Origin of the sequence: Marinobacter lipolyticus SM19 (genome assembly GCF_000397065.2) — a bacterium.
GTDB lineage: Bacteria > Pseudomonadota > Gammaproteobacteria > Pseudomonadales > Oleiphilaceae > Marinobacter > Marinobacter lipolyticus.
In genome coordinates this window covers 1238687-1296357 of the sequence record NZ_KE007306.1, presented here as the reverse complement: position 1 = coordinate 1296357, position 57671 = coordinate 1238687, and the positions used below count along the sequence as shown (strand labels likewise).

Below are 57671 nucleotides of genomic sequence, written 5' to 3'. Positions count from 1 at the left end.
CAAATACGGGAATCTCGCGACGTTTTTTACTCATTGCCAGGTACTACACTCCATCGCATCCAGGAATTTGGCTGCTATTCTGAAAGTTTGATCAGGTCAGTTTACCAGCTTGTGCGATTGTTGACCTGTATAGCTTTGATAGGCTGTTACTCGGAGCATCTTGATGACACGATCGGCGTTTGCCCGCTCCTTCCTGTTTGACCCGGCGAAACCCCGGTTCCGGGATTATCCGACGTTACTGGAGGATGGCGCTTCACTGCCTGGGCTGGAAGCCAGTCTGGAAAAGATCGGCGAGTACCAGCGCCGGTTGTGGGCGAACCAGGCCAGAGCTGTATTGTTGGTTGTGCATGGGCCGGATACCAGTGGCAAAGATAGCTTGATCCGGACCCTGGCCACCTACGCGGACCCCGCCGGATTTCATGCCTGGTCGTTCAGTCGTCCCCGGGGCGCTGAAGCCCGTCACGATTTTCTCTGGCGGGTCACGCCCCTGCTGCCTGCGTTCGGTGAAATGGTGGCGTTTAATCGCAGTCACCACGAGGCGGTGATTGCCGAGCGGGTTTGGCCGGTTCGCCAGCCTGCAAGCTATAACTGGATGAATCGCTATCGTTCCATCCGCAATTTCGAGAGCCATCTGGTGGATGAAGGCACCACACTGATCAAGATCTGGCTGAACCTGTCTGAGGATGAACATCGTGAGCGCCTGCTCAAGCGTCTCGACAAGCCCCGCAAGCGTTGGAAATTTGATCGGTCCGATATTGAGGGTTGGGAGAAGCGTCACCAGTACGAGGCGTATGCTGAAGAGGCCCTGGCAGCCACCCACACAGAGGACGCACCCTGGTTTATCGTCCCCGGGGATCGAAAACCACAGGCCCGGGCAATAGTGGCGGCATTGCTGGCTGAGCTGTTACAGAAGCTGGCGCCGGAGTATCCGCAGGAAGACGAGGGCGTGCTTGCAGAGTACAGACGCCTGTTGGCCAGGAATGGCGTGAAATAAACAAAATGGAGAGGCGCATGCATATAGTTGTTGTTGGTGGCGGCGTAGTGGGTATGACCACAGCCCATGAACTGAATCGCAGGGGCCATCAGGTTACCGTGTTGGAGCGCCACGCAATTGCCGGAAACGAAACCAGTAAGGGCAACGCTGCCCAGCGTTCTTATGGTGTGGTCTATCCGTGGGCTGACCCAGCTATGGTGTTCAAGGCGCTGCCCTGGCTATTCAAACAGGACGGCCCCCTGAAATTGCGGGTGCCACCCTCTGTGGAAACTCTCAAGTTCATGTTCGCCACCCTGCGTTACGCCTGGTCCCCAGGCCTGTTTGGTTTGAACCGGCGTGCCATGTTGCGATTGGGCACCCTTAGCCGGGAGCGCTTCCTGGCACTGGAAAAGGAGCTAAACCTGGCTTTCGATGGCGCCCACCAGGGCTTACTCCATCTGGCCAGCACACCCGAAGCACTGGAAGGCTACCGGGCGACCCACGACCTGCTGACTGAGCTTGGAATACCTTCCCGCCTTCTGACCCCGGATCAGGTCCGGGAGACGGAGCCCGGTATGACAGGGGATGGTCCCCTGTATGGCGCTTTGAGCTACGAAACAGACGGCACCGGCGACTGCCATTTGTTTTCCCGGGAGCTGGCGAAAGCCTGCGAAGCAAACGGCGTGACGATCCGCTATAACGTGGAAGCGGAAGACCTGGTTGCCGGTGACCACAAGGTCAGCGCCATCACCCTGCGCAGAGAGGGCGGCTTACTGGAAACCCTAGAGGCTGACGCCTTCGTGATCTGTGCCGGCTGTTGGTCAAACCATCTGGTAAAGCCATTGGGACTCGATTTGCCGATATACCCGGTCAAGGGTTATAGCCTTACCGTACCACTGAAAGACCCTGACCACGCCCCGGCTTCCACCATCCACGATGACAACTTCAAAGTCGTCTCCACCCGCCTGGGCAACCGTCTGCGCGCTACCGGGTTCGTGGAGCTGACAGATTTCAATCGCGACATCCCCGAGGCCAGACTGGCGACAATCCGCAAATCCGTGGAATCCAGATTCCCGGGATGTGCCGACCTGAATGCCGCCGAGAGCTGGACCGGCTTCCGCCCCATGACACCGGACGGCCCTGCCATCATCGGACGGGGGCCGAGAGACAACCTGTACCTCAATACCGGCCACGGCACCTTCGGCTGGACCCTGTCGGCCGGCAGTGCGGCTGTAATCGCTCAGGTGATCGATGGAGAGGAACCCGCGGTTTGCCTGGATGCCTTCCGACCTGGACGATTTGCGGAGTGATCAGTCACTTCGGTCCTTCCTCGCGGTGATAGCGCGCTCTACGTTGCCGCACAAGGTATGTACAAACCCGATATCCCTCTCGGCAAGTAATGGCAACCGTTCGAAAACCCACTGGGACAACTTGCCATCCGCAGGTGTATCCAGCGTCGGCAATAAGCTCTCCAGCCGCTGCCGAAGGGCGCCAAGCCGGGCGTTGTTTTCCTCGGTCTCTTTCTCAGGTCGGATAGAGACGGCAAGCCCGGACATTTCCCAGGCGTACAGCATCACTGACTGGGCAAGATTCAGGGAGGGATAGGCCACCCTCATCGGAATGCCAGTGAGCAGATCACACAATGCCAGTTCCTCATTGGATAGACCCCGATCCTCCCGGCCGAACACCAGAGCGGCCGTGGCCACCGATGAGCCCTTGCTGGCCAGCACCGCCCGCAACCGCGAGGGCTCATGCCAGTCCTGTCGCTGGTGCCGTGGTTTGGCGGATGTGCCCATCAGCAGGTCTACGGTGTTTCTTACCGCCGCCAGATCGGGGAAAATGCGCGCATTATCCAGAATATGATCGCTGCCATGGGCCAGCCAGTGGGCTTCGGGGCGGGTGTGCAGGTCGGAGTTGACCAGCCAGAGCTCGCCAAAGCCCATGGTGCACAAGGCACGGGCAGCCGCTCCGACATTTTCGGGAACCTTGGGTTCAACAAGTACAAAGGCCAGTTGCATGACGTTACCTCCGGCGGCGAGTTTACACGACCCGGCAGAAAGTGTTTATAACCGCTGGCAGCAACTCAATCAGTGGCTGTCAGCGCATCAGGCACTGTGGCGGCCGGCGCCCTTTACCAATCCCCAGCCTGACTGGACAGTCCAGTATCGTGACCTTGCCGGTGATATCGAAGGGCTCAGTGACAGTGCCTGTGAATACTTCGACGACCACCCCGACCAGCTGGCGGAGCGCCTGAGCGGGTTTCTGCCATCCCTCGGCGAAAGACAATCGCTGGTGACACTGCCGGCAATGACGGATCAGCAGGAAACTGTCGCGGCGAGCACTCTGCCGGAAACCCGTGCCACCGATATGCCCGGGCGCAAACGCCTGCAGGCCGGCGCCTTCACCGCCGCAGTCCAGCCCCTGGCTCACCCGGTGCTCGACTGGTGCTGCGGCAAGGGGCATCTTGCCCGAACACTTGCGGCACAATGCCCTGCGCCGGTCACAGGGTTGGAGTGGGATGACGCCCTGGTGATGGATGGCAATCGCCTGGCTCGCCATTTCAATGACGATGTCACCCTGCGCCGTCAGGATGTGATGGCCCCGGACCTCACGGTGTCTGAGAGCATTCACGGTGTGGCGCTTCACGCCTGCGGGGATTTGCACCGACGGTTGATTCACAAGGCTTCCGAACACGGCGCAGCCCGGTTGAGTTTCTCTCCGTGCTGTTATCACCTGACGACCACGGCGGACTACCAACCCATGTCGGATCGCGTCAAGGAATGCAGCGATGTGCTGGCGCTGAATCGCAGTGAATTGCGGCTGGCGGTTCAGGAAACGGTGACAGCGCCGGCGCGGGTGAGGGCGGAAACCGTGCGCATCAGCGGTTGGCGTCTCGGATTTGATGGATTGCAGCGGGTTCTGCGCGGCGTGGATGACTACTTGCCCGTGCCCTCTCATCCGGCGCGACTGGCGGGTGAGGATTTCGAGGCCTTCTGTCGCTGGGCTGCGGAAAAGAGAGGGGTGGCATTGCCGGCAGGGATCGATTTTCACCATTGGCAGCGTTTTGGTGAGCGGCGATTATCGCAGGTGCGGCGCCATGACCTGGTACGCCACCTGTTTCGCCGGCCGCTGGAACTCTGGATGGTGCTGGATTATGTGCTGTACTTGGAGGAGCGTGGCTATGGGGTCAGGGTGGGGACCTTCTGTGACCGTCAGTTGACGCCTCGCAATATCCTGGTGGACGCGGTCAGGGCTTGCGGTAGTCCACCCGTTCGACGCAACCATCCTTGAAGTACACGTAGGTCAGCTCATACAACGCGCCATAGTATCGGGTGTGGTACACCCAGGTTTCCTGCGGCGTCGGATAGGTTTCGGGCGGGCGTCCAAAGGCCCTCAGGACATGATCTTTGGTCATGCCTTTCACCACCTGGTTGCGGGTCAGGTAAGTGCGCAGATCGGTTGAATTGATAAAACGGCAGGTGCTTTCATTCTGCTTACTGGAAGGCTGTTGCTTTTCCTCCGTTTCCTCTGCGGTGTTCGGTTCTGGGGGTAGGTTGTCGCCGAAGTTACCACCAATATGGTTGTCCCGGATGGTGATCGTTTCAGCATTGTCGCCGCAGGGCTGGTCGGAAAAGCTGGTGCCGGTTTCGGTATCACAGCGATAGACCTGGGCCTGAGTGGCGCTAGACAGCGCTATCGATGCTATTAGCAGAAACCGGGAAGGGGACATGAGACTTTCCTGAGTCAATAAAAAAGGCGCCCGAAGGCGCCTTTCAGAGGATAGCCGAGAATTCTATCAGCGGCTAACCTGGATGCGGGCCTCAACCCGACGGTTCTGGGCGCGGCCAGCCGGCGTATCGTTGCTGGCAACCGGCTCTGCTTCACCGTAACCCATGGCGCTTACGCGATCTGCATCAACACCGAGAGACTGTGTCAGACGGTTGGCAACAGCCTCTGCACGGCGCTGGGACAGGTCGCGGTTGTACGCCGCATCACCAGTGCTGTCGGAATGGCCGGCGATTTCCACGGTTGTTTCCGGGTATTCGGCCATGAAGTCGGCAACCTTCTGAATTTCCGCGTCGTAAGTATCATCAATCACGGAGCTGTTGTTGGGGAACTGAACACGCAGATCAATGGTTTCCACGGTTTCGGTCACGCCTTCACAACCAGTGGCATCAACCTCGGCGCCGGCGGTAGTGCCCGGGCACTGGTCTTTACTGTCGACCACGCCATCATTGTCGCCGTCCAGTTCACAACCCTTCATGTCGACGCTGGCGCCGGCCGGAGTGCTCGGACACTCGTCGCGGCTGTCCGCAACACCGTCGTTGTCACCGTCCAGTTCGCATCCGGCGCTGTCCACGGTGGCACCAGCAGGGGTGCCGGGGCACTGGTCACGATTATCCGCCACGCCATCGTTATCGGCATCAGCAGGCTTCGGATCCGACGTGGTGCGGTGGAAGGCCAGGCTCAGGCCGAGGGATACCTGGGTATCGAATGTGCTTTCATCGATGCCGTGGAATTCGCGAAGGTCACCGCGAATGGACACCAGATCACTAACGTTATAACGAACACCTGCGCCTACGTTGACCCGGGTTTCATCGTGGTCGGATCCTGCAGTCTGTACAGCCAGAACGTCATCACCAAAGTCCGCATGACCCGCGCCCAGTGAAACGTATGGGTTCCAGGCTTCTTCCTGGCCGGCAAAGTAATAAGTACCGTCAAGACGGATTTCGTCAAAGTCGGAAGAGCCGGATACGTACTTGCGATCAGCATCGGCACGGGAGTAAACCGCTTCAACCGCCCAGTTCGGAAGGAACCGGTACTCTAAACCCACACCAAAGGTGCCGGTCTCACTCAGGTCGCGCTTGTCATCAAACAGCTGGTAAGCGGCAAACGGGGTGAGATAGAGGGATTGCTGATCTTCGGCCAGAGCCGGAGTGGAAATGACTGCAGCCAGGGTGGCCACGGTAAGTGGGCGCATGATGTTCATGCAGAACCTCCTGTTCGGTTATCGTTAACAGCGACTTTCGAGAGTTGCTTCAAGTAGCCCTGACGCTAAAACTACGTGACAGGTTTCAAAAAAACAAAAAAAAATTACGCAGTTGGTATTGTACGCAAGGCTGGCGACTTTGGACTCTGGCTAATCAGGCCACGACGGTAAAGTACAGATGTGCGCTTTTCTTGCTGAAGTTAAGGGTTTCGCCCGAATCAAAGCGGACTTCAAACGCGCTGTCATCTTCTGCGATGACCACCCCCTCGCCGAATATCGCGTGACTCAATCGATCCCGGGCCCACAGCGGTGCGCCGTTGGCATTGATATCCTGCTGTGCACCTTCGAGTGTCACTGTTTCGCGGTCCGCATAACGATTGGCAACCGGCGTCAGCGGCGAGTTGGCGTGGAAAGCATCGGATTCTCCAGGAGTTCGCTGGTCAAGCCAGGTGCCAAACTCTGCGGATAACGGGAAACACAGTTCACTGACGAACCGGCTGGGACCCAGGTCACCATCCAGGTGGGGCTGGGTGCTGGCGGGGCGGGTGATCAGATGCAGTTGGTCCCGTGTCCGGGTCATGGCGACGTAGAGAAGCCGCCGTTCGCTCTCCATAATTGCACGGGGATCGTCTTCGGCCCGGGGGCTATAGGGCAGGTATTTTTCCTGCAGTCCGGGGAGGATAACGATCGGCCACTCCAGTCCCTTGGTGCGATGAATGGTAGAAAGCAGAACTCCGTGGCTGGCGGCCTCGCTGGCCTGTTTTTTAAGGGCTTTGAGGTGTTGCAGCGCACCGCTGGCATCCACATCCAGTCCTTTCAAGTAGTCGCGGAAACCGTGGATGGTATCGATTCGCTCATCCGCGGCTTCGTGGGTCAGTGCGAGACTGCGGATGCCCTCGTACAGATCGGTGTGCTCGGCGTAGACTGCAATCGCGTTGGACACTGGGCCCCGATAGTCCTGTAGACGGGCAAGAACCTCGCCCAGTTTGCGTAGTTTTCGCGCCGCCATAGGGGCCAGTGCGTCGAAATCCAGTGCCAGCAGTCGTTCATGCCAGCCGTTGCCGAAACCGGACAGGAAGCTGGCGAGTTGCTCCAGTTCCGGTTCCTTCAGGCCGATGTGGGGGAAGCGCAGGAGTTGTCGCGCAATGGTCAGGCGGTCTTCCGGTGGCAGGTTTTCCAGTTTTCCAGCAATGACCGACAGCAGCGCACCCACCGCCTGAATTTCACGGCTGAACAGGGCGCCCTTGCCGGCGTCAATACGGTAGGGGATTTGTCTGGCCAGCAGTTTCAGCTCAATAGGAACGCTCTGGCTCCAGACCCGGAACAGAATGGCCGTATCCACGCGCTGCTCAGAGGGCTGTTGCTGGAGGATGTCCAGCACGGTATCGCTGTCGCTGCCAGACTCGTGCAGGGTAATACCAGTATCCGGCGTGGAGGGATGAGAGTGGCAGAGCACGTCCTTGCGACCGGTGTTGCGGCAGATCAGGTGGTTGGCCAGCAGGGCGACCTGATGGCCGTAACGGAAACTGTAGCTCAAGGTCTGTTCAAGCGGGCTTTCGAATTCGTCACTGAAGCGTTTGAGAATGAACTCCGGCTTGGCACCGCGGAATTCATAGATGGTCTGATCCGGGTCCCCGACCACGGTCACACGGGCCCGTTCGCCGGCGACGTAACGCAGCAGCAGATGCTGGATTTCGTTGGTATCCTGATACTCGTCGACCAGGATCAGGTCCATCTTGTTGCCGACCAGGCGCTGCAAAGGCTGGTTCTGGTGAATCGCCATCACCGGCTCATACAGCATGTCGGCGTAACTGATCCGGCTCTGGGCCTTGCGCCACTGCTCAAAGCTGTGGAACAGGTCGATCAGGTAGCGATGCTTGTCGGAATACCCCAATTCCTCAAAGACCACGTCCACCGGTGAGAGGGTAGTTTTCACCAGATCAATGAAGCTGGTGGCGGTTTCCACAAAGTCTTTCTTGTTGCGGCGAATGTCATCGGCCAGGTCTTCCGGGGCCAGTCGACGGGTCAGTTGCCAGGCCTGATAACTGATTTCCTGCTCGCTCAGAATCTTGTCGGAAAATCCCGGCAGATAGCCTTCCCGCACAAACCGTTTGTACAGGCGCAGGCCCATGGCGTGATAAGTGCGGATTTCCGGGGTTGCCAGGCCCCGATTCTGGGTCACCTCTTGCAGTTTGCACTCGAAATCCGCCCGCGCACTGCGGTTGAACATCAGCACCAGCATGCGGTCGGGATCGTGGCCCTGTTCCAACAGGTAGCGAATGCGCCAGGCCAGGGTAGAGGTCTTGCCACTGCCGGCCACGGCGGTAATCACCGAATGCTCGTAGCCTGCGGTGATGATGGCGCGCTGCTCGTCGGTGAGAAATTCCGGCAGTTCCATGGCGTGGGGATTTTGGAGGTGGTTTGGCATAGGCGCTATTGTAGCGGGCGGCTAGTAGTACGGATACCAGTCCCGCATAATTGCAGGGTTCATAACAGAGCAGAGCGAATACAACGACTGCTAACTTCCACAGCAAAAGACAATTGTTATGCAGAACTCCGAATCAATAAACGTGTTGGGCGAGAAACTCGAAATCTGCGGTACCGATCCTGTGACCGGTTTTTACCGTGACGGGTGCTGCAACACCGGCCCGGATGATGTCGGATCCCACACGGTCTGTACCGTTGTTACCGAAGACTTTCTGGCATTCTCCAGATCTCGCGGCAACGATCTCAGTACGCCGGTACCTGCTTTCGGGTTTCCCGGTCTGAAACCTGGTGACAGCTGGTGCCTGTGTGCCGCCCGATGGCAAGAGGCATTCGCGGCCGGTTGTGCGCCCAGAGTCCGGCTGCGGGCAACTCATCAGGCTGCGCTGGAAAGCTGTAATCTGGCCGATCTCAAAGCCTACGGAATTGATCTCAGTTAATGGCACTCAGGCCAGACACCCTGAAACCCGATGTCGCCTGCTGGCAGGCATTTCAGTCACAGCTTGCGGCCAGGGGTGAACGTCGCCTTGTGCTGGTGGAAGGGGAACAGGCCAGCGCCATAAGCTGGCTGCAACAGTTGCTGCCCACGATGGCGATGCGATCGGGCGTCTGGACCGGTACGCCTGATGCCTCGCCGGATGAGCGACTGGTTCCCGTGCCGCCGCAGCAGGCCCGACAGTGGCTGGGGCGTGAGCTGGATGTGGTGGTCTGGGATGGCTGGCGCGGCAACCCTCCGGACTGTCTGGCCGCTCTGGCCGGCACACTGAAAGCGGGCGGGTTGATGTTCTGGCTGATGCCGTCACTGGAGCAATGGGCCGGCTATGACGATCCGGATTACCGGCGTACCGGCCTCGACGACGTCCAGCATCATCCGTTTGCCGAAAGAATGTCTGCGACCCTGGCGGCCTCGCCGGAAGTCATCCGCGTAAACCCTGAGCTGGGGCACGGACCCCTGTTACCCGGGCTTGGTGATCCGGTGACGCCTTTTGAGATTGCTCAGACCGCGGATCAGCAACAGACCGTCGATGCCATTGTTCGCACCGGTCAGGGCCATCGCCGGCGTCCGCTGGTGATAACGGCAGATCGTGGCCGGGGCAAGTCTGCAGCACTGGGGATTGCCGCCATCAGGCTGCTGAAAGAGGGGAGGAGGCATGTGGTGGTCACCGCTCCCAGTCCTGAAGCGGTGGATACTGTGTTCCGCCATGCTCGCCTGGCGGCTGGTGACAGTCTCAGTGCCGATAGCTCCGAAACGGTTCTGGTGCTGACGGATGGTCAACGTTTGAGCTTTCTGCCGCCTGATCAGTTGCTGGCTCAGGCGCCTGAGGCAGAACTGGTGATGGTGGATGAAGCCGCAGCCCTGCCGGCACATCGTCTGACACAGATCCTGACCGGTTGGCCCCGGGTGGTGTTCGCCTCTACGGTGCATGGCTATGAGGGATCGGGTCGCGGGTTCGCCATCCGTTTCCGGCAGGTGCTCAATGCCAGGACGCCGCAGTGGCGTGAGATAACCCTGAAAGCGCCCATTCGCTGGGCATCAACGGATCCTCTGGAGCCACTCATTGCCCGGCTGTTTCTGCTGAACGCGGATGTCCCTCAACAGGTGCCCACTGATGGAACGGTGGTTATCGAGCCCTGGACCCCGGCCCGGGCCAGTGAGCAGGAGCTGGCGCAGGCCTTTGGCCTGCTGGTGAATGCGCATTACCGGACGACACCTGCGGATCTCAGGCAGTGGCTGGATGATCCGAGTGTCATCAGTTGGCGGCTGACGATCAATGGCCAGCTGTGTGGCGTACTCTGGGCGGCCCGAGAGGGCAACCTGGCACCGGAATTGGCGGAGCAGGTGATGCGGGGTAAACGGCGAGTACGCGGGCATCTGTTGCCACAGTCCCTGGCCAATCACAGCGGGTTTGCCGAGGCGGCGTCCCGATCCTGGCTGCGAGTGGTGCGTATCGCCATCAGTGAGCAGTGCCGTCGCCAGGGGCTCGGCAAGCGCCTGGTAGACAGTGCCGTCGACTATGCCCGGGCAAACGGTTACGACGGTCTGGGCACCAGTTTCGGCGGTAGTGAGGATCTGCTGCGATTCTGGCAGCGAGCGGGGTTGGAGCTGGTCCGTGTCGGTATGAAACGGGAAGCTGGCACTGGGGAATACGCCGTTCAGATGCTGCTTGGCAGTTCACACGGCGCCCGGGAACTCATCGACAAGCTCAGACGTCGATTGCTGGAACACTGGCCGACCCTGGTCCCTCTGTACTGGCGCGACCTGGAACCGGAGGTGCTGAGGTTGATGACGGCCGATCTTGCAAGGGATCTGCCACTGACGGTGGATGACCGGCGGGATCTGAACAGCTTTGCCGCCGGGTACCGGGGGTATGACCTGATGGTGCCGGTAATGAGAAAAGTGAGCCTGGGGCAGAGCTTGTCCCGAATCCTGGCGGCCAGTGATGATTCAGATTTGTGGTGCCGTCGGGTGATTCAGGGGTGGTCCTGGCCCGAGCTCCAGCAGGCGGGTTTGTGTCGTGGACAGAAGGATGGTGAGGCCCGGTTACGGCAATTGACGGGCAAACTCCTGCAGCAGTCACGGAACTTGTGACCCGCTCGATTTAATTGCCCGCCAGAGCTGCCCAGAATACGGTCAATAATAACCAACAGAGACCTCATCATGGCCAAGGAAGCTGGCACCGTTCATCCCGTATTCGTTCTGTTTTTTGTTTTCAGTCTGTTTGTTGTCGGCTGTGCCTCCGATCCCGAGACGGGCATCAGTCCGGAATTGAGGGCGGCACTGGCGACAGATGACGGTGGTGAGACACCGTTGATGGTTGCCGCGGAGAACGGCAACCGTCGGCTGGTAGAGTTTTTCCTGTCCAACGGCGCACAAGTGAATGCCCGTGATGATGACGGCTCCACGGCTGTGATTCGGGCTGCCAGGAATGGCCACCTGTCGGTGGTGAGGGTGTTACTGGCGGCCGGCGCCAACGTCAACGTCAGCCAGGGCGGCCGCTCCCTGCTGATGCACGTTGTTGACAGTGGCGACATGCTCACGGCTGAGATGTTGCTCGCGGCGGGAGCTGACGTGAACTACCGGTCCGAGGATGGTATGACCGCCCTGGATGTAGCCCGGGAAAATCGCAACCGGGATCTGGAGATGCTGTTGATTCAGGCGGGGGCGAAGTTATAGATCCGCAATAATCTCCCACTTCGGACTCAGGTCAGGGAGTCGATGGCCTTCTCGTCAGTCGCATAGATGTGTTCTTCCCTGATCAGTTGCGAAAGCCCTGACCGTGACAGTGCTTCCCGGACGGCAAGCTTTGGTCCGGACAGGCAGAGCGTTATGCCTCTTGAATCAAGAAAGGACCAGATATCCCTCAGTGTGTCGAGACCCGTGGAATCCACCTGGTTCAGTGACGATGCCGAAATCAGCAGTACTCGAATTTCCGGATCGGCGTCTACTTTTTTGCGGATATAGCGCTCGAGCATGGGGGCAGTCAAATAGGTCAGCGATGCGTCCATGCGAACGCCCAGCACCCCTTCGGCAATCGGCGGAAGCTCGTAGAGTTTTCGGTCGCGAAATCCGCCGCTCTCATGGACACCCAATTCAATGATGCGGGGTATGGCGTGGTGGTGGAGGAACACCAGCAGGGAGGCGCCCATTCCCGCCAGGATGCCCCAATAAAGATTGGGGACCGTCGCCAGGGTCACGACCAGTGTGACCAGCGCAACAAAGCCGTCCTTGGGGTTTTCCCGGCAGAGTCGGGTCAGTGACCGAACATCGATCAGTTGAGTGACCGGCACGATAATGATGGCGGCCAGGACCGCCGTGGGCAGGTGATACAGCAGTGCCGTCAGTCCGAACAGGGAAATCAGCACGATCAGCGATGCCAGTAAAGTTGCCCTGGCGGTTTTAGCGCCGCTGTAGGCGTTCAATGCGGTGCGTGAAAAGGAACCGCTGACCGGGAAGGCACCGCTGAAACCGCTGGCTATTTTTGCCAGGCCCTGGCCGATCAGCTCCTGATTGCGGTTCCAGGATTCACCTGTTATCCGGGACATGGTACGGCAACTCGACATTGCCTCGGTAAAACTGATCAGGGCGATAATGGCAGCCGGCAGCAACAGAGCCAGATGCTGATCCAGTGAGAGGGTGAATGGCAGGGTCAGCGCTGGCAGGCCACTGTCAATAGAGCCGATAATGGCGCCGCCCAGTCGGTCAAACCCTGCCAGCAGGCTCACTGCGACTCCAATCAGGCATACAATCATCACACCGGGCAGCCGTGATGAGAATTTTTTGAAGGCAATCAGGCCAAGAGCAGCGCCCACTCCAAAACCGGTGGTAATTGCTAGTCGCAAGGGTTCTGTTCGCCATGCCTGAACCAGGTGTGAGAGCCAATTGCCATCGGCGCTCGTGGCAAAGCCCAATAACGACGGCAATTGGGAAATGATAATGATAACAGCGGCGGCATTGACGAAGCCCTGGACAACGGCATTCGACACCAGATTGGCCAGAATGCCCATCCGGAAGGCACCCATGAAAAACTGCATCAGACCGGAATAGACGGCGAGCCATATCGCCATGGCGATCCACTCTGGCGAGCCGGCGGCGGCCAAGGGTTGCAGGGCGGCGAAGGTCAGCAGGCTCGTCAGTGCAACAGGCCCTACGGCCAGTAGCGAGGACGATCCGAACAGCGCCCCGACAATGCCGGGCAGCAAGGCGGCGTAAAGGCCGGTGACTGGAGGCATGCCGGCTAGCTGGGCATAGGCCAGTGCCTGGGGGACCAGCACCAGACCAACGGTTATGCCCGCAATTGCGTCGGCCCTTAACTGGCCTTTCGTGGGCGCCGGCCATGTCAGAAACGGGAAAAGTCTGATCAACAGGCCGCCAAGAGGCGTCTTTGGATTCATTATGTCTCCATTCAGACGGGAAGCTAGTTGGCGGTTATTACAAATTCATCGGATCGGTCCCGTCATCCCACGCTGGATGGAAGTGGGCGTCAATAACGTCTTCCGGCACCTCCTGAAGGGTGCTGAATGACCACGTGGGCGAGTGGTCCTTATCGACCATCCGGGCGCGTATACCCTCCGGCAGGTCTGGACGGCGGGTGCACTCGGTTGCCATGGCCAGCTCCATCCGGAACACGTCCTTGAGCGACATCTGTTGCGCGCGTTTGAGCTGGTTCCATACCAGCCACATGGACACCGGGCACCCGGTTCTCAGGTTATGGACAGCACTTTCCCACCAGTCGCTGTTGATGTCCGCGGAAATCAGTCGATCGACAATGGCGGCGAGGTCATCGCCGGCACCCAGCCTGGCAATTGCCTGTTCGTGATTCGCCAGTTCGCTGGGCCCGAGGGTCCTGTAATCCACCGCATTCAGCTGGTTGAGCAACCGGAACAGCCGGTTGTCGTCAGCGGCGGCCTCACCGGTCCAGCGCTCCATTTGCAAACGCTCGGTCAGGGAGGTGCGTTCATCTGGCAGGATAGCCATGTCTGCCAACCCTACACGGATCACATCGGCGGCATTCAACCGGCATCCTGTCAGTCCCATGAACAAGCCCAGGCGTCCGGGGAGGCGGTTGAGGAACCAGCTGGCGCCCACATCGGGAAACAGGCCAATGGCCACTTCCGGCATGGCCATGCTGACGTCCGGGGTGATCAGGCGGTAACGGCAGGCGGCAAGCAATCCCAGGCCTCCGCCCATGACCACACCATGCCCGATACCAACCACGGGTTTCGGGAAACGATGAATGGTGTAGTCGAGGCGGTATTCGTGTTGGAAGAATTCCGTTGCAATGTCCGGGTCACCGCCTTCGGTGATGGCACTATGGAGACTGCGAATATTGCCACCGGCACAGAACGCCCGATCACCCGCGCCCTGGAGAATCACCAGGGCAATTCGATCGTCACTTGCCCAGCTATCAAGAGTCGCCTGCATGTCGTCGATCATCTCTCTGGATAGCGCATTCAGGGTAGCGGGGGAATCCAGGGTGATCTGGCCAATACGGCCTTCGAGGCATTCCAGTTCTTGCACCTGAATGGGCATGTTTGAGTCTCCGCCTGTAGGAACAGGTTGTTGCGTTGTTGACGTACTGTGTCGGTCCACCCCGCCTTGATATTGCACATTTGAGGATACCAGTTGCTGTGCTATAAGTTAGGGCGAGTTTATGTCCGGCGCGTGGTTGACGCCGGTTATTACAACGATGAGAGGGTAGAACCAATGCGTTTGAAACACTATACCATTGCCGGTCTGTTTGCACTCGGCACCATCATTCCCGTCGGGGCCATGGCTGCGGATGCCGAAGCCGGCAAAGCGAAGGCTGCGGTGTGTGCCGCCTGCCACGGCCAGAACGGCATGGCGACCATTCCCGGTTATCCGAATCTGGCGGGACAGAATGAGCAGTATCTGAAGAATGCCCTGACGGCCTACAAGAACAAACAGCGCGCCGGTGGGCAGGCCGTGGTCATGCAGGGGCAGGCCGCTGCCCTGAGCGACGAGGATATTGCCAACCTTGCCGCCTACTACGCTAGCCTGCCAGCGGGTGGCGGTCAGTAACTCCGGATCTGCTCGGGGTGTGATCGACGGGCGGCTCAGGCCGCCCGACTGACAATGCGGTAGCTGGGTTTGTAAGCAGTCGCGCCGGGCAGCTTCATCCGGTTCTGGGCGACAAACTGTTCAAGCATGGCCTCCAATGGCTGGATCAGGCTGGGGTCACCGGCAATTTCAAACGGTCCTTTCTCCTGTATCTGCCTGATTCCACTCTCTTTAACGTTTCCTGCAACAATACCGCTGAAAGCCTTGCGCAGGTTTGCGGCGATCATGTGAACCGGCTGATCCCGGTGGAGTTCCAGAGCCAGCATGTTGTCGTGATTGGGGGCGAACGGTAGCTGGAACACCGGGTCGATCTTCAGCATCCAGTTGAAGTAATAGGCATCCTGCATGGCTCGCCGGAAAGTTTCTACCTCCTTCATGCCTTTCTTCATGGTCTGCGCGACCCTGGCGGGGTCATCGATAATGATCTCGTACTTGCTGGCCGCCTCATCGCCGAGGGCATTGCGGATGAACTTGTCGATCATCTCGAAGTATTCGGCGTTTTCCTGCTGCCCGGTAAAAACAACGGGGAAGGGCAGGTCGGCGTTGTCCGGGTGCAACAGAATGCCCAGCAGGTAGAGAATTTCCTCGGCGGTACCCACGCCGCCAGGGAAGACAATGACGCCATGGCCGGTGCGGACAAAGGCCTCCAGGCGCTTTTCGATGTCCGGCATGATCACCAGTTCGTTGACGATCGGGTTGGGCGCTTCGGCGCCGATAATGCCTGGTTCGGTCAGGCCGATATAGCGACCGTTTTTCACCCGCTGCTTGGCGTGGCCGATGGTGGCTCCTTTCATTGGGCCTTTCATGGCGCCCGGGCCACACCCGGTGCAGATGCTCAGGGCCCGCAAACCCAGCTGATGTCCCACTTCCTTGCTGTACTGGTATTCCTGCTGGTTGATGGAGTGGCCACCCCAGCACACCACGAGGTCCGGTTGGCGACCGGCCTGCAGGACCCTGGCATTGCGCAGGATGTGGAAGATCAGATTGGTGATGTCTTGCGGGTCGTCCCTGCGAAAGCCCGAGGCCGACTCCGGAATCGAGTAGGAATAGATGATGTCCCGCAACACCGAGAACAGATGTTCGCGGATGGCGCGTAACATTGAGCCGTCGACAAAAGCGTGGGCCGGTGCATTCACCAGTTCCAGCTTGAGGCCCCGGGGCTGAGGAACCAAGCGGACGTCGAAATCGGCGTGTGCTTCCATCAGTGACTTGCAGTCGTCGGTTTCAACGCCGGTGTTGAGCACCGCCAGGGCACACTGGCGGAACAGTCGGTAGAGACCACCCTCACTCTTGTCTTTCAGTCGGTTGACTTCGTGGTTGGAAAGAATCTCAAGGCTGCCCTCGGGGGACACCAGGGCATTGATGGTCGTTTCTGTCATGAACAGTGTGGCTCCTGAACATTGTGCGGCGTGGGCGTTATGGTCGGCCCCGCAGGTCGCGGATTATGATGTTACGGCAATGCCTGATTTTGAGGCGTCCGTCAAAACCGTTAGACTAGGCCTATTCTTTCCAATACGCCACCCGACAAAATTCCGATTTATGAAACTCCTGATTCGTCCTGCGGCGGAAGTCGCCATTAAAAGCAAACCCGTACGCCGCCAGCAAATGCGGCACCTGCGCCAGAACATCCGCAAGGTGCTGTCGCGCCAGGACAGTGATATCCAGGTGGATGGCAGCTGGGACCGCGTGACTGTAGAGGTTCCTGATGGCCGGGGGCTGTCCAGCGTGGTGATTGACGAATTGATGCGCATTCCGGGTATCTCCACGATTCAGGAAATTGCCGTGTTCCCGTTTGTCAGTATGGACGATGTGGCGGAAAAAGCAGTAGAGGCGTTTGCCGATCGCATCAAAGGCCAGACGTTTGCGGTCCGCGTCCGGCGTCACGGGGAGCATGACTTCCGCTCCATCGACCTTGAGCGCCACGTGGGCGGTGCTCTGATGCAGGCTTCCAGCCCATTGGGGGTAAACCTGAAGGCTCCCCAGGTCGAGGTTCGCATCGAGATTCAGGACGACCACTACCACATTGCCCACCGCAAGCACCGGGGCCTGGGTGGCTATCCCCTTGGTAGTGTGGAAACTGTCATGACGCTGGTTTCGGGCGGGTTTGACTCGTCCGTAGCGGCTTACCTGATGATGCGCCGGGGACTTCGCAGCCACTTCCTGTTCTTTAACCTGGGCGGCACGGCCCACGAAGTGGGCGTTCGGCAGGTCACGCATTACATCTGGGAGCGGTACGGTTCGTCCCACGGCGCCAAGTTCATTTCCGTACCCTTCGATGGTGTGATCGGGGAAATCATGCGATCGGTCAACCACCGGCACTGGGGGGTGGTACTGAAGCGCCAGATGTTAAAAGCGGCGTCCATCATCGCCCGGGAGAGTAATGCGGTAGGTCTGGTGACTGGCGACGCGGTTGCCCAGGTCTCCAGCCAGACCCTGACCAACCTTAATGTGGTGGATCGCGCCAGTGATGAAGTGGTGTTGAGACCGCTGATCTCGATGGATAAGGAAACCATTATCCGGATCGCGAAGGAGATCGGCACTGAGCCCTACGCCCGGACCATGCCGGAATACTGTGGTGTGATTTCCCAGAAACCAGCCACCCGCGCCAAGCTGCATCGGGTGGAGGAAGACGAAGCTGAAATGGATGCGACGGTTCTGCAGCAGGCGATCGACAGCCGGGAGGAAACGCCAGTTGCCCGATTGCTGGAAACCACAACCACGCCGGAAGAAGTGGAACTGGTGCATACCCCGGACGTCAACGATGTCATCATCGATGTGCGCCATCCGTCCGAGGGGGAGCAGTCACCCCTGAAGATGACCAACAACGAAGTGCTGCAGATTCCTTTCTACGAGCTGAATCAGCGGATCGAATCGTTGCCTCAGGGGAAACAGTACCTGCTGTACTGTGACCGTGGCACCATGAGCCGCATGCACGCCGGCCACCTGAAGGCCGAGGGGCACACCAACATCAAGGTGTACGCTCCGGCGTCCTGATCGTTACCCTTCGAGACCCTTGAAAAACTGCTGGACGTTAGCGCTCAGGGTATCCAGGTCATAACCGCCTTCCTGCACCACCAGGGTGTGAAGGCCGGTCTGACGGATATGGTTGCCGAGGCGGGCAAAGCCCTCGGATGAAACCGACACCTTGGCCTGTGGGTCGTCCTTGTAGATATCAAAGCCGAGGGTCAGTACCAGCGCATCCGGCTGGAACAGGCGGATGGCGGCCAGCGCCTCGTCCAGTTTCTTGAAGAAATCCTCTTCCGAGGAACCATGGGGCATCGGCATATTGATGTTGTAGCCGTAACCTTCACCTTCCCCCCGCTCGTTCTCGAACCCACTGACCACCGGATAGAAATTGGTTGGATCACCGTGTATCGAGATATAAAGCACATCACTGCGATCGTAGAAGATTTCCTGAATACCCTGGCCATGGTGCATGTCGGTATCGAGTATCACCAGGCGTGGGAATCGTTTCTTCATATGTTCCGCGGCAATGGCGGCGTTGTTGAGGTAACAGAAACCGCCGGCGGCGTCCTTGCGGGCATGATGGCCCGGTGGGCGACATACCGCATAAGAGATCCGCTCTCCGGCAATCAGGGCATCGGCGGCGCCCAGCGCGGTTTGCGCTGACCAATAGGCGGCATCCCAGGTATTGGCGCCGATCGGACAGCTGCCATCCGCCAGATAACAGGCCGCCTCGGCAAGAATGCCCTTCATGGCGTTGGGTGAACGCACAAAGATATTGGACATCACCTCCTCGCCCCAGTCCTCGGGAATCTCCATCCAACGTCGGTGAGCGGACTCCAGGAACCTCAGGTAGCCGAGATCGTGAACCCGGGAAATCGGGCCTGCACCCTGATCCGCCGGCTGCAGAACCGGAACACCCATGGCCTTCAGGCCATCCAGCATCTGAGCGGTGCGGTCGGGTACTTCCTGGGGCTGGCGCATCTGACCACGGGTAAAGTAGGTCTTTGGAATGTGCTGGTCCTGAGCAGGGTGGAAAAACGCTTTCATTTGCCGGCCTCCTGAATGGGTCACTTTCCGAGTATAGGCGTAGAAACCGGGCGGTCAAAACACCTTCGTCTTACTTTACAGCCCGTGTTTCTGCATCCACTATGAGAGTCATACTGCCGTGATGCAAACACCAACGGAACCCTGCTTTCGACCGTTAATCATTGAATGAGAGGAGCCGAGATGATCGAGTCACCCCTGCTTGAAAAGTTGACTGGCTATATCGGCGGTCGCTGGTCTGATTCTGCCGAAGGTCACACGTTTGACGTCTACAATCCCGCGACGGGCAAAGTCATTGCCAGCCTTCCTTCCATGCCCGAGTCGGACGTGGTGGCGGCGGTGGAAGCGGGCAAGTCCGCGCTTCGGCTGACCAGCCCCTATACCCTGGAAACCCGCCGCAGGTGGCTGGAAGCCATCCGCGATGCGTTGAAGGAAAACAAGGAAGAAGTGGGCCGTATTCTGTGTATGGAACACGGCAAGCCACTGAAAGAAGCCCAAGGCGAAGTGGACTACGCCGCCGGCTTCTTCGATTACTGTTCCAAACACATCCAGGCACTGGATGCCCACACCCTGACCGAAAAGCCCAAGGACTGTACCTGGACCGTCCATTATCGCCCCATCGGCGTGGCCGGCCTGATCACACCGTGGAACTTCCCCATCGGCATGATCGCCAAGAAACTGTCTGCCGCCCTGGCCGCCGGCTGCCCGTCAGTCATCAAACCGGCCAGTGAAACCCCGCTGACGATGATCGCCCTGTTCAGCCTGATGGACAAACATGTGGACCTGCCCGATGGTATGGTCAACCTGGTGATGGGCAAGGCCAGCGTGATCGGCAAGGTGCTGTGCGAAAGCCCGGATGTGCCCATGCTCAGCTTCACCGGCTCCACCGAAGTGGGCCGCAAACTGGTGGTGGATACCTCTGAGCAGGTCAAGAAGCTGGCCCTGGAACTGGGCGGCAACGCACCGTTCATCGTATTTGATGACGCCGACCTGGATGCCGCCGCCGACAACCTGATCGCCAACAAGTTCCGCGGCGGCGGCCAGACCTGCGTCTGTGCCAACCGGATCTTCATCCACGAGAAAGTTGCCGATGCCTTCGGTGAAAAGCTGGCGGAGCGGGTCAACAAGATGACCGTGGGCGATGGCCTCACCGAAGACGTGGACCTCGGCCCGCTGATCAACAAGGCCGGCTTCGACAAGGTCAAACGCCACCTCGAGGACGCCCTCGAGAAAGGCGCCGGTCTCGTGGCCGGCAAGAAACCGGCGGACCTCGGCGAAGGCCACCTGTTCTTCCCGCCGACCGTGATAACCGACGTAAACCGGGACATGTGCTGCTACCGCGAGGAAACCTTCGGCCCACTGGTGCCCATGGCCCTGTTCCGCACTGAAGAGGAAGTCATCGAAGCGGGTAATGACACCGAGTTCGGTCTGGCTTCTTATGTATTCACCAACGACGCCGAACGCGCCCAGCGAGTAGCCGCCGGCCTGCGTTTCGGCCACGTCGGCTGGAACACAGGCACTGGCCCGACACCGGAAGCGCCGTTCGGCGGTATGAAAGCGTCCGGTATCGGTCGCGAAGGTGGTCTGGAAGGACTGTTTGAATTCGTCGAAGCCCAAACAGTACCAAGAGGGTTTTAAAAGAAAAGCCCTCTCCCAAGTTTGATAAGCGCGAGGGCGGGCCCCTGTCCGGGACTATGTGTGGCCAAGGATGGCCACACCTAAGCGCACATGGATGTGCTCGTAGCGTGTCCCGGACAGGGGCCCGCCCTCGTGCGACCCTCCGAAAGAAAGAGGGCTATCCAAGGCCCACCCGGCAAACCCCGTTTTCTCCTGTTATAATCCAATACCTGTTCATTTAACCAGTAGCGACCGAATCTCTATGGATGTCTCCCACATTATCGACGCCCTCAATGACGCCCAACGCGAGGCCGTGACCGCACAGAACGACCACTTGCTGGTGCTGGCCGGAGCCGGCAGTGGCAAGACCCGGGTGCTGGTACACAGGATTGCGTGGCTGATGCAGGTGGACCGGGTGCCGCCCACGGGGATTCTGGCGGTAACGTTCACCAACAAGGCCGCCAAAGAGATGCGCTACCGCATCGAACAGATGATGGACATCCCCGCCCGTGGCCTGTGGTTCGGTACCTTCCACGGTATTGCCCACCGACTGTTGCGTTCGCATTGGCAGGATGCCGGCCTGCCGGAGAATTTCCAGGTGCTGGACAGCGACGACCAGCTGCGGCTGGTCAAACGGGTAATGCGGGAGCTGCAGATTGATGAGAGCCGATGGCCACCGAAGCAGGCCCAGTGGTTTATCAACAGCCACAAGGATGAGGGCCTGCGGGCGGATCATATTCAGGAGAACCCGGGGGATCATTTCACCCCCCCCATGCTGACCGTGTACCGCCAGTACGAAAAACTGTGCCAGCAAAGCGGCCTGGTGGATTTCGGCGAACTGTTACTACGTTCCCACGAACTGTGGCTGCACAGGCCGGAGCTGCTGGCCCACTACCAGAACCGATTCCAGCACATCCTGGTGGACGAGTTCCAGGACACCAACACGATCCAGTACGCCTGGCTGCAGGTTCTGGCCAGTAACCGGGTGCCGTTGACCATCGTCGGGGACGACGATCAGTCCATCTATGGCTGGCGGGGTGCGAAAATCGAGAACATCCAGCAGTACCAGCGGGATTTCCCCAACGCCCGGCTGGTGCGGCTGGAACAGAATTACCGCTCCACGCAACTGATCCTCAAGGCGGCCAACGCAGTGATTGCCAACAACCAGGGGCGCCTGGGTAAAGAGTTGTGGACCGACGGGCCCGATGGTGAACCGATCAGCCTGTACGCGGCGTTCAACGAACAGGACGAAGCCAACTACATCGCCGACACCATTTCCGGCTGGGTGCAGGACGGCAACCTGCGCAGCGAATCGGCCATTCTCTATCGCTCCAACGCCCAGTCCCGGGTGCTGGAAGAAGCGCTGATGCGCCAGGGTATTCCCTACCGGGTCTACGGTGGTTTGCGCTTCTATGACCGCCAGGAAATTCGCAACGCCCTGGCGTACCTGCGCCTGGTTCATTATCGCCGTGACGATGCCGCCTTCGAGCGCGTAGTGAATGTGCCGGCACGGGGTATCGGCGCGAAAAGTCTGGCGGAGTTGCGGGAAGTGGCCACCGGTCAGAGCATTTCCCTGTGGGAGGCTGCTGAACGACTGTTGGAAGCGGGGTTGATGAAGGGACGGGCCAAAACCGGACTACAGTCGTTTATGACCATCATCAATGACCTGTCAGAGATGGTGGATGACGCCTCCCTGCATGGCCTGATGAAGCAGACCATCGAAGCCAGCGGACTGAAAGACTACCACGCCAGTGAAAAGGGCGAGAAAGGCCAGGCCCGGGTGGAAAACCTGGAAGAACTGGTGAATGCGTTGTCGGACTTTGAGGTAGAGGACGGCGTCGATCCGCTGGCGGAGTTCATCGCCCAGGCGGCGCTGGATGCCGGGGAATCCCAGGCCGATTCCCACGAGGACAGTGTCCAGCTGATGACGCTCCACTCCGCCAAGGGGCTGGAGTTCCCGCTGGTGTTTCTGGCGGGGGTGGAGGAAGGGTTGTTCCCCCACAGCATGTCGCTGGAGGAGCCGGGGCGGATGGAGGAAGAACGTCGGCTGGCGTATGTAGGCATCACCCGGGCCATGAAAAAGCTGGTGCTTACTTACGCCGAATCCCGCCGTTTGTACGGCCAGGAGAAGTTCCACGCGTTATCACGGTTTGTACGGGAGATTCCGGGGGATTGTATCCAGGAAGTGCGGCTGCGTAATACCGTAACCCGCCCGGCGATGCTGGCGCGGCCCAATGAGAGCATGTTCAGTCAGGACTCCGCAGCGCAATCCGGTTTCAGCCTGGGGCAGCGGGTGCGTCATCCGAAATTCGGTGAGGGGATCGTGATGAACAGTGAGGGCACCGGTCATCACACCCGGGTGCAGGTGAATTTTGACGAGGGCGCCAAGTGGCTGGTTCTGGCCTATGCGCCCCTGGAAGCCTGCTGATTGCTGGACACGGAACCTTACTGGGTGGCGTTAATGGTTGAGCCATCCGGCTTGCTGTCGGGAAGGTCAAAGCCATTGTCCCTCATGATCTGACGAACCCTGTCGCTACCCATAAAGGCGGAAAACCGCTGGGCCAGTTCGTTGTCTGCGGCGCGTTGGGTGATGATGTATCCCTGTTCCAGCGGTTTGTGCAAGGAGTCAGGGATCAGCCAGTAACTGCCAGAGGGCGCCAGCCTCGGGCTCAGGGCCAGGGAAAGCGCCAGAACGCCAACCTGGGCGTTACCTGTTTCTACAAACTGGGCTGCCTGGGAAATGTTGCTGCCAAAGATCAGCTTGTTCTGAATCTGTGGCCATACACCGGCGGCTTCCAGGGCTTCCCTGGCGCGCGCTCCGTAGGGAGCATGTCGCGGATTGGCAATGGCGATACGCTGAATGTCCTCAGGCACCAGATCCGCCAGGGTCATCCCGCTCGCGTCCCGGGTGGCGCTCCATAGTACGATCCGCCCAACACCATAAGGCAGAACCTCAGAAGCGGCCAGGCCCATGCTGGCGAGCTGGCGTGGATAGGTAATATCGGCGGAGAAATAGAGATCGTAGGGGGCGCCCTGGGCGATCTGAGTGCTCAGTTTCCCGGATGAGCCGTACACCACGTTGATGGTATCGTCGGGGTGCTGTTCCCTGAACTGCTTGAGAATATCCTCCATTGCGTACTGGAGATTCGATGCCGCCGCCACCATGAGCTTGTCTGCAAAGGCGTCGGACGCCCAGCACAGTGTGGCAATCAGCAAAGCAGTCAGGGATGCTTTCACGATCATCCCTTCCTTCAGGACTGTTCCGGCACTTCGCGAATACGGCCGTGCTCGTCAATGGCGACATAGACGAACCGACCCTCGGTCACCTTGCGAGGGTGCTTGGCCGTGCGGTCCAGTGTCCACACTTCCACTTCAATTTTCATGGAGCTGCGACCGATGTCCACCAGCTCGCAGTAGCAACCAACCTGGGAGCCCACTCTGAGTGGAGACAGGAATTCCATCCGATCCATCGCAACGGTGGCGTTGCGGCCCTGGGAGATTCGACCGGCGATGGTCGCGGCGGCAATGTCCATTTGCTTGACCAGCCAGCCGGCAAAGACGTCGCCATTGGCATTGGTGTCCGAGGGTAGTGGGACAATCTGGAGAATCAGCTCGCCTTTGGGCGTGGGTTTGTCATCGTCGAGTGTTGTCATGGAGCCTGCCTGTTTATATTGCTGAGTATTGTTTTACACGCATGTTAACGGCCTGTGGGCAGTCTGCAAGAGATTTCACGCCCCATGATCTATATTTCATACGCTGTAACAAAGCTGTCACAGTTGGTGATTAGTCTTCACTCATCGGTAAAGCAAATCCGACGATAACGTCCAAAAGATAATGGAGAATCAGCGTGATTAAACTGAAAACAGCTTTTGCATCCGTGGCCCTGGCGGGCAGCATTGCAGCCGTATCCGCCCCGGCTATGGCGCGTGACACTATTAACATCGTGGGCTCCTCCACTGTTTACCCGTTCGCCACCGTGGTTGCCGAGCGTTTCGGTCGTAACACGGACTTTCCGACTCCAAAACTGGAGTCTACCGGCTCCGGTGGCGGCCTGAAGTTGTTCTGTGAAGGTGTAGGCACTCAGCACCCGGACATCACCAATGCTTCACGTCGTATCAAGAAGAGCGAGTTTGAGCAGTGCCAGGCCAATGGCGTGGAAGGCATCACTGAAGTCAAAATCGGTGCTGACGGTATCGTGATCGCCAACTCCAAAGATGCAGAGCAGATGAACCTGACCCTGGAGCAGGTGTTCCTGGCCCTGGCCAAGGAAGTTCCGAACCCGGACGGCAGCGAAGAGCTGGTGGCCAACCCTTACCAGAAGTGGAGTGATATCGACTCCAGTCTGCCGAATAAGGAAATCAGTGTGATGGGCCCCCCGCCGACTTCCGGTACTCGCGACGCGTTCGTTGAGATCGCGATGGAAGGCGGTTGCAAACAGTACGACTGGATTGCCGCTATCAAGAAGCAGGACAAGTCTCAGTACAAGTCCATCTGTCACAGCATGCGTGAGGACGGTCCGTTCGTTGAAGCAGGTGAGAATGACAACCTGATTGTTCAGCGTCTGGCACAGGACAAGGACACTCTGGGGATCTTCGGCTACAGTTTCCTGATGGAGAATGCAGGCCAGATCCAGGCATCCATGATCAACGGTGTCGAGCCCACGCCTGACACGATCGCGGATGAAGAGTATCCGGTTGCCCGCTCATTGTTCTTCTACGTTAAAAATGCCCACGTGGGTGTGGTTCCGGGTATCCAGGAATACCTTGCTGAATTCACCAGCGAAGGCGCCTGGGGTGATAACGGTTACCTGGTCGATGTGGGCCTGATCCCGAACCCGCGTGGTGTGCGTATGAAGACTGCCAATGCAGCGAAGAACCTGAAGCCATTGACTGGCAGCGAGCTGTAAGGCTTAGTTGCAAGCAGTCAGGGATGACAAAAAGGAACGCGGGCTGGCTGGTCCGCGTTCCTTTATTACGTTCAGATGAATATTTTTGACCCGTACGCTGGCAAAATAAACGCCCTAGCTCACTAAATGCCATCAAAACAGAGACTGTTATGCAGACGGCCAATCTCTTGCCCCTGATTCTGGTACTCGCTGTGGCTGCCTACGGCCTCGCATTTATGCGATCCCGGGCAGTTGCAGCACCGCTTGGCGGTATCCGGAACCTCAAGGCGCTTCCGTTTTATTACGCTGCCCGTGCCGCCCTGTGGTGCGCGATCCCTGCCCTGATCGTATTGGCCGCCTGGGCCGGTTTTGAAGGCAAGGTCATTCAGGGCATGGTAATTTCGTCATTGCCCCAGAATGTGTGGCCCGAATCCCCCGGCCAAGCCAGCCTGGTGCTTTCACAGATCAGCAACGTCGCCGCTGGTAAGTTGAATCCGGAGTTCGTACCAGAGCACATTGCCGGAGCCGCTGGGCTCCTGGAAAACCTTCGGGCTCAGAGCGGAACGTTCAAGACCATTCTGGTGTTGCTGATTGCCGCACTGGGCGCGGCCTTCGCCTGGACTCGAGTGGCACCCCATATCAATGCCCGGGAAAGTGTCGAGCGCACACTGCGGCGCATTTTCTTCGTGTGTGCGGCGGTTGCAGTACTGACCACTGTAGGTATCGTTTTCTCGGTGATTTTTGAAACCGTCCGATTCTTCGGCAAAGTCCCCATTACCGAGTTTCTGTTTGGTACCTCGTGGAGTCCCCAGACGGCCTTGCGGGCGGATCAGGTTGGTGCTGAGGGTGCCTTTGGCATCATTCCATTATTTACCGGCACCTTGCTGATATCCGCGATTGCCCTGCTGGTTGCCGTCCCGATCGGATTGCTGTCGGCCATCTACCTGTCCGAGTATGCCAGCAAGCGGGTGCGTGCAACCGTCAAGCCGTTGCTGGAAATGCTGGCTGGCGTACCTACCGTGGTTTATGGCTTTTTCGCCGCTTTGACCGTGGCGCCCTTTATCCGCGACATGGCGGAGCTCGTCGGGCTGGAGGCGTCTTCCCAGAGTGCGCTTGCAGCGGGTCTGGTCATGGGCATCATGATCATCCCGTTTGTCTCTTCGCTGTCGGACGACGTGATCAACGCCGTTCCCCAAACGTTGCGGGATGGTTCCCTTGCCCTGGGAGCGACCCAGTCAGAGACCATGAAAAATGTGATTTTCCCAGCGGCATTGCCGGGCATCATCGGGGGCATCCTGCTGGCAGCTTCACGTGCCATCGGCGAGACCATGATCGTGGTGATGGCGGCCGGACTGGCGGCCAACCTGACTGCCAATCCTCTGGATTCGGTAACGACAGTGACGGTCCAGATCGCCACGCTGCTTGTGGGTGACCAGGAATTCGACAGTGCCAAGACGCTTTCGGCATTTGCGCTGGGCATGATGCTGTTCATCGTCACCCTGCTGCTGAATGTAGTCGCACTCAAGATCGTACGTAAATATAGGGAACAGTATGACTGATCAACGTTCTCAGGCGGAGCTTGTCCGCCAGTCCCTGAAGCGCCGGTACCGCAAGGAGCGTCGGTTCCGTTTGTATGGCATTGTGGCGATTTTCATCGCCCTGGCGTCACTGTTCATCCTGTTTGCCGACATTATTGGCAAGGGCCATACCGGGTTTGTCAAAACCACCATCACTCTGGATGTGACGTTGGATTCGGAAACCATGTATCTGGACGATCCCACGGATAAAGACCAGATCGCCATGGCCGACTTTGTGGCGCCAATTATCGCGGCCCTTCAGGATCATTTTCCGAACGCTGAGGGCAGGGCGGCCAAGCGTGAGCTGGGCCGGTTGGTGGGTAGCTATGCCGCCTCCGATATCCGTGATTTGCTCGAGGCGAATCCGGACCTGCTGAACACCACGCAGACTATGGAGTTCCTGGCCCACGATACCGTGTCGGTGTATGTGAAGCATGCCGATGATCCGAGCTACAGCATCCGTCTCTCGGAGCAACAGCAGGCCTGGGTGGATGAGTTGCTGGAAAAAGGCGTCGTCGATACCAGCTTCAATGACGTGCTGTTCAGCCGTGGCGACTCCAGGGAACCGGGTAACGCCGGCATTCTGGGGGCCATTGTCGGCTCCCTGTTCACCATGCTGGTCACCCTGGCCATTTCCTTTCCGGTGGGCATCGCGGCAGCGATTTACCTGGAGGAGTTTGCTCCGCAGAACAGGCTCACGGACTTTATCGAGGTCAACATCAACAACCTTGCAGCTGTCCCCTCGATCATCTTTGGTCTGTTGGGGCTGGCGGTGTTTATCGGGCTGTTTGGTATGCCACGCTCGGTTCCCGTCGTGGGCGGCCTGGTACTGGCATTGATGACGCTGCCAACCATCATTATTTCCAGCCGCGCCGCCATCAAGAGCGTACCGCCGTCAATCCGGGAAGCGGCCGAGGGCATCGGCGCGTCGAAGATGCAGGTGGTACTGCATCATGTGGTGCCGCTAGCCATGCCTGGCATGCTGACCGGCTCCATCATCGGTATGGCGCAGGCACTGGGTGAAACAGCCCCGCTGCTGCTGATTGGCATGGTGGCCTTCATTGTCGATGTACCGGACGGGTTTTTCAGTTCCGCTACGGTACTGCCGGTACAGATTTACCTTTGGGCAAGCAGTTCTGAACAAGGTTTCGTTGAGCTGGCATCCGCCGGCATCATGGTACTGCTCGCCTTCATGATCAGTATGAACGCATTGGCCATCTGGCTCCGTAAGCGTCTTGAGCGCCGGTGGTAAAGGAGAGAATTATGAGTGTAAATGAAACGATTTCCAGTGCAGCGGAGCAGCATGAGAACTCAGTGCCGGTTCAGGACGTGGTGACCGAGAAGAAACGGGAAGATATGCCCGTTCAGGAGGGTAAAACCGTAGGCCTCCCCTATGCCGACGACCCAAAGTTCAAGCTGCGCAACGTTGAGGTGTTCTATGGCGAGGACCGGGCCATTAAAGACATCAGCCTGGACATTGCCCGTAATGAAGTCATCTCCTTTATCGGGCCGTCGGGTTGTGGCAAATCCACGTTCCTGCGCTGCCTGAACCGGATGAACGACAGCATTGATATCTGTCGGGTCAAAGGCCAGCTGATGCTGGACGATGAGGACATCTACCACTCCAGGCGTGATGTGGTGGAGCTGCGTGCCCGGGTGGGTATGGTGTTCCAGAAGCCGAACCCGTTCCCCAAGTCCATCTACGACAATGTGGCCTATGGTCCTCGTATTCATGGCCTGGCCAATCGTAAGTCGGATCTGGATGACATAGTCGAAAACAGCTTGCGTAAGGCCGGACTCTGGGACGAGGTCAAGGATCGTCTGGATGCTACTGCCACCGGCATGTCCGGTGGTCAGCAACAACGACTGTGCATCGCCCGCGCAATTGCGGTGAGTCCGGAAGTCATCCTGATGGACGAGCCGTGTTCAGCCCTGGATCCGATTGCGACTGCCAAGGTGGAAGAGTTGATCTCCGAGATGTCGGAGAGCTATACCATCGTGATCGTGACCCACTCAATGCAACAGGCTGCCCGGGTGTCCCATCGCACTGCGTATTTCCACCTCGGACATCTGGTGGAGGTGAACGAGACAAGCAAAGTCTTCACCGCACCGCAGCATGAGCTGACAGAATCATATATCACCGGCCGTTTCGGTTAACCCGGCAATAGTTGAACACTGGAGAACAGAGTTATGCCAAACACAAAGGATGACGTATACGGCGATCACATTTCGCACAAGTTCAACGACGAACTGCTGGAGCTGAAAACCGAGTTCCTGACCATGGGCGGTATGGTGGAATCTCAGGTGGAGCGAGCGATTCAGGCCCTGGTGGATAACGACGGCCACCTGGCGGATGAAGTGCGCGCCGGCGACAAGAAAGTCGACCAGATGGAAATGGACATCGACGAGGAGGCAACCCTGATCATTGCCCGTCGTCAGCCGACGGCCCGGGATCTGCGGCTGGTCATTTCGGTGATCAAGATGGTGGCTGACCTGGAGCGGGTAGGTGATGAGGCAAAGAAAATCGCTAAATTTGCCATCAAGCTTAACGAAGAAGGTCAGGCCCCCCGCGGCTACGTGGAAGTTCGCCACATCGGCAACCACGTGCTGGCTATGCTGCACGATGCCCTGGACGCCTTTGCCCGTCTGGATTCCGAGCAGGCATTGCGGATCATGAAGGAAGACAAGCGGGTGGACGAGGAGTATCAGGCAGCAGCCCGGACCCTGCTGACCTTCATGATGGAAGATACCCGCAACATCTCACGCTGTATGTCGGTAATGTGGGTGCTGCGTGCCCTGGAGCGGGTGGGTGATCACGCCTGCAACATTGCCGAAAACGTGATTTTCATGGTCAAGGGCGAGGATGTTCGCCATACGCCGGTGGAAGAAGCTGAGAAAGTTGTCGGTCGCTGACTAATTTTCAGGCATGCCGGTTTGGGCGGGAGGGCCGCTGTGCGGTGTGGCTTTCCCGGACACGCTCAAGCCGTCCTGGGCGCTTAGCTTTGGCCATCCATGGCCAAAGTTAAGCGCCCAGGATGCCTTGAGCGTGTCCCGGACAGAAGGACCGGCCCGCTTGCCTCCCCCAAGTCAAAAAAGGTCGAGGCAAAAGAATCAGGCCTGCTTCATCTTGTCAGTGTACGGAGGCCAACCCAGAGGCTTGCCGGCCAGCACATGCAGGTGGATGTGGAACACCGTCTGCCCGGAGTTTTCGCCGCAGTTCATCACCACTCGATAGCCATCGTCTGCAACACCTTTCTCTCGGGCAATCTTCGCCGCCACCAGATACAGGTGCCCGACCAGTTCGCGGTCGGATTCGGTGAGGTCGTTGATTGTGGCGATAGGCTTCTTCGGTATCACCAGGAAGTGTACCGGCGCCTGGGGATTGATGTCACTGAACGCCAGGCTGATATCGTCCTCGTAAAGGATGTCCGCCGGAATTTCGCGGTTGATGATCTTGGTGAAAATCGTCTCTGACATGATGACTCCTTGGTTGTTATCGCTTACCGGTTTCAGGGCAGGTGCAGCCCTGGTAGTCGGGAAGTAATCTGTTTTACCACTGCGGGAAGTTCATCGTCGATCCCCATGGCGTAGCGGGCAACCTGATTGCGGGCAAAGGGCAGGGCGCGGGCGGCACTCAGGCCGAGGTTGCGCAACAGGTGCACCGGCGGGATGCGGTTGCTGAATAGATGGTAAAAAGCGTCCATCGCCAGCATCATCCTGCGGTTGGCGGGGCGCCGTTGCTGTTCATAGCGTGCGAGCCATTGTGAGTCTGCGAGATCGCAGCCGGAACGCCGCGCTTCACGAATGTGAGACTGCAGGCAGACGGCGTCCTGGAAACCGAGATTGACGCCCTGACCGGCCAATGGATTGATGGTGTGTGCAGCGTCGCCGACAAGGACCACCCGGCCGTTGCTGTAATGTTTGGCGTGCTGCCGGGCGATCGGGAAGCTGGCCCGGGCATCAATATGAGTCAGTGTTGGCAGGTCGCCGGGGAATGCCTTCTGGATCTCCAGTCTCAGTGATTCGGTATCCAGCGCTTTCAGGCGGGCCAGTTCCTCCGGGGCGTCATACCAGACCAGCGAGGCCCAGCTTTCTCCCTGGTGTTGATCGCCAGCACTGTGCAGGGGAAGGAACGCCCTTGGGCCCGAAGGGTGGAATGCCTGCCAGGTGATGTCTTCCACCGGCCCCAGATAACGTACCGAGATCACCATGGCCTGCTGGGCATACTGGTCTCTGGTAACGCCAATACCTGCCATATCCCGTATCCGTGACAGCGCACCATCGGCGCCAATCACCAGTTCACAGGTCAGTTCGCTACCGTCTTCAAGGGTGACGGTTGCCTGATCGTTGCCGCTATCCACGGCGGTCACGCCGTTGCCGGAAAGAACGGTCACGGACGGTTGCTCTTCCGCACACTGCCACAGCGCCTTTTGAGTGATCCGATTCTCAACAATGTGGCCCAGATGTGAGGCCGAGAGGCTGGCGGCGTCAAAGACGACCTCTCCCAGTTTGCGCGGGAGCAATTTGCTCAAGGGATGTTGTGTCTGGTCCCAGACAGCAAGACGGCGGTATGCCGTTGTGCGCATGGCCAATATCCGTGGCCAGGCTCCGAGTTGTTGCAGATAGCGCTCACTGCCAGCGCTGAGGGCCGAAACGCGAATGTCGGGCGGGGCGCCGGCATCAAAGCGCGGGGTCGCGGCCTTGTCGACCAGGGCCACACGAAAACCATTCTGGCCCAGGCCGGTGGCCAGGGCTGCACCCACCATGCCGGCACCGGCAACAACAATGTCAAAAGCTTGAGTCATAACGGGTTCCTGTCTGAGGCTTCCAGTTTACGCGATGGAAGATTTCAGACAAGCAACCCGGCATTATCCGGCGCTGTCGATCAGTAGCCGGCAGCCCTTGATACTCGCGTTTTGGGCAGGTGTTCCGGTCGACGACGGCCTTTGGCCAGCCAGGCCGGTTTCTGGGCTCCTGGCTTGACGAACCCCTGATTGAGCACCATGGGTTGAACCAGGTCCAGAAAATCGGTGGTTTTCATGTGCACGGATTCCGTATGACTGCCTGCGGCGAACGCCAGTTCCTGTTGTTCCGTCAAGGCCTCGGCGCAATAGACCGACATCTCGAACAGGTTACCAAAGGGGGGCATGGCACCGACTTCGCAATCGGGGAACCGGTCCATGAATTCCTGCTCATCCGCAAGGTCAACAAAGTCGGTATCCAGGATGCCCGAGAGGCGGTCCCAGCGTATGCGCCAGGTGGCAGGCATGACCAGCATGGCCATTTTGCCATCGAGTTCGATGATGACGGTTTTGACAACCCGGTCACCGGCAATTTTTACATGGTGGGCCAATTCCTGCGCGGTGAACGCGGGAGGGTGGGACAGGCACATGTATTCCACGTTTGCCTGATCAAGGAACTCTTTCAACTGCTGTACCGGCATAGTGACAACCTCCTACCAGCAATGACAGCGAACTGGGGCCGGTGATTGTTCTATGCCTGGCCCCGGTGGCCTGGTGCCGCTTCCCGTGGGAATTCGGCACCATTACCGTCAGCTTAGTTGAGGCTGAACAGAATGCGAGTAACCGGATGTATCCGTGGGACGCCTGTCCCGTTTTTAGTCGTGCTTGTAGACGTGCACATCGCGCTGGGGGAAGGGGATAGAAATGCCTTCTGCATCGAACGCTTTCTTCACCTTTTCCTGCATGTCCCAGTTGTAGGGCCAGAGGTTATCGGAGGCCACCCAGGCGCGAACCATGATGTTCACGGAGTTGTCACCCAGGCCGCTGACGGCGATGGTCGGTACCGGGTCCTTCAGCGTGCGTTCATCCTCTTCCAGTAGTCGGGTGCAGATCGCCTTGGCCTTGTCGATGTCATCGTTATAGCCAATGCCAAAGGTCATGTCGCAGCGGCGTGTGTCATAAGCACCGACATTAACCAGGCTGGCGTTGGACAGGCTGCCGTTGGGAATCACTACGCGGCGATTGTCAAAGGTATTCACAATGGTATACAGGATGTTGATCTCGACGACGGATCCCAGATACCCCTGGGCTTCAATAACGTCACCCACCTTGAACGGCTTGAAGATCAGGATCAGCACACCCCCGGCAAAGTTTGCCAGGCTGCCCTGCAAGGCCAGGCCAACGGCCAAGCCGGCGGCACCAATAATGGCGATGAAAGAGGTGGTGGCGATGCCGATCATGGAGGCAACAGAGATCAGCAGCAGGATTTTGAGGAGGATGCTGACCAGGCCGCAAAGGAATTGGTTCAGTGTCGGGTCTTTCTTGCCCAGTCTTGAATCAACGACTGCAACAAGACGTTTGATCAGCCAGAGGCCGACAATCAGGGTAACTATGGCGAGCACAAATTTTGGGGCATAGCTCATGATCAGGGTGATACCCTGATCGACAATCTCAGAGGCTTTTCCGTCTGCACCAAACAGGTCTTCCATCAGGCGACTCCTTGTTCTTGGTTAGTTTTTCAGGTGGTTATTCAGGTTTCCCTACGAAACCGATTAGCGATTGGCCCAGTCAACAATGGTAGCCGGACTGCCCTGGACCACCATCCGCCCCTTCTTCTGACTCAATTGATAGTCGTACATCGGGTCGTAATAGTCTTCCAGCAATGCCTGTATCCAGCGGTCGTGACCACCAAGGTCGCCGTTGTCCTGCTGTCGGTCCAGCGCATCCGTCATCAGCATTCGCAGATGTTGGTGGCGCTCCCCGCCCAGGCGTTTACGGATTCGATCCAGGGCACTCAGCAGGTAATCATGGAAGTTCAGCCAACCGGCTACCCCGCCATCCCGAGCAGTATAGTCGGCGAGCATGTTTTCCACATAGTCTTGCCTGATAATGGTTATCCGCTCGGACATTGGCTGTTCCAGTACCATCAGTGGCGCTTCCGACATCCGCTGCCGGAGGCTTTCCGGCAGGGCACAGCGTCCCACAAGCCGGCTTTCATCCTCCAGGTAAATCGGGCCACCAAGGTGGTGGGTGGCCTTGAGCATGGCAACCGCCAGACGGTTCTCGAAATCGATCTGGGAGGGTTGGGGCGTAACCTGGCGCCCGAAACTGGAACCGCGATGGTTGGCCAGACCTTCCAGATCCACGGGGTTGGGCAATTGCTGCAGCACCCGGGTCTTGCCGGTCCCGGTCCGGCCGCTGAGGATTCGAAACTCGGAGGAGGCGATCAGGGACTCCAGGCTGTCGATCAGGAAGCGGCGCAGTGCTTTATAGCCGCCTTTGACCAACGGGTAATTGATGCCTGCTTCCTTGATCCATTGCTGGGTCAGGCGTGATCGCAACCCGCCCCGGAAACAGAACAGGTAACCCTCGGGGTGGCTGGCAATGAAGCGCTTCCAGGCTTCAATGCGCTGGGCCTTGATGTCGCCGGACACCAGTTGATGGCCCAGTTCAATGGCCTTGTCCTGCCCCTTTTCCTTGTAGCAGATACCGACCCGGTGACGCTCCTCATCGTTCATCAGCGGGGCATTTTCCGCACTGGGGAAGCTGCCCTTGCTGAACTCCGTCGGGGCGCGGACGTCCATCATCGGGGTGTCGTTCAGGAACAGAGACAGGTAATCGTCGGTATCGGGTCTGGAGGCCATTTCAGCGTCTGGGTCATGGGAAAAGTGTCGCAGCAGTATAGCGAAGACCGTGTTTTTTTGCTCGCATATTGGTGTGGCTGTCGACTGACGCAGGCTACAATACCGCGCTTTCCTAACCAGTGACACCGGAGTAGTGATGAACGAGGATGTACTCAATCACCACCTTCAGAAGACCCTCAGTCGTGGACGAGTGGCGGTTACCCGACCGGCTGGGTGTCCGCAAATCGCCCTCTACCTGTTCGACCCCTCGGTGCTGGACGGGCCGCTGAGTCATGATGAGGCGCAGGCTGTGGTGGCGGAGCCCGCTTACTGGTCGTTTTGTTGGGCGAGTGGCCAGGTGTTGGCGGCCTGGATCCTGGCAAATCCACACCGGGTGGCTGGTAAACGGGTGCTGGATTTTGGTTCTGGCTCTGGTGTGGTGGCGATCGCCGCGGCCATGGCTGGCGCGGCTGAAGCCATTGCCTGCGACTTTGACCCGGCTGCACTGGATGCCGCTACTGCCAATGCGCGGCTGAACAACGTTGCAGTGACCCTGTGTGGAGACTGGCATGCAAAGCCGGAAGGCATCGACATGGTGACGGCGGCGGACGTGCTCTACGATCCGGAAAACAAGCCGTTGTTGCAGGCATTTCACGCCGCCGCCCCCCAGGTGCTGCTTGCGGATTCTCGGGTCAAGAACCTGGGGGACGAGCGGTACCAGCGTCAAACGGTGATTGAGGGTCGGACTTGGCCGGATCTCAACGAATTCGAGGAATTCAATCAGGTCCGGATTTATCTGGTGGACGGGTTGCCGGGAGCATAGAAAAAGAAAGGGCAACCCTCAGGCTGCCCTTTTTCGGAACAGGTCGTCGCGTCCTTGCGAAATTTGCAACTGCCGTGTTGCGTTATCCTTGATCCACTCCGTGGTGCCAGCATCCTAGCCAGCGTTCCAGATAATTATCCTTTAAGCGAGGCGTCCATGTATCCCTGCCTCTCCCTGCGTCCATTTGCCGGGGTGCGTCCTGTGCGTCTTCCATTTCCCTGTCATCCTTGACGAATTCACTATACCAAGCCTGGTCTGACAAACTTGTGACATATGCCTGTCCATTAGATGTCATATATTTAACGCTTTTGTTTAACCAAGTAAAAACAGCATGTTGGGTTTTGCCTTGGGTTTGCTTGTCGGAGCACTTACGCGATATTTCCGTAAGGGCTTACGCCTGCGTAGGAAATATCGCACATGATCCTGAGGGGAAATCTCACATCCATCTCCCTGGCCTACTCGGGAGTGCGGACTCCCCGTCTTAAACCCGGCCAGGGCAGCAGGCCAATCGCAATGCCTGCAGCGTCTGCGATCAGATCTGCCATGGAAAACTCGCGATAGGGCAGTTGGGATTGCACCAGTTCAATCGCCAGGCCGTACAGACACAGCCCAGCAACCAGCCATATACCCGGCATGCGGGGCCAGCCCAATCGAGCGAGAATGGTCAGCTCGGTAAAGGCAATCAGATGATTGATTTTGTCATTTGGGGACGACGGCAGCGGGTAAGGCTGACTGGTGGTGGCCAGGTAAAGGATGGCGATGACGGATATGAATAACGCCAGTTGCCACAGAGGGCGGCAATCGAGAATCTGTTCAAGGCGGCCTTTGTGTGTGTCCATCGGTGGAATTCGGGGCCTCATCGGGCTGTGGTAAGTGTGGCAACATGGTATGCTTTGCGCCCCGTCACTGTCATTAAAGCGGAGGTAATGCCACCTATGTTGAAGGGAAACTTTTTTCGTGGCCTGGGCTACCTCGGTGAAGGTTTCAGGTTGATCAGACAGCCTGGTCTGCGCTTGTTCGTCATTATTCCCTTGATTATCAATATCCTGCTGTTTGGTCTGCTGTTTTATTTTCTCGCTGAATTGTTTGCCGCCATGATCGCAGCCGCCATGGGCTGGTTGCCGGACTGGGCCTGGTTGCAGAGCCTGGATTGGCTGTTCTGGATCCTATACGGCGTGGTGATTCTGCTGATGTTGGCCTATGGGTTTGTCATTCTGGCAAACCTGATCGGGTCGCCCTTCTATGGTTATCTGGCGGAACTGACGGAGAAGCATCTCACTGGCCAGGAGGTCAGCACGGACGATGGCTGGGGCCAGATCATCCGTGATATCCCCCGTGCCCTGTGGCGGGAAGTGCAGAAGATTCTTTACTACCTGCCGCGGGCCATCGGCCTGTTGATCCTCGGGCTGATTCCGGTGGTGAATCTGGTGGCTGCGGTGCTGTGGTTCCTCTTTAACAGCTGGATGATGGCGCTGCAGTACGTGGATTACCCGGCGGACAATCACAAGGTCAGCTTTCCCGCGTTACGCAAGCTGTTGGGCGATACCCGGTTGTCTGCCTTCGGTTTCGGGTTGCCGGTGGCCCTGGCTGCCATGGTGCCGGTGCTGAACCTGGTAGTGGTGCCGGCGGCGGTGTGTGGCGCGGCAGCATACTGGGTGCGTGAGAGTGGTGCAGACTACAAGCAACTGAAGTAATGGCACTGACAGAAACAACGACTTTACAGACACCCTGAATTGAAACGCGACGGAGGTTTCTTGGACGCATCGGATTTTGTCATCGGCCAGCGCTGGGTCAGCCACAGCGATACCGGGCTCGGGCTTGGAATTGTCACCGATATCTCGGGACGTCGGGTCACCCTCGGGTTCCCGGCAGCCGACGAAGAGCGCACCTACGCCATTGATAATGCGCCCCTGTCCCGGATCATTTATCAGGTCGGTGAAGAGATCGAGACGTTCGATGGTGATCGCTTTACCGTACAGGAGGTGGAGGATCTGGGAGGCGTCCTGATGTACCACGCAGACGATGGTGAAAGCATCCAGCAGATCTCCGAGGTCAAGCTGAGCAGCTCGGTGAACTTCTCGGCACCGCACCAACGTCTTTTTGCCGGTCAGTTTGACCGCAACGGCGCCTTCCGGCTTCGCGTTGCAACACTGCAGCATCAGGAGCGTCTGCGGGCATCCGCCGCCCAGGGCCTGATCGGGGCGCGCACCCAGCATCTGCCTCACCAGATCTACATTGCCCATGAGGTTGCCAGTCGCCATGCCCCCAGGGTGTTGCTGGCCGATGAGGTAGGCCTTGGCAAAACCATTGAAGCGGGTCTGATCCTTCACTACCAGCTGCACACTGGTCGCGCAAAGCGGGCGTTGATCGTGGTGCCGGATTCACTGATTCACCAGTGGCTGGTGGAAATGTTGCGGCGTTTCAACCTGCGTTTCTCCATTATTGATCAGAGCCGGTACGACGCGCTGGCCGAAAGCGAAGACGACGTCGACGCGCTGGTAAACAAGGTGTTCGGAGATGCGTTTTCGGTCAATCCGTTTGAAAGCGATCAACTGGTGCTGTGCAGCCTCGATTTCCTGAAGTCCAGCCCGCAGGCCGAAAAGGACGCCGTAGCGGCCGGCTGGGACCTGATGGTGGTGGACGAGGCCCACCATCTGGCCTGGAGTCCCGACCAGGTGAGTCCGGAATACCGGTTGGTGGAAGATCTGTCGGCGGCCAGCCGGGGTCTGTTGCTTCTGACAGCAACACCGGAGCAGGTAGGTGTTGCCAGTCATTTTGCCCGCCTACGCCTGTTGGATCCCGCTCGTTTCCACGATCTGGACGTTTTCCGCGAGGAAGAGCAGCAATACGAAGCCATCAATGCTGTGGTGCGCCGCTTACAAGATCACGGTGACAGGCTGCCACCGGACGATCGGTCCGCCCTGGAGAACTGGTTGGGTGACGAGCTGACGGTTCTGGAAAAGGCGGCCGAACCACAACAGGCCATCATTGATGCCCTGCTGGATCGCCACGGTACCGGTCGCGTGCTGTTCCGCAACACCCGCGCCGCCATTCAGGGCTTTCCCGAGCGGCGCGCCCTGCCGGTCCCCATGCCCTGTCCCGACAGCTATCAGTCCCACCGGTTTGGGCTGGTCAACCTGACGCCTGAGCGTGCGCTTGACGAGGAACAGTGGCTGGCGGAAGACCCACGGGTTAATTGGCTGGAGAAAACCCTGGCCAGCCTGAAACCGGCCAAAGTGGTGGTAATCTGCGCTCACGCCAGTACTGCCATGGCGCTGGAGCGTTATCTGCAACTGCGGGCCGGTATCCGCAGTGCCGCGTTTCACGAACACCTGAGCCTGATCGAGCGGGACCGGGCGGCGGCTTATTTCTCGGACACCGAGCAGGGCGCACAGGCACTGATTTGCTCCGAGATCGGCAGTGAAGGGCGCAACTTCCAGTTTGCCCACCACCTGGTGCTGTTTGACCTGCCGGCGAACCCCGACCTGCTGGAACAGCGCATCGGGCGGCTCGATCGTATTGGTCAGTCCGACACCATCGATATTCATATTCCGTACCTGGAAGGCACGGTCCAGGAAGCCCAGTTCCGTTGGTTCCATGAGGGACTCAATGCCTTCAATGAAAGCTGTTCCGTTGGTGTGGCGGTCCAGGGTGATGTGCAGGAAGACTGGCAGCGTGTGGTGGATGGTGAATCTTCAGAGTTGGACACCGTGGTAACGGACTCCAGAACGGAAGCCGACCGTCTGCGCACGCTGTTGCAGAATGGCCGTGATGCATTGATTGAGATGAATTCCTGTCGCCGTGACGTGGCGACCGATCTGATCAAACAGATCGAAGAGGAAGAAGGCTCCGCCGAAGTGCGGGATTACATGGTGGAAGCGTTCGATATCCTCGGCGTGGATATGGAAGATCATTCCGAGCATGCGGATGTGCTCAAGCCCGGAGAACAATACCATGCCGGACATGTGTCCGAGTTGCCCGAAGACGGTCTGACGGTCACCTGGAGCCGCCAGCAGGCACTCGAGCGCGAAGACATGGCATTCATGAGCTGGGAGCACCCGCTGGTGACCGGCGTGATGGACTCGGTAACCAGCTCCGGCCTCGGTAAGGCCGCGCTCGCCAGTCTCTCGGTCAAGGCCCTGCCTGCAGGTACGTTGTTGCTGGAGGCCTTGTTCACGGTGCACTGTCCGGCGCCGGAGTCCCTGCAGTTGTCACGCTACCTGCCGGTGTCGCCGCTGCGGTTGCTGGTGGACGTCAATGGTCGCGATTTGTCTGCCGCGTTGCCCCATGATCGCCTGAACGATCTCTGCTCCAATATCCGCCGTCGCACTGCGCAGGCGATAGTGCCGCAAATCCGGCCGCAGGTGGAGACCCTGGTTGATCATGCCGAGAGGCTGGCAGATCCTCACCTGGAACCGATGCGTGAGAAAGCGCTTGAGCAGTTGAGTCGCGTGTTTGAGCCGGAAATCCGTCGCCTTGAGGCGCTGGGGAAAGTGAACCCGGCGATCCGGGACGAAGAAATCGGATTTTTCCGGGACCAGTTCGAGGCGGCGAAATCGGCACTCACGCAGGCCAGCCTGTCGTTGGAAGGTATTCGTGTGATTGTAACTGCCTGATCATGATGTGATTACTGGCGAGGAATCATCTGATCGGTTACCTTGAACGTAACGAAATGTAGTCTTCGATATTCAATCCATGAATGACAGAGAGACCCTATGATGACTTTCATTCTGTTCGTGATTGCGGTGGCCGGTCTGTTGACCGTGATGCGCCGGGAGTCCGGTGCCAAACCGGCCATTGGTGTGATGGTGGTGGTCGGGTTGATATCCCTGATTTTCGCCTCCGGAACCCTCGCGCTGATCCTGTTTATCGGTGCCGGCGTGACCGCCGCAGCCGGGCTGCCAGGGTTTCGCAAAAACTGGCTGACACCGCGCATATTCGCCATGTTCAAGAAAGTGGCACCGAAAGTCTCCGAGACTGAGAAGGTTGCTCTCGAAGCGGGCACCGTGGGCTGGGATGGTGAGCTGTTTACCGGTCAGCCCGATTGGCACAACCTGTTGATCAATCGCAACACTGGCCTGAGTGATGAAGAGCAGGCATTCGTGGATAACCAGTGTACCCAGGCCATCTCCATGTGTAATGCCTGGGACGTGGCGGTCGAGCGTGCTGACCTGCCGAAAGAATTGTGGGATTTTCTCAAGAAAGAGAAATTCTTCGGTATGATTATTCCGAAGGAGTATGGCGGACTGCACTTTTCTGCCAAGGCCCAGACTGCGGTACTGCAGAAGCTGGCGGCCAACGAAATGTTGATGGTGTCCGTCGGTGTGCCGAACTCCCTCGGCCCGGGTGAATTGCTGGTCAAGTACGGTACCGACGAGCAGAAAAACCATTATTTGCCGCGTCTGGCGGACGGCCGTGAGATTCCCTGCTTCGGTTTGACCGGTCCTCGGGCCGGTTCTGATGCCACGTCTCTGCCGGACACCGGTATTGTCTGCAAGCAGGAAGTAGACGGTAAGGAAGTGCTGGGCATCCGGCTCAACTTCGAGAAACGCTGGATTACCCTGGCGCCGATTGCCACCGTGGTAGGGTTGGCGTTCCGTATGTTCGACCCGGATGGATTGCTGGGTGATAAGGAAGACTACGGCATCACCTGTGCGTTGATTCCCCGTGACACCAAGGGTATGGAAATCGGTCGCCGGCATTGCCCCATTGGCCATCCGTTCCTGAATGGCCCGATCAAGGGCAAGGATGTCTTCATCCCGCTGGATTACATTATCGGTGGTCAGGAAATGGCCGGTCAGGGCTGGCGTATGCTGGTTGAATGCTTGTCCGTGGGGCGCTGTATCACCCTGCCGTCCGGTGCGGCCGGTGCTGCGGCCTACGCCGTAGGTACGGCGGGTGGCTTCACCCGGATTCGTCGTCAGTTCAATACCCCGGTAGCGGATATGGAAGGGGTGCAGGAACCACTGGCGCGGATTGCCGCCAAGACCTACATTGCCCAGGCGGCGGTAAACCACACCGCCAACATGATCGACAAGGGCGAGAAGCCTGCGGTGCCATCGGCGATCCTCAAGTACCACCTGACCGAATTCCAGCGCAGTGTGTTGACCGATGCCATGGATGTTCACGGCGGCAAGACGGTGACTCTTGGACCTCGTAACTATCTTGGTATCGGCTTCAGTGGTGCCGCGGTTTCCATCACCGTGGAAGGCGCCAACATCATGACCCGCAGCCTGATGATCTTCGGTCAGGGCGCGATCCGTTGTCATCCATACGTGCTCAAGGAGCTGGCTGCGAAGGACAATGATGACATCGAGGCGTTCGATGATGCCTTCTTCGGTCACGCCGGCCTGATCTTCGGTAATGCCGCCCGTGCCTTTACTCAGGCCCTCGGAATAGGGCGTGCGGATGTTCCGTTCGACAGCGCTAGCCGCAAGTACGCGCAGGCCGTTGCCCGCTTCAGCGCCGCCTTTGGTCTGTGTGGTGATGCGGCCATGACCACCCTCGGTAGCGAACTGAAAATGCGCGAGCTGATCTCCGCGCGACTCGGTGACATGCTTTCCAATCTGTATCTGGCGTCCATGGTGCTGAAAAACTGGCACGAAACCCAGCCGGTGGAAGGTGAGAGGGAAGTGATGGAATACAGTCTGGGACTACTGCTTCACCGCACCGAAAACGCGCTCGACGAATTCCTGCAGAACTTGCCGAATCGTCCGGTTGCAGCGGCTTTGCGTGCAGTGACCATGCCACTTGGTCGCCACTGGGACGCTCCCCATGATGACCTGTCGCGTAGTCTGGCTCGTGCGATGTCCACCGACACGCCAATCCGTGGCAAGTTGATCGCCAGCACCTGGACCACCGATGGTGAAGGCAAAGTGGAAAATCCGCTGGCTCGCTACAACGGTCTGCTGAAGGATTATGACAAGGCTGAACAGCTCTACCGCAAGGTCACCAAGGCCTATGCGAAGGGTGAGTTGCCAATGACCGCATTGCACCCGGAAGAGCGTTTCGAGGCGGCACTGGAGGCCGGTGTCTATACCAAGGAAGAAGCAGACTTCATGCGGCAGTACGAAGCGGTGGTGCTGGAAATGCTCACCGTGGATGATTTTGCGTTTGACGAGTTTGCCCGTAACAAGGAGACAGTGATTGATCACAACCCTGCGTAACCGGGTAGCCCGCTGATATGTGGCTGTCTTTTGTTGCTGTGAGTGTTGGCGCCGTGATCGGCGCCAACTTACGATGGGCCCTGAGTCTTTGGCTGAACGCCAGCTACCACGCAATTCCCATCGGTACCCTGGTTGCCAACCTGGTCGGGGGGTGGCTGATTGGTGTGTTAATCGGGTTCTTTATGCACGGCAGCTCACTGGCCCCGGAGTGGCGACTGTTCGCCATCACGGGCCTGTGCGGTGCTCTAACTACGTTCTCGACCTTCTCACTGGAAATGTTTGCCGCTATTCAGGAAGGCAAATGGGGTATGGCCATTGCTGGCGTATTGGCCCATGTAATTGGCTCCATCCTTATGACAGCGCTTGGAATTTATACGTTTGGCCTGCTGCGCAGCTGATGGGTACCTTTACCTACACAAATTGTTGAAAATACCCTTGGCAATCCGCTGATTCCGGAGTAGAGTGTTTCGCGTAGGAAAGATTCAGCAAAGCAGTTCATGAATAAGACGTACCTCCGCAGTTAGTAGTGACCGTCCTGTTTTTGATTCCGCGAGTTCTGTATTTCCGCAAAACGCTGACCCCGCACCACGAAGGTGTCTGGCAGCAGATAATATGATTGATTTCAGGAAGTTTAAGTATGTCTACTACTACCGGTACTGTTAAGTTCTTCAACGAAGCAAAAGGCTTTGGCTTTATCACTCGTGAAGGCGGCCCGGACGTTTTTGTTCACTACAGCGCTATTCAGGGCAGCGGTTTCAAAACCTTGGCAGAAGGCCAGCAGGTTGAGTTCACCGTTACCCAGGGCCAGAAAGGTCCTCAGGCGGAGAACGTTGTTGCTCTTTAATCCCTCACGGATTAAGCAATAACCGCCAAAAAAGGCAGCTTCGGCTGCCTTTTTTTATGTCTTTGGCCCCTCCTGATTTTTGCGATATCAGTCTTCCTGTGTAATCTTTACGCTCCTGTTGCCCATTAATGATTGGCATTGTCGAGATGTTCAGGAACCCCTTCTATGCTGCGATTCCTCAAAGCCACCTGGATTCTGTTCTGGGCTGCCCTGCTGACTCTGCTGTTGTTCTTCCCGATTGTCATTGCTGCCTTGCTGGGCAAGCGTGGTGATGCAGCCTTCCATGGCACTCAGGTCTTTGCCTGGATCATCCTCAAGGTAACTGGTATCCGCCTGGTGGTAACCGGGAAGGAGAACATTGTGCCGGGGCAGCGCTACGTCATTCTCAGTAACCATGCGTCCTACTATGATCCGCCGGCATTGGTATTGGCGTTGGGGCTGCAGTATCGCTGGGTCATCAAGAAAGAACTGAGAAAAGTGCCGTTGTTCGGGCTGGCGCTGGAAACCTCAAGAAACCTGTTTATTGACCGGTCAAAAGGCAGTGCTGCCCTGGAGAGTATCAAGCGTGGTGTTGCACAGCTGCCGGATGGCACCGGGATACTATTGTTTCCCGAGGGTACGCGTTCGTTGGATGGTCATTTGTTGCCGTTCAAGAAAGGTGGTTTTGTGATTGCCAGGGATGGGGATTTGCCGATACTTCCGGTGACCATACGGGGCTCTCACGATCGCCTGCCGAAGGGTTCTGCCGCTTTCAGTCCTGGTGTTATTGAAATCGTTATCCATCCGCCGGTCACTACCAGTGACAAGTCGATCGACGAGCTGATGGAGGAAGTGAGGGGCACCATTGCTGGTGCCCTGTAATGCGATTCTTCTCGTGTCTGCTTATTCCGCAAAAATCTCGTTGTAGAATCGCAGAGTGCCGTCCCAGGAACGCTTGGCGGCGGCATTATCGTAGCCGACAGGCATGCCGAATTCCTTGCCAATCCTGTCAGCTTCCGGGTTGGTGAAGGAATGCAGAACTCCGGGGAATGACACCAGTGTCAGATCCACTTCGGCATCCTGCATTTCCCTGACCAGATCTGCAACCTGGTCAGACGGCACCATCTGGTCGGCTCCACCGGTGTAGACCTGCACGCGGGCGTTGACCTTGCCGGCCTCGGCTTTGATAGAGCTGCCGAGAGCACCGTGGTAGCTCACCACGCCATCCAGATCGACACCCAGACGGGCCATATTCAGAACCACAGCACCACCGAAACAATACCCCTGGGCGGCAATGCGGTCGCCATCGACGCTGTCATGGTTCTGTAACAGCTCCATCGCCGCCATGAAGCGGGATTTGATGTTGTCGATATCGCTGGTGGCTTCCTGCATGAACTGCTTGGCGTCATCGGGATGGTCAGCGACTTTCCCTGAGCCATACATGTCCAGTGCAAAGGCGGTATAGCCGGCTTTAGCCAGCTTTTCAGCCTGGCCGCGGGCAAATTCATTATGGCCCCACCATTCATGGACGACGAGCACGCCGGGGCGTTTGGCTTCAACATCATCATCCCAGGCAATATAACCGGTGAACGTGTCCCCATTGACGGTGTATTCGACGGTTTCTGTCTGCATGTCGGCAATTACCTGTGTGCTGGTCAGTGACAATGCGAAAGTGGCGGCAGAAAGGGCGGTTGTGATCGTCTTCACGGGTGTTCATCCTCCTTGTTGGTTTGATTACGTCTTCCGATACCTGACCTTTTTACTACACTTTGCATCAGGAAACACTGTTCGCCGCTGGCCGTTGAGGTATGACTGATGAAGATAGGCGTCCCCAGGGAAGTAAAGAACCACGAATACCGTGTGGGTATGACCCCGGCGGCTGTGCGGGAGCTTACCTCCCATAACCATGAGGTATTGGTGGAAACCGGTGCGGGTGCCGCCATCGGATTTTCTGACGGGTTATATCGTGATGCCGGCGCACAGATTCTCGATGATGGGGCTGCGGTGTTTGCGGCCGCCAGGCTGATCGTCAAGGTCAAGGAACCACAGACCGGTGAACGGGCATTATTGACCGCAGACCATACCCTGTTTACCTATCTGCATCTGGCACCGGACAAGGCGCAGACGGATGATCTGGTGCGCTCCGGAGCAATCTGTATCGCCTATGAAACCGTTACTGACGGCCGCGGCCGGCTACCGCTGTTGGCCCCCATGTCGGAAGTAGCCGGCCGTATGTCGATCCAGGCTGGTGCTCATTGCCTGGAGAAAAACCTGGGTGGCCGAGGCGTACTGCTCGGTGGTGTACCCGGCGTGGCGCCGGCCCGGGTGACGGTAATTGGTGGTGGCACCGTGGGTCAGAATGCCGTGGCCATGGCGGTCGGACTGGGAGCCCAGGTGACCGTGCTGGACAGAAACATGGACACACTGCGGGAACTGGATCACCTGTATGGCAATCGGATCATTACCCTGTTTTCGAATGCCGAAACCCTGGAGCATTCGGTGATCGACTCAGATCTTGTCATCGGCGGGGTGCTGATTCCCGGTGCATCGGCGCCGAAGCTGGTGACCCGTGACATGGTCGCCCGCATGCTGGAGGGTAGTGTGATTGTAGATGTCGCCATTGACCAGGGTGGCTGCACTGAAACCTCCAGGCCGACCACCCATGATGCCCCCACCTATCTTGTCGATGGCGTTGTACATTATTGTGTGGCCAACATGCCCGGGGCGGTTGCCCGCACGTCAACGCTGGCGTTAAATAATGTCACTCTGCCTTTTATTGTGGCGTTGGCCAACAGGGGGCCGGAGCAGGCGTTGAGAGAGGACGTTCATCTGCTGCATGGCCTGAATGTATACCAGGGCAAGATAACCTACGGGGAGGTGGCACAGGCAACTGGGCATGCCTTTACCGATCCTGCGTCCCTGCTGGGAATTTAACCCGCCGAAGACTGGAGAACACATGAAACTGATTGGTTCGACGACATCCCCCTACGTTCGCCGTATTCGCATTTTACTGGATGAAGAACCCCATGATTTTGTCAATCTCAACATCTACGGTGAGGGACGTGACGAACTTCGTCGCAGCAATCCGGCCCTGAAGATTCCGATGCTGGTTGACGGTGACCAGGAAATTTACGACTCCCGCATTATTGCCCGTTACCTGAGTGCCAAACAGTGTCGGGACCCGCTGACCTGGAATCAGGAGAATCAGCTCACCCTGATTGACGCTGCCAACGATTCGGCGGTGACATTACTGCTGTCCGAGCGCTCGGGCCTTGATACCCATGCGGATGTCATGTTTTTCAACCTGCAGCGTGAGCGCATCATGACGACCCTGAGAACACTGGCGGCGATGGTCAAAGATGGTCAGTTCGAGCGGTGGAATTACCCGGCAATCTGTCTGTACTGCCTGGTGGACTGGCTGGATTTCCGGGATCTGGTGAGCTTCGACGATGTCGAAATCCTGCTGTCTTTCCGGGATCGCCATATGGATCAGCATTGGGTGGCGAAAACCGATCCTCGCAATAGTTGATTGTGACTGGAGCTTTTTGCCGTTCTGATCTAGCTTTTACAATGAAGCGTATTTCAAAGCAGTCAATAAAAAGAACCGGAGGACGGCAATGCTCCTGTCACACGCGTTTGGTCTTTTCACCCATCCCGATGACGAGTGGATTTCCATACGGAAAGAACACGCACCACCTCGCCGTCTCTATGTGGCCTATGTGCTGGTGCTGGCGGCGATTGCGCCAGTATGCGCTTACATTTCCACCGCCCACTTTGGCTGGACAGTGGGTAACGACCGCCTGATCAAGCTGACGGAAATCAGCGCCATGCAGCTCAGTGTCCTGACCTATCTGGCCATGCTGGTGGGTGTGTTTGCGCTGGGTTATGCCATCAACTGGATGGCCAAAACCTACGGGGCTGTGGAAGAACATGTCCCTTCCAATGGTATTGCCCTGGCGTCCTACTCCTGCACCCCGCTGTTCCTGGCGGGATTTGCCCTGCTGTACCCGGTGCCCTGGTTCAACGCCATCGTATTTCTCGTTGCTGCCTGTTACGGCGCCTGGCTGATGTATGACGGCCTGCCCATCGTGATGGGAATCGAGAAAGAGCGTGCGGTCATGTACGGTGGTGCTCTGCTGACAGTGGCACTGGTTATTCTGGTGTCTACCCGTGTGGGGTCGGTTCTGATCTGGAATATGGGGTTTGGCCCTGTTTTCACCAATTGAAAAATCGGTGAGCAACTGAAGGCTGGCGCCTAGGTCCAGCCACCCGTAATCACAGAGGGATCGCCCCGGCCTTCCACGGCGGCGAGTTCGGCACCGGAGAGCCACTCGCCGGGAGGGCGCTCCATGACACTGGCGCAAGCCGTCAGGGCATGGGCCCATGAGCAGCGGTTGGCAAACAGCATACCGGCTTCGTTCAGGGTGCCGCCATGGTTGATGTACCCCAGCACTCTGGATTGTCGTGGTTCGGGAAACAGCGGATGCATGTGGCCACGGAACACCTCTGGACGCATGTGGGTCAGTACCACCCGGCGGTGAAGCCGGAACGGAAACAGCCGCTCACGCTCAAACTCGGAAAGACATGCCGCCGCCTCGTGGACGTCACGTGGCTGACGGAAGCGGGCCGGCTCCTGCAGATAGACGAGCCGGAAGGGGGTAGCGGTATCCCGCAGCCTTTCGCAGGCATGGATCAGCTCCGAAAGTTGGTAGGCACCGTTGGCAATCAGTAGCACCGGTTCCCCGTCGGAGGTGTCCTCGTCCACCACCAGCGCGCCGTTGCGGGCCAAAGTCTGGGCCTCGGTTTCGTTGAACAGGCAGGGGCGCTCACGCTTTGGTACCACCATGCAGGTCAGGGTGCCCCGGCCCTGATAAATTCTGGGCAAAACTGCCAGCGTACTGTTGTAGTCGGCGGGAAACACCACCCGCGACACGTCGTTCATTTCCCCCAGCATCGCCTCACAGAAAGTGGTGTCCTGATGGGACTGCTCGTTCTTGCCGTTTTCCCAGGTGTGCGACGAGGCAATCACCGGAAAGCCCAGCCAACGGGCGGGCCGACCCACTTCGCTCTGGTTCCGGGAAAAGATCAGTTCCTGGCGGATGGCGCCCAGCATTTTTACACAGAACGCCTCATAACTGGCTACGAGGTTCAGCCCCGCTTTGTTACCCAGGCAAGAAGACACGACCGCCTCTTCGTTAAGCGCGGTAATTATCCTGCCCTGCACCGATTCCTGATCGTTCTCGGGATCGTTCACCCGATGTTTGAGTTGCGCCAGGACACCGTTGAGCCGATTGCTGGCGAGTTCATCGGGATTGCCAACCCTTGCCCGCATGTCGGGGTTGGCGGCCACCAGCGCGGTAAAAAAATCGTCGATGGCCTGCATGGGAGAGCATTGGCCACCGGCCTGGGGGATCTTGGGGATGACTGGTTCCGGAGGGTTTCGTACCGCCAGGGCATGATCTCTTTCCAGAGGGCGTTGCTGTCCTTCATGCTGATTAAGCTGTCGTATACACCCGGCCAGCTCATCCTGCGCCACCCACAACCGGTCAGCGTGGGTCTGGAAAAGTTCCCGGGCCCGCGTATCCACCCGTGGATTGCCGGGCAGGGGCAAGTTGTGAGCGGCGTTATTGCCGGCGCCGTAGAAGCCGTACCCCTTAATGGTCTCGGCAATGCCATAGGGAACCTGAACGGGGTAGGGTTGCTCACCCTTGGCCGCCCGCCGCCCGTTTTCGTTCAGGTTCTTTTCCATTTCATACAGCACGCAGACGAAGGCGGCGGGATCGCGGCCGTCAAAGCGCACCGGTGCAAAGCCCCGGTCAGCCAGATGTTCTTCAAATCTCTCCAGGCCAGCCTGTGTGCCCAGTTCGGTACGCTGTTCGATCCTGCGTCCGTTGGCGATCATGATGGGCATCACCGGACCGCAGTCTTCAGCCCGCCACCATCGGGGGACCCAGTCACTGCCCCTTTGTTCCTCCGCGGCGCCATCCGACAGGAACGCCACCAGGGACTCTCCGGGTAGCGGCATGTGCGCGTACTGAAGTTCAGCGAAGCCGAGGTATCCGCCTTCCATAATGCCGCCGGCGGTATGGGGGTTCACGTGGCTGCCCAGCGGCGCCGCCATACCGCCATCCGGTCGCTGGCGGTAACTGTAAAAATCCGTTGCCAGCACGGACAGCCCTTCAGGGCCCTGGTACCGGTCCAGTTGTTCCGGATGCAGGTTGCCTGTCAGCACGTTGAGGGCGTCAATGGCGGCAACGCAATGCCCCTGGCCCATGAGCCAGCTGCGGGTCTCCCCGGTCAGATTGTTCAGTGCCAGATAGGCGGCATAGGCCGGTACCATGTTCAGGGCGCCGCCGGTGTGGCCTTCCGGATGACTCTTGAAGTCTCGCGCTTTCAGTGGCTGACCGGTAATATCCACCCGATTCGCGTAGGTCATGTGGGCAACCAGCCATAACCCCACACTGGTCAGACGGTCCAGCGCGCACAGCTTGCGAAAAACGGTCGCAGTGTCGGGTTGTCGTCCCTCGGCGACCAGTCCGTCGGCCATCGCTTTGGCCCTGGCGCAGGTCGCCGGGGAATGCTTTATGACACCGTAACCGTGCCACCAGCGTTCAAAATCAGGGCATCCGTGTGATGGAGCAGCCGGTTCCGGGTGGCTGGGTGATGACATGACGGGCCTCCATGGCGCAAAGGTCTAGAGGGATTGTAGATGATGCCCTCCGAGCGGCCTTTGATGCAGGTCATCCGGAGGTCAATCCGGCTGGGGAACCTGATCGCTAGGGTGAGACCAGCGCCATCTCACGCTCGGTGTAATGGCTCACCATATCCGCCAGTCCCCCGGCCAGTTCATCAAAAGTGATGGGCGGCGCAGGATCACACAGGTGCCGCACCACCGAATAGATGCCGCCATTGATCATGATGTAGCTCATGGTCGGTATGTTGCGGATCTTCAGGGTCTCCGGATGGTGCATCAGGTACTGGGTGACCAGTTCCGACAGGGTCTTCTGCAGCGGTTCCACGTGTTGTTCGAAGTCCAGCGCCATGGCGTAGCGTGCGCACTTGAGATAGCGCTCGTTGTTGGCCTGGAGGAAATCCCGAAAATGTCCGAGTAAATCCAGCACCGCTTCCTTAATCGGTTTCCGAACAATGGTCGGGATCAGCGGCTGGATCATGGCAATGGTATCGGCGACGAACCGTTCGCTCATCACCCGGAAGATCTCTTCCTTGTTCTCGAAGTACTCATACAGAGAGCCCACGCCAACCCCAGCAATATCAGCAATTTGCCGGGTTGTTGTGGCGGCTGGCCCACGCTCCGCCATGGCAATAAAGCCCGCTTCGACAATGGCGTCCACGGTGGCTTTGGCGCGTTGCTGAACAGGTTTTCTGGCCATAAATTTTCCGAATTGAATCCGAACAAGCGTTCGCTTTATTGTAGGTAGATAATTCACTGACAGTCAAAGTGTAGGTATTCCATGTTTGGAAGTCGTTTGCCCAATAAACCCAGCCGTGGCGCCGCTGCGGTTGTAACCGGTGCCGGTAGTGGTATTGGCCGTGCGTTCGCGCTGGAAATTGCACGCCGGGGCGGTTCTGTCCTGTGCTCGGACATCAACCTGGCTACTGCCGAGGAAACGGTGGCACTGGTCAAAGAGCTGGGTGGTCAGGCCTGGGCGTTCAAATGCGACGTCAGCAAACTCAATCAGGTCGAAGCAATGGCCGAGGAGGCCGAGCGGGTGCTTCCCGGGCCGGTGAGCCTGGTGATCAATAACGCCGGTGTCGGTGTCGGTGGTAAACCCGTGGGCGAGGCACCCATCGCGGACTGGAAATGGACCCTGGGTATCAACCTGTGGGGCGTCATTCACGGCTGCCATGTCTTTACTCCGAAGCTGAAACAACTGGGGCGTGGTGGCATTATCAATGTGGCGTCCACTGCCAGCTTCTCCGCGGCTCCGCTGATGGGGGCCTACAACGTCACCAAGGCGGGCGCGCTGGCACTCACCGAAACCTTGGCGGTCGAACTGGCTGGCTCCGGTGTTTCGGTGACGGGACTATGTCCGACCCTGGTGAAAACCAATATCAAGGCCAACGGTCGTATTGTGGGAGAGTCATCAAAGCTGTTTGACCGTTTGATGGACCGTTTCGGTATGTCGCCGGAGCGCGTGGTGAACGATGCTCTGAATGCCCTGGATCGGGGCGATCTTTACGTGATGCCGCAGTTCGATGCTCGCATGATCTGGCGTGCCAAGCGTCTGGTCCCGCGCAGCTATGCACGGGGTATCGGGCTGATTAACCGGTTTGGTGTCAGCCGGCTGCACTGAACACACTGGCCGCAAGGAGTATGCATCATGGCGATGATTGACCTGGATAAAATGCTGGCGAAAGTGAAGAGCACCCAATGGTCCCTGTCGGATATCGACTGGGATGCACCGGGTGCCGATCTGATCACGGAAGAGCAGTGGCCAAAACTCAAGGACTTCATGACCGATCTGATGTGGATCGAGCATGTTGGTGCCCGGGCATTCGCGGCCATGGCCAAGAAAGCCCCGACAGATACCCTGCGTGAAATCTACACCTATTTTCACGCCGAAGAGCAGCGCCACGCCAACGTCGAAATGGCGCTGATGAAGCGTTGGGGCATGCTCGACGGTGACGAGTTGCCAGAGCCGAACATCAACCTGCGACTGATTATCGAGTGGCTGGATCGCCACAGCGATGAGGTGCCGGTATACGTGCTGGGTACTGTGGTGCCGATGCTGGAAATTGCCCTGGATGGCGCGCTCTGCAAGTTCCTGCTCGATACCGTGGACGATCCCGTCTGTCACCAGGCTTTTGAGAAGATCAACGATGATGAGTCCCGTCACCTCGGTGTTGGCTTTTCTGTGATGGAAATGCAGGGGCACGGTGCGACTTATATCAAAACGGTCGAAATGGCGGCGCAAATCGCGAACCCGCGGGTGATCCTGGGGATCGCATCCTACTTCCCGTTGCTCAACAAGATGCGTGACAACGTGGTGGCTATGGGCCTGTCGGAAGAAAAGCTGTACGCGTGCATGGAGAAATTCGAGAAAATCGGCGGTCGCACCAGGGAAGGTCGTAGCAACCCCTGGTTCCAGATCATCAAGTTCCACAGTCGTTGGATGGTGGATCGGAACAATAAGTTTTACCACGTGCCGGTTGATGCATTGGTAAAGGCCACCAGTTACATCCCCCGCAAGCTCTTGCCGGCGGTACCGTCCTGGGTCAAAGAGCTGACCTACGAACCGACTGCCTGATCCAGCCTGGATGAAGACGCGTGGTGCCTGCTTGATGAGGCACCGCGTGCCCTATTTGTTTGTGAGAACATGATATGACCAATGCGACCCCTTCCCGAAAGCCCAAGACCCCAGCAAAAAAGACGCCTGCAACAAGTGTGAAAAAGCATAAACCTGCGACCGTGCTTATTGTGGGCGCCGGATTTGCCGGTCTGGGTACCGCCATCCGATTACAGCAGGCCGGAATCAAGGACATCGTGATTCTGGAGCGGGCCGGGGAAGTCGGCGGGACCTGGCGCGATAATAACTATCCGGGTGCAGCCTGTGATATCCCGTCCAATCTTTACTCCTATTCCTTCGATCAGAACCCGGACTGGTCCCGCAGCTTCTCGGGCAGTGAGGAAATTCTGGGCTACATCAAGGCCATGGTGAAACGTTTCGATCTGGAGAAGTACATTCGCTTCAACCAGAATGTGAGTGATCTGGCCTTTGATGAGGATCAGGGGATTTGGAACGCGACGACCGACCAGGGCGATGTATTCAGCGGGCGAGCAGCCGTTATGGCACAGGGGCCACTGTCCAACGCCAGCTTCCCGGATATTTCGGGCATCGAAAAGTATCAGGGCCACAAGGTGCACAGTGCCGCCTGGGATCATGACTACGACTTTCGCGGAAAGAAGGTCGGGGTGATTGGTACCGGTGCCAGCGCCATTCAGATCATCCCGGAACTGGTCAAAGACGCCAGCAAGCTGACCGTCTTCCAGCGTACGCCGGCATGGGTGGTGCCGCGTCCGGATTTCGACACACCGGACTGGCAAAAGGCCCTGTTCCGCAAGGTGCCGGCGAGTCAGTCCGCTTTGCGCAAAGGGCTGTACCTGGCGCACGAATCCATGGCCCTGGCAGTGATCTGGAATTCGCCGATGACCCGATTGGCGGAGCGGCTGGGTCGCTGGCACCTGAAGCGCCAGGTCAAGGATCGCTGGCTACGTCGTCAGCTGACGCCGGATTATCGCATTGGCTGCAAGCGCATCCTGGTGTCGAACGACTATTACCCGGCTCTGCAGCAGCCAAACTGCAAACTGATTACCTGGCCGATCACGCGGATGTCCGAGAACGGCATCTTGACGGCCGAAGGTATTGAGCACCAGTTTGACTGTATCGTCTTTGCCACCGGCTTTGACGTTGGCCACTCCGGTACGCCGTTCCCGGTCCGTGGCGCGGGTGGCCGTAAACTGGACGAGGAGTGGAAACGTGGTGCCCAGGCTTATAAGAGCATTAACGTGGCGGGCTACCCGAACCTGTTCCTCACCTTTGGCCCCAACTCGGGTCCGGGCCACAACTCGGCGCTGGTGTATATGGAGTCCCAGATTGACTACATCGTCAAAGGCGTGAAGACGATTCTGGACAAGAATCTGAAGACGTTGTCCGTGCGCGGCGAGGCTCAGGACGAATACAACTCGAAGATTCAGAAACGGCTGGCAAAGACCAACTGGAACTCCGGTTGCAAGAGCTGGTATCTCACTGAAGATGGCGTGAATGCGACCATGTACCCGGGTTTTGCCACCCAGTATGCACGGCAGATGGCGTCGCTTGAGCTGAAAGATTATGAGCTGATCCCGGCCTGATAGCGTTGTTGTGAGCCGGTTTTTCTGACAATCTGAATGAATTGAGCCCTGTCGGCGGACCTCGTGGTCGGACAGGGCGTTTTCGTTTGTTTGGATACCAGCAAGGAGACGTCGATGACCGAGGACAAGCGCCGTCGTTACTCAGCCCCGGTGGTGGATGGGCTCGGCAAGTCTGCCAGCCGTGCCATGTTGCGGGCCGTGGGCTTTACCGATGAAGACTTTCGCAAACCCCAGGTGGGTATTGCGTCTACCTGGAGCAATCTGACTCCGTGCAATATGCACATCAACCGCCTGGCGGAAGAGTCGGCGGCCGGTGCTGACGATGCCGGTGGCAAGGCTCTGATCTTCAACACCATCACCGTGTCCGACGGCATCGCCAATGGCACCGAGGGCATGAAGTACTCTCTGGTATCCCGGGAAGTTATCGCCGATTCCATTGAAACCGCCGCCGGTTGTGAGGGCTTCGACGGTCTGGTGGCCATCGGTGGCTGTGACAAGAACATGCCGGGCTGCATCATGGGCCTGGCGCGGCTGAACCGCCCGTCGGTCTTTGTCTATGGAGGCACCATCATGCCCGGGGAAAACCACACCGACATTATCTCGGTGTTCGAGGCGGTGGGGGCCCATGCCCGCGGCGATCTGGATCTGATCGAGGTGAAGCAGATCGAGGAAACCGCGATTCCCGGCCCAGGCTCCTGCGGTGGCATGTACACCGCCAACACCATGGCATCGGCCATTGAAGCCATGGGCATGAGCCTGCCGGGCAGTTCGGCGCAGAACGCGGTGTCCGATTCCAAGGCGGAGGACTGTCGTGCCGCTGGGGCAGCGGTGCTGAATCTGCTGGAGAAGGACATCAAGCCCTCGGATGTGATGACCCGGGAGGCATTCGAGAACGCCATTACCGTGGTGATCGCCCTGGGCGGCTCCACCAACGCGGTTCTGCATTTGCTGGCCATGGCCAGTACCGTGGGGGTCGAGCTGTCACTGGACGATTTCGTGGAGATCGGTAAGCGGGTGCCGGTGCTGGCGGATCTGCGCCCCAGCGGTCATTACATGATGTCCGAACTGGTCGCTATCGGCGGTATTCAGCCGCTGATGAAGATGCTGCTGGAGCGCGGGCTGCTGCACGGTGACTGTCTGACGGTGACCGGCCAGACCCTGGCGGAAAACCTGGCGGACGTGGCGCCGTACCCGGAAGGCCAGGACATCATTCATGCATTCGACAATCCCATCAAGGCCGACAGCCACCTGCGGATTCTGTTCGGCAATCTGGCACCGACCGGTTCCGTAGCCAAGATTACCGGCAAGGAAGGCACCCACTTTACTGGTCGCGCGCGGGTGTTCCATTCCGAGGAAGAGGCCCAGGAGCGGATTCTCGATGGTACGGTGGTGGCCGGTGATGTGCTGGTGATCCGTTACGAGGGGCCCAAAGGTGGCCCTGGTATGCGAGAGATGCTCAGCCCCACATCGGCGATCATGGGCAAGGGCCTTGGCAGTGATGTGGCACTGATTACCGATGGCCGTTTCTCAGGTGGCAGTCACGGCTTTGTGGTCGGTCATATCACCCCGGAAGCGGCAGAGGGTGGTCCGATTGCCCTGGTGGAAGATGGTGACACCATCACCATTGATGCAGTGACCAACCGCATTGAGCTGGATGTGTCGGAGGCGGAGCTGGAGAAACGGCGCAAGGCCTGGAAGGCACCGGCACCCCGCTTTACCCGCGGTGTGCTGGCGAAGTATGCCCGCACCGTCAGTTCCGCATCCCTTGGAGCTGTTACCGATCTGCCCTGATCCGTTCCGGACGCCCCCAGTAGTATCCCTGGCCATGGAGGCCGGGGAACTGCTGAAGCCACAATGCGATGGCTTCATCTTCCACGCCTTCCACCACCACGTCCAGATCCAGGGCTTCGCCCAGTTCCAGGGCAGCGCGAAAGATACGCTGTCGGGGTGGATGATCGAGAATATCTTCCAGAAAACTGCGATCGATCTTGAGTTCGTCCAGGTCGAAACTGGCCAACGTACCCAGGGATGAGTGACCGGTGCCAAAGTCATCCAGGGCGATGCGAAAGCCCTGTTGGCTGAGAGTGTGGATCATTACCCGTGCGGCTTCGGGATCCGCCATCATGGCGGTTTCGGTAATTTCCAGGATCAGCTCCCCGGGCTTCATCTCATGACGTGCGAGGATCTCCATTGCCTCCTGGTCAAACCGAGGGTGAGCCAGGTCTTTGGCCGAGATATTCACGGCGACCGCTATGTTGCTGCCGTATTTCAGCATCAAGCGTTTGTAGTCACTGCAAGCCTGGTTGATTACCCACAGTGTCACCGGGTGGATCATGCCCACCTGTTCGGCCAACGGAACCCAGTGGTCCGGCGGAACCTTGCCAAACTCCGGATGATGCCACCGGATCAGCGCCTCCACGGAACTGGTTCGCGCATCACGAACACCCACCTTGGGCTGATACTCCAGCCACATGCTGCCATTGGTCAAGGCATCCTCAACATCCAGCATCAGCATTTGTTGACGGTACTGCCATTCAGCGACCGAGGGATCATATTCGCACAGGGGCTGATCACCACTGAGTGAGGCAAAACCTGCTGAAGACAGCACACCCACCGCATCGGGGCCGTGCTCCGGGGCATGGGCAATGCCCACCGACGGGCTCCACGAGAAGGCAAAGCGCCCTTCGCGGAAATGCGTCCCAAGCCATGCTGTCAGTTCGTTCATGATGTGCTTATCGGAATTAGTCTCATCACCGCGGTAGAAGGCGAACGCATGGTTGATGGTGTCAATGCTGGCCAGGGCGTGCCCATTGATTCTGATCAACCGGGCCTCGAAGGTACGTTCGAGGAAGCGGCTCATGCGCCGCAGGTAGGTTTTCAGCAGTTCCTCGGCCGTGCGGTAGCCCAGTGTCTGTTCTATCTCGTTGAACCGTTGCAGGCGTATCAGGCACAGGGTGTAGGGGACTTTTTTGCTGTTGAGTGTCTCAAGGGACTCTTCCAGTATTGCGCGGTTGGGTTTGCCGGTCACCCGGTGGGTCTTCATCAGGTGGTCGTAATCCTTCTCGATTTTGGCCCTGAGCTGCCCCTCCTGGCGAGCGCGTACGTCGGCACTGAGCCGCTTTTTTCGCTCCTCGAGTAATAATCGTCCTACGCCGCTGGTCAGTATGAGGGAGGCGATGGCGGCACCAAGAAAAAAGGCGGAATCGGAAAGGCTGGTGACGGGTAGCCACCCGATGGTGCGCATTGACGACACGAAAGCGCCACTAAGAATTGCCAGAATGGAC

At 58.2% G+C, this 57671-nt stretch carries 50 protein-coding genes (1 of these 50 cut by a window edge); 29 read left to right on the top strand and 21 right to left on the bottom strand.

What is annotated here, in order from left to right; all coding sequences use genetic code 11:
• Positions 1-34 carry the beginning of a TatD family hydrolase gene (locus MARLIPOL_RS05935; RefSeq protein WP_012137195.1) on the bottom strand. 788 nt of this gene lie to the left of the window's left edge, so only the first 34 of its 822 coding nucleotides appear in the window; it begins with the start codon at positions 32-34; the stop codon falls past the left edge of the window.
• A gap of 129 nt (positions 35-163) precedes the next feature.
• Here MARLIPOL_RS05935 and MARLIPOL_RS05930 point away from each other — a divergent pair, with 129 nt between their 5' ends.
• Entirely contained in the window at positions 164-994 is an 831-nt protein-coding gene (locus tag MARLIPOL_RS05930; protein ID WP_012137194.1) for a polyphosphate kinase 2 family protein, read from the top strand.
• A gap of 17 nt (positions 995-1011) precedes the next feature.
• On the top strand, positions 1012-2283 hold the full coding sequence (locus MARLIPOL_RS05925; protein ID WP_012137192.1) for a D-amino acid dehydrogenase: 1272 nt from the start codon (positions 1012-1014) through the stop codon (positions 2281-2283).
• Here the strand turns inward: MARLIPOL_RS05925 and MARLIPOL_RS05920 are convergent, their stop codons facing one another.
• Positions 2284-2991: a tRNA/rRNA methyltransferase gene (locus MARLIPOL_RS05920; RefSeq protein ID WP_012137190.1), complete on the bottom strand. Its 708-nt coding sequence runs from the start codon at positions 2989-2991 to the stop codon at positions 2284-2286.
• Between MARLIPOL_RS05920 and MARLIPOL_RS05915 the strand changes: the two genes are divergently transcribed.
• The gene (locus MARLIPOL_RS05915; RefSeq protein ID WP_012137189.1) at positions 2990-4264 is read left to right on the top strand and encodes a methyltransferase; all 1275 of its coding nucleotides are present in this window, start codon (positions 2990-2992) and stop codon (positions 4262-4264) included. The two genes, MARLIPOL_RS05920 and MARLIPOL_RS05915, sit on opposite strands and share 2 nt — an antisense overlap.
• Here MARLIPOL_RS05915 and MARLIPOL_RS05910 read toward each other — a convergent pair.
• The 3 genes from MARLIPOL_RS05910 to MARLIPOL_RS05900 all read right to left on the bottom strand — a co-directional run bounded on the left by MARLIPOL_RS05910 (position 4221) and on the right by MARLIPOL_RS05900 (position 8391).
• Positions 4221-4703 carry a DUF4124 domain-containing protein gene (locus MARLIPOL_RS05910; RefSeq protein ID WP_012137188.1) on the bottom strand — a complete coding sequence of 161 codons (483 nt, stop codon included), beginning with the start codon at positions 4701-4703 and terminating at the stop codon, positions 4221-4223. The two genes, MARLIPOL_RS05915 and MARLIPOL_RS05910, sit on opposite strands and share 44 nt — an antisense overlap.
• 66 nt (positions 4704-4769) lie before the next feature.
• Positions 4770-5963: an OmpA family protein gene (locus MARLIPOL_RS05905; RefSeq protein WP_012137187.1), complete on the bottom strand. Its 1194-nt coding sequence runs from the start codon at positions 5961-5963 to the stop codon at positions 4770-4772.
• 154 nt (positions 5964-6117) lie between these two features.
• Entirely contained in the window at positions 6118-8391 is a 2274-nt protein-coding gene (locus MARLIPOL_RS05900; RefSeq protein WP_036190409.1) for an ATP-dependent helicase, read from the bottom strand.
• A gap of 118 nt (positions 8392-8509) precedes the next feature.
• On the opposite strand from MARLIPOL_RS05900, the gene MARLIPOL_RS05895 reads away from it, so the two are divergent.
• From MARLIPOL_RS05895 to MARLIPOL_RS05885, 3 genes are all read left to right on the top strand, one after another.
• Positions 8510-8887 carry a DUF2237 family protein gene (locus tag MARLIPOL_RS05895; protein WP_012137185.1) on the top strand — a complete coding sequence of 126 codons (378 nt, stop codon included), beginning with the start codon at positions 8510-8512 and terminating at the stop codon, positions 8885-8887.
• Positions 8887-11037 (top strand): tRNA(Met) cytidine acetyltransferase TmcA, encoded by a 2151-nt coding sequence (locus tag MARLIPOL_RS05890; protein WP_012137184.1) that lies wholly within the window; start codon positions 8887-8889, stop codon positions 11035-11037. The genes MARLIPOL_RS05895 and MARLIPOL_RS05890 overlap by 1 nt, the downstream gene beginning before the upstream one ends.
• Positions 11038-11106: 69 nt before the next feature.
• A complete protein-coding gene (locus MARLIPOL_RS05885) occupies positions 11107-11622 on the top strand; it encodes an ankyrin repeat domain-containing protein (protein ID WP_012137183.1) in 516 nt (171 codons plus the stop codon).
• A 26-nt stretch (positions 11623-11648) separates the two neighbouring features.
• Here the strand turns inward: MARLIPOL_RS05885 and MARLIPOL_RS05880 are convergent, their stop codons facing one another.
• Together MARLIPOL_RS05880 and MARLIPOL_RS05875 are read right to left on the bottom strand one after the other, a co-directional pair.
• On the bottom strand, positions 11649-13340 hold the full coding sequence (locus MARLIPOL_RS05880) for a SulP family inorganic anion transporter (protein WP_012137182.1): 1692 nt from the start codon (positions 13338-13340) through the stop codon (positions 11649-11651).
• Between the two features lie 37 nt (positions 13341-13377).
• Positions 13378-14478, bottom strand: a complete 1101-nt coding sequence (locus MARLIPOL_RS05875; RefSeq protein ID WP_012137181.1) for an enoyl-CoA hydratase/isomerase family protein — start codon at positions 14476-14478, stop codon at positions 13378-13380.
• A gap of 174 nt (positions 14479-14652) precedes the next feature.
• On the opposite strand from MARLIPOL_RS05875, the gene MARLIPOL_RS05870 reads away from it, so the two are divergent.
• Positions 14653-14988, top strand: a complete 336-nt coding sequence (locus MARLIPOL_RS05870; protein ID WP_012137180.1) for a c-type cytochrome — start codon at positions 14653-14655, stop codon at positions 14986-14988.
• A gap of 35 nt (positions 14989-15023) precedes the next feature.
• Here the strand turns inward: MARLIPOL_RS05870 and ppnN are convergent, their stop codons facing one another.
• On the bottom strand, positions 15024-16406 hold the full coding sequence (gene ppnN, locus MARLIPOL_RS05865) for a nucleotide 5'-monophosphate nucleosidase PpnN (protein WP_012137179.1): 1383 nt from the start codon (positions 16404-16406) through the stop codon (positions 15024-15026).
• A 160-nt stretch (positions 16407-16566) separates the two neighbouring features.
• On the opposite strand from ppnN, the gene thiI reads away from it, so the two are divergent.
• The gene (gene thiI / locus MARLIPOL_RS05860) at positions 16567-18021 is read left to right on the top strand and encodes a tRNA uracil 4-sulfurtransferase ThiI (RefSeq protein WP_012137178.1); all 1455 of its coding nucleotides are present in this window, start codon (positions 16567-16569) and stop codon (positions 18019-18021) included.
• Positions 18022-18024: 3 nt separating this feature from the next.
• Here thiI and MARLIPOL_RS05855 read toward each other — a convergent pair whose 3' ends face one another.
• Entirely contained in the window at positions 18025-19041 is a 1017-nt protein-coding gene (locus tag MARLIPOL_RS05855) for a histone deacetylase family protein (protein ID WP_012137177.1), read from the bottom strand.
• Between the two features lie 180 nt (positions 19042-19221).
• Between MARLIPOL_RS05855 and MARLIPOL_RS05850 the strand changes: the two genes are divergently transcribed.
• Together MARLIPOL_RS05850 and uvrD are read left to right on the top strand one after the other, a co-directional pair.
• Positions 19222-20676 carry an NAD-dependent succinate-semialdehyde dehydrogenase gene (locus MARLIPOL_RS05850; RefSeq protein WP_012137176.1) on the top strand — a complete coding sequence of 485 codons (1455 nt, stop codon included), beginning with the start codon at positions 19222-19224 and terminating at the stop codon, positions 20674-20676.
• Positions 20677-20917: 241 nt separating this feature from the next.
• Positions 20918-23083 carry a DNA helicase II gene (gene uvrD / locus MARLIPOL_RS05845; RefSeq protein ID WP_012137175.1) on the top strand — a complete coding sequence of 722 codons (2166 nt, stop codon included), beginning with the start codon at positions 20918-20920 and terminating at the stop codon, positions 23081-23083.
• 17 nt (positions 23084-23100) lie between these two features.
• Here uvrD and modA read toward each other — a convergent pair whose 3' ends face one another.
• Both modA and MARLIPOL_RS05835 read right to left on the bottom strand, forming a co-directional pair.
• Positions 23101-23892: a molybdate ABC transporter substrate-binding protein gene (gene modA, locus MARLIPOL_RS05840; RefSeq protein ID WP_228677575.1), complete on the bottom strand. Its 792-nt coding sequence runs from the start codon at positions 23890-23892 to the stop codon at positions 23101-23103.
• Positions 23893-23906: 14 nt separating this feature from the next.
• Positions 23907-24308, bottom strand: coding sequence for an acyl-CoA thioesterase (locus MARLIPOL_RS05835; protein ID WP_012137173.1), 402 nt, complete (start codon positions 24306-24308; stop codon positions 23907-23909).
• 194 nt (positions 24309-24502) lie between these two features.
• On the opposite strand from MARLIPOL_RS05835, the gene MARLIPOL_RS05830 reads away from it, so the two are divergent.
• The 5 genes from MARLIPOL_RS05830 to phoU all read left to right on the top strand — a co-directional run bounded on the left by MARLIPOL_RS05830 (position 24503) and on the right by phoU (position 30030).
• Entirely contained in the window at positions 24503-25561 is a 1059-nt protein-coding gene (locus MARLIPOL_RS05830; RefSeq protein ID WP_012137172.1) for a substrate-binding domain-containing protein, read from the top strand.
• A gap of 149 nt (positions 25562-25710) precedes the next feature.
• Positions 25711-27099, top strand: a complete 1389-nt coding sequence (gene pstC / locus MARLIPOL_RS05825; RefSeq protein WP_012137171.1) for a phosphate ABC transporter permease subunit PstC — start codon at positions 25711-25713, stop codon at positions 27097-27099.
• Positions 27092-28369 (top strand): phosphate ABC transporter permease PstA, encoded by a 1278-nt coding sequence (gene pstA / locus MARLIPOL_RS05820; RefSeq protein ID WP_012137170.1) that lies wholly within the window; start codon positions 27092-27094, stop codon positions 28367-28369. Before pstC ends, pstA begins: the two co-directional genes overlap by 8 nt.
• 8 nt (positions 28370-28377) lie before the next feature.
• Entirely contained in the window at positions 28378-29274 is an 897-nt protein-coding gene (gene pstB / locus MARLIPOL_RS05815) for a phosphate ABC transporter ATP-binding protein PstB (protein WP_036190783.1), read from the top strand.
• Positions 29275-29307: 33 nt separating this feature from the next.
• Positions 29308-30030 (top strand): phosphate signaling complex protein PhoU, encoded by a 723-nt coding sequence (gene phoU / locus MARLIPOL_RS05810; protein WP_012137168.1) that lies wholly within the window; start codon positions 29308-29310, stop codon positions 30028-30030.
• Positions 30031-30228: 198 nt separating this feature from the next.
• Here phoU and MARLIPOL_RS05805 read toward each other — a convergent pair whose 3' ends face one another.
• From MARLIPOL_RS05805 to mnmH, 5 genes are all read right to left on the bottom strand, one after another.
• Positions 30229-30594: a histidine triad nucleotide-binding protein gene (locus MARLIPOL_RS05805; RefSeq protein WP_012137167.1), complete on the bottom strand. Its 366-nt coding sequence runs from the start codon at positions 30592-30594 to the stop codon at positions 30229-30231.
• Between the two features lie 32 nt (positions 30595-30626).
• Positions 30627-31922 carry an FAD-dependent monooxygenase gene (locus tag MARLIPOL_RS05800; RefSeq protein ID WP_012137166.1) on the bottom strand — a complete coding sequence of 432 codons (1296 nt, stop codon included), beginning with the start codon at positions 31920-31922 and terminating at the stop codon, positions 30627-30629.
• A gap of 80 nt (positions 31923-32002) precedes the next feature.
• A complete protein-coding gene (locus MARLIPOL_RS05795; RefSeq protein ID WP_012137165.1) occupies positions 32003-32560 on the bottom strand; it encodes an aminoacyl-tRNA deacylase in 558 nt (185 codons plus the stop codon).
• 174 nt (positions 32561-32734) lie between these two features.
• Positions 32735-33568 carry a mechanosensitive ion channel family protein gene (locus MARLIPOL_RS05790; protein ID WP_012137164.1) on the bottom strand — a complete coding sequence of 278 codons (834 nt, stop codon included), beginning with the start codon at positions 33566-33568 and terminating at the stop codon, positions 32735-32737.
• A gap of 63 nt (positions 33569-33631) precedes the next feature.
• Positions 33632-34723, bottom strand: a complete 1092-nt coding sequence (gene mnmH, locus MARLIPOL_RS05785; RefSeq protein WP_012137163.1) for a tRNA 2-selenouridine(34) synthase MnmH — start codon at positions 34721-34723, stop codon at positions 33632-33634.
• Between the two features lie 136 nt (positions 34724-34859).
• Between mnmH and MARLIPOL_RS05780 the strand changes: the two genes are divergently transcribed.
• A complete protein-coding gene (locus tag MARLIPOL_RS05780) occupies positions 34860-35525 on the top strand; it encodes a class I SAM-dependent methyltransferase (protein WP_012137162.1) in 666 nt (221 codons plus the stop codon).
• Between the two features lie 455 nt (positions 35526-35980).
• Here MARLIPOL_RS05780 and MARLIPOL_RS05775 read toward each other — a convergent pair whose 3' ends face one another.
• On the bottom strand, positions 35981-36364 hold the full coding sequence (locus MARLIPOL_RS05775) for a VanZ family protein (protein WP_012137161.1): 384 nt from the start codon (positions 36362-36364) through the stop codon (positions 35981-35983).
• 96 nt (positions 36365-36460) lie between these two features.
• On the opposite strand from MARLIPOL_RS05775, the gene cysZ reads away from it, so the two are divergent.
• The 6 genes from cysZ to MARLIPOL_RS05745 all read left to right on the top strand — a co-directional run bounded on the left by cysZ (position 36461) and on the right by MARLIPOL_RS05745 (position 44396).
• Positions 36461-37219, top strand: coding sequence for a sulfate transporter CysZ (gene cysZ / locus MARLIPOL_RS05770; RefSeq protein ID WP_012137160.1), 759 nt, complete (start codon positions 36461-36463; stop codon positions 37217-37219).
• Between the two features lie 60 nt (positions 37220-37279).
• Entirely contained in the window at positions 37280-40141 is a 2862-nt protein-coding gene (rapA, locus tag MARLIPOL_RS05765) for an RNA polymerase-associated protein RapA (protein WP_012137159.1), read from the top strand.
• Positions 40142-40243: 102 nt separating this feature from the next.
• Positions 40244-42691, top strand: coding sequence for an acyl-CoA dehydrogenase (locus MARLIPOL_RS05760; RefSeq protein WP_222102455.1), 2448 nt, complete (start codon positions 40244-40246; stop codon positions 42689-42691).
• 17 nt (positions 42692-42708) lie between these two features.
• Positions 42709-43089: a fluoride efflux transporter CrcB gene (gene crcB / locus MARLIPOL_RS05755; RefSeq protein WP_012137157.1), complete on the top strand. Its 381-nt coding sequence runs from the start codon at positions 42709-42711 to the stop codon at positions 43087-43089.
• A gap of 239 nt (positions 43090-43328) precedes the next feature.
• Positions 43329-43535, top strand: a complete 207-nt coding sequence (locus MARLIPOL_RS05750; protein ID WP_008172950.1) for a cold-shock protein — start codon at positions 43329-43331, stop codon at positions 43533-43535.
• Between the two features lie 165 nt (positions 43536-43700).
• A complete protein-coding gene (locus MARLIPOL_RS05745; protein WP_012137156.1) occupies positions 43701-44396 on the top strand; it encodes a lysophospholipid acyltransferase family protein in 696 nt (231 codons plus the stop codon).
• Between the two features lie 21 nt (positions 44397-44417).
• On the opposite strand, the gene MARLIPOL_RS05740 is transcribed toward MARLIPOL_RS05745, so the two are convergent.
• Positions 44418-45221 carry a dienelactone hydrolase family protein gene (locus MARLIPOL_RS05740; protein ID WP_012137154.1) on the bottom strand — a complete coding sequence of 268 codons (804 nt, stop codon included), beginning with the start codon at positions 45219-45221 and terminating at the stop codon, positions 44418-44420.
• A 108-nt stretch (positions 45222-45329) separates the two neighbouring features.
• On the opposite strand from MARLIPOL_RS05740, the gene ald reads away from it, so the two are divergent.
• From ald to MARLIPOL_RS05725, 3 genes are all read left to right on the top strand, one after another.
• The gene (gene ald / locus MARLIPOL_RS05735) at positions 45330-46448 is read left to right on the top strand and encodes an alanine dehydrogenase (RefSeq protein WP_012137153.1); all 1119 of its coding nucleotides are present in this window, start codon (positions 45330-45332) and stop codon (positions 46446-46448) included.
• A 22-nt stretch (positions 46449-46470) separates the two neighbouring features.
• Complete coding sequence (locus MARLIPOL_RS05730; protein ID WP_012137152.1) at positions 46471-47043, top strand: glutathione S-transferase N-terminal domain-containing protein; 573 nt, start codon at positions 46471-46473, stop codon at positions 47041-47043.
• Positions 47044-47131: 88 nt separating this feature from the next.
• Entirely contained in the window at positions 47132-47740 is a 609-nt protein-coding gene (locus MARLIPOL_RS05725) for a Yip1 family protein (protein WP_012137151.1), read from the top strand.
• Positions 47741-47769: 29 nt separating this feature from the next.
• On the opposite strand, the gene MARLIPOL_RS05720 is transcribed toward MARLIPOL_RS05725, so the two are convergent.
• Both MARLIPOL_RS05720 and MARLIPOL_RS05715 read right to left on the bottom strand, forming a co-directional pair.
• Complete coding sequence (locus MARLIPOL_RS05720; RefSeq protein WP_012137150.1) at positions 47770-50184, bottom strand: phosphoketolase family protein; 2415 nt, start codon at positions 50182-50184, stop codon at positions 47770-47772.
• Positions 50185-50290: 106 nt separating this feature from the next.
• A complete protein-coding gene (locus tag MARLIPOL_RS05715) occupies positions 50291-50905 on the bottom strand; it encodes a TetR/AcrR family transcriptional regulator (protein WP_012137149.1) in 615 nt (204 codons plus the stop codon).
• Positions 50906-51001: 96 nt separating this feature from the next.
• Here MARLIPOL_RS05715 and MARLIPOL_RS05710 point away from each other — a divergent pair, with 96 nt between their 5' ends.
• The 4 genes from MARLIPOL_RS05710 (at position 51002) to ilvD (ending at position 56178) form a co-directional block, all read left to right on the top strand.
• Entirely contained in the window at positions 51002-51829 is an 828-nt protein-coding gene (locus tag MARLIPOL_RS05710) for an SDR family NAD(P)-dependent oxidoreductase (protein WP_228677574.1), read from the top strand.
• A 27-nt stretch (positions 51830-51856) separates the two neighbouring features.
• Positions 51857-52783, top strand: a complete 927-nt coding sequence (locus MARLIPOL_RS05705; RefSeq protein ID WP_012137147.1) for a ferritin-like domain-containing protein — start codon at positions 51857-51859, stop codon at positions 52781-52783.
• 137 nt (positions 52784-52920) lie between these two features.
• Positions 52921-54387: a flavin-containing monooxygenase gene (locus MARLIPOL_RS05700; RefSeq protein ID WP_228677573.1), complete on the top strand. Its 1467-nt coding sequence runs from the start codon at positions 52921-52923 to the stop codon at positions 54385-54387.
• A 114-nt stretch (positions 54388-54501) separates the two neighbouring features.
• Positions 54502-56178, top strand: a complete 1677-nt coding sequence (gene ilvD, locus MARLIPOL_RS05695; RefSeq protein WP_012137145.1) for a dihydroxy-acid dehydratase — start codon at positions 54502-54504, stop codon at positions 56176-56178.
• Here the strand turns inward: ilvD and MARLIPOL_RS18640 are convergent.
• Positions 56162-57671: GGDEF domain-containing phosphodiesterase (locus MARLIPOL_RS18640; RefSeq protein WP_012137144.1), on the bottom strand; the 1510-nt coding region annotated here is incomplete at its 5' end. The two genes, ilvD and MARLIPOL_RS18640, sit on opposite strands and share 17 nt — an antisense overlap.

Bases quoted from the DNA above. Each gene is read 5' to 3' on its own strand.
- MARLIPOL_RS05930 (WP_012137194.1), top strand. From the start codon at position 164: ATGACACGATCGGCGTTTGCCCGCTCCTTCCTGTTTGACCCGGCGAAA.
- MARLIPOL_RS05925 (WP_012137192.1), top strand. From the start codon at position 1,012: ATGCATATAGTTGTTGTTGGTGGCGGCGTAGTGGGTATGACCACAGCC.
- MARLIPOL_RS05915 (WP_012137189.1), top strand. From the start codon at position 2,990: ATGACGTTACCTCCGGCGGCGAGTTTACACGACCCGGCAGAAAGTGTT.
- MARLIPOL_RS05920 (WP_012137190.1), bottom strand. From the start codon at position 2,991: ATGCAACTGGCCTTTGTACTTGTTGAACCCAAGGTTCCCGAAAATGTC.
- MARLIPOL_RS05910 (WP_012137188.1), bottom strand. From the start codon at position 4,703: ATGTCCCCTTCCCGGTTTCTGCTAATAGCATCGATAGCGCTGTCTAGC.
- MARLIPOL_RS05905 (WP_012137187.1), bottom strand. From the start codon at position 5,963: ATGAACATCATGCGCCCACTTACCGTGGCCACCCTGGCTGCAGTCATT.
- MARLIPOL_RS05900 (WP_036190409.1), bottom strand. From the start codon at position 8,391: ATGCCAAACCACCTCCAAAATCCCCACGCCATGGAACTGCCGGAATTT.
- MARLIPOL_RS05895 (WP_012137185.1), top strand. From the start codon at position 8,510: ATGCAGAACTCCGAATCAATAAACGTGTTGGGCGAGAAACTCGAAATC.
- MARLIPOL_RS05890 (WP_012137184.1), top strand. From the start codon at position 8,887: ATGGCACTCAGGCCAGACACCCTGAAACCCGATGTCGCCTGCTGGCAG.
- MARLIPOL_RS05885 (WP_012137183.1), top strand. From the start codon at position 11,107: ATGGCCAAGGAAGCTGGCACCGTTCATCCCGTATTCGTTCTGTTTTTT.
- MARLIPOL_RS05880 (WP_012137182.1), bottom strand. From the start codon at position 13,340: ATGAATCCAAAGACGCCTCTTGGCGGCCTGTTGATCAGACTTTTCCCG.
- MARLIPOL_RS05875 (WP_012137181.1), bottom strand. From the start codon at position 14,478: ATGCCCATTCAGGTGCAAGAACTGGAATGCCTCGAAGGCCGTATTGGC.
- MARLIPOL_RS05870 (WP_012137180.1), top strand. From the start codon at position 14,653: ATGCGTTTGAAACACTATACCATTGCCGGTCTGTTTGCACTCGGCACC.
- ppnN (WP_012137179.1), bottom strand. From the start codon at position 16,406: ATGACAGAAACGACCATCAATGCCCTGGTGTCCCCCGAGGGCAGCCTT.
- thiI (WP_012137178.1), top strand. From the start codon at position 16,567: ATGAAACTCCTGATTCGTCCTGCGGCGGAAGTCGCCATTAAAAGCAAA.
- MARLIPOL_RS05855 (WP_012137177.1), bottom strand. From the start codon at position 19,041: ATGAAAGCGTTTTTCCACCCTGCTCAGGACCAGCACATTCCAAAGACC.
- MARLIPOL_RS05850 (WP_012137176.1), top strand. From the start codon at position 19,222: ATGATCGAGTCACCCCTGCTTGAAAAGTTGACTGGCTATATCGGCGGT.
- uvrD (WP_012137175.1), top strand. From the start codon at position 20,918: ATGGATGTCTCCCACATTATCGACGCCCTCAATGACGCCCAACGCGAG.
- MARLIPOL_RS05835 (WP_012137173.1), bottom strand. From the start codon at position 24,308: ATGACAACACTCGACGATGACAAACCCACGCCCAAAGGCGAGCTGATT.
- pstC (WP_012137171.1), top strand. From the start codon at position 25,711: ATGCAGACGGCCAATCTCTTGCCCCTGATTCTGGTACTCGCTGTGGCT.
- pstA (WP_012137170.1), top strand. From the start codon at position 27,092: ATGACTGATCAACGTTCTCAGGCGGAGCTTGTCCGCCAGTCCCTGAAG.
- phoU (WP_012137168.1), top strand. From the start codon at position 29,308: ATGCCAAACACAAAGGATGACGTATACGGCGATCACATTTCGCACAAG.
- MARLIPOL_RS05805 (WP_012137167.1), bottom strand. From the start codon at position 30,594: ATGTCAGAGACGATTTTCACCAAGATCATCAACCGCGAAATTCCGGCG.
- MARLIPOL_RS05800 (WP_012137166.1), bottom strand. From the start codon at position 31,922: ATGACTCAAGCTTTTGACATTGTTGTTGCCGGTGCCGGCATGGTGGGT.
- MARLIPOL_RS05795 (WP_012137165.1), bottom strand. From the start codon at position 32,560: ATGCCGGTACAGCAGTTGAAAGAGTTCCTTGATCAGGCAAACGTGGAA.
- MARLIPOL_RS05790 (WP_012137164.1), bottom strand. From the start codon at position 33,568: ATGGAAGACCTGTTTGGTGCAGACGGAAAAGCCTCTGAGATTGTCGAT.
- mnmH (WP_012137163.1), bottom strand. From the start codon at position 34,723: ATGGCCTCCAGACCCGATACCGACGATTACCTGTCTCTGTTCCTGAAC.
- MARLIPOL_RS05780 (WP_012137162.1), top strand. From the start codon at position 34,860: ATGAACGAGGATGTACTCAATCACCACCTTCAGAAGACCCTCAGTCGT.
- MARLIPOL_RS05775 (WP_012137161.1), bottom strand. From the start codon at position 36,364: ATGGACACACACAAAGGCCGCCTTGAACAGATTCTCGATTGCCGCCCT.
- cysZ (WP_012137160.1), top strand. From the start codon at position 36,461: ATGTTGAAGGGAAACTTTTTTCGTGGCCTGGGCTACCTCGGTGAAGGT.
- MARLIPOL_RS05760 (WP_222102455.1), top strand. From the start codon at position 40,244: ATGACTTTCATTCTGTTCGTGATTGCGGTGGCCGGTCTGTTGACCGTG.
- crcB (WP_012137157.1), top strand. From the start codon at position 42,709: ATGTGGCTGTCTTTTGTTGCTGTGAGTGTTGGCGCCGTGATCGGCGCC.
- MARLIPOL_RS05750 (WP_008172950.1), top strand. From the start codon at position 43,329: ATGTCTACTACTACCGGTACTGTTAAGTTCTTCAACGAAGCAAAAGGC.
- MARLIPOL_RS05745 (WP_012137156.1), top strand. From the start codon at position 43,701: ATGCTGCGATTCCTCAAAGCCACCTGGATTCTGTTCTGGGCTGCCCTG.
- ald (WP_012137153.1), top strand. From the start codon at position 45,330: ATGAAGATAGGCGTCCCCAGGGAAGTAAAGAACCACGAATACCGTGTG.
- MARLIPOL_RS05730 (WP_012137152.1), top strand. From the start codon at position 46,471: ATGAAACTGATTGGTTCGACGACATCCCCCTACGTTCGCCGTATTCGC.
- MARLIPOL_RS05725 (WP_012137151.1), top strand. From the start codon at position 47,132: ATGCTCCTGTCACACGCGTTTGGTCTTTTCACCCATCCCGATGACGAG.
- MARLIPOL_RS05720 (WP_012137150.1), bottom strand. From the start codon at position 50,184: ATGTCATCACCCAGCCACCCGGAACCGGCTGCTCCATCACACGGATGC.
- MARLIPOL_RS05715 (WP_012137149.1), bottom strand. From the start codon at position 50,905: ATGGCCAGAAAACCTGTTCAGCAACGCGCCAAAGCCACCGTGGACGCC.
- MARLIPOL_RS05705 (WP_012137147.1), top strand. From the start codon at position 51,857: ATGGCGATGATTGACCTGGATAAAATGCTGGCGAAAGTGAAGAGCACC.
- ilvD (WP_012137145.1), top strand. From the start codon at position 54,502: ATGACCGAGGACAAGCGCCGTCGTTACTCAGCCCCGGTGGTGGATGGG.